Source organism: Legionella adelaidensis (assembly GCF_900637865.1).
Lineage (GTDB): Bacteria > Pseudomonadota > Gammaproteobacteria > Legionellales > Legionellaceae > Legionella_A > Legionella_A adelaidensis.
Window position 1 is genome coordinate 288358 of the sequence record NZ_LR134433.1, and the last position, 57671, is coordinate 346028.

Consider the following 57671-nt stretch of genomic DNA (forward strand, 5'->3'; position numbering starts at 1 on the left):
ATGCTTGCTGAAAAACAGTACTGATCGATTTTAAAACCACATCCCCAACATCATGCCCATATTCATCATTCACCTTCTTGAAGTTATCAATATCTAGCATAGCCACTGTTAATACACCTTTATCACGATTAATATATTTAAGTTCTCGCGGTAAGGTTTCATCAAGATAGCGTCGATTAAATAAACCTGTTAAACCGTCTCTGATCGCTTGGTAACGTAAAGCCTCGCGTAAATTAATGTTGGCTAGTGCTAATTTTATATTCTCGCCAAAAGTAATAATAAGTTGTTGCAATCCAGTTTCTAACGGAAAAAAAGGATGGCCATTTACATGTAATAACCCAATGACTTCTTCCCGTACTATCAGCGGAAAGTCCAGATACCATCCTTGCGGTATCTCGGTAAAGTGTTGGCAGATAACATCGTTTTTTTCATTGCGTATTATATAAATAGAACTACTTCGCATTGCCCAGCAACTTAACCGGGAAAATTTTTCAGGCAAGTATTTTGTTTGTCCCCATTGGCAAACGGTTTTTAATTCATCACTAGAGGTATTATATGCGGCAAAACCCCCATTTAAATTTTGGAACAAATCTTTCGCAGTTACCTGAATAATTGAATAAGCTTCTTCCACTGAATAACAGCTATGAAGAAGTTCATTCATTTTATTTAATAAGAGATTTTGTTGTTCCTTATTTTTTAAAGAATCCAAGGTGCTCGCGATATAAGCATCTACTTGCTCATTTATTGGACCCAGGACTCTCCTTTTCAGCAAACAAAAAATAATCATAAAAAAGATAATTGCCGCTATAGCTAAAATAATAAACAAAGAAGAGGTGAGTTTTTCCACTCTTTTTATATACATAATATTATTTTTTGTACGTAAATCGATTGCAAAAGTTAGTTCCTCAATAGTTTCCAAGAAGTTTGCTCTTGCCTTTAAATAATCACTGCCAAAAAGAATCTGTTCCGCTTCTTTTTTATTTTTTTCAGTAGAACCACTTAATAAAATAAACGCCCGATGCTCCATACTATTTAATTTATTAGCACGCTGCTCTGCTCTTTTTAAAAGATCCAGTTCTAATTCGCTCAGTTTAAGCTCTTTAGTAGCCGATGCTTTTCCGTTGTTCACTAAGGATGCTACGTGGTTTCTTTTTCCTCCGAGCACATAAGCCCAATAAAAAGAAGAATAATAGGTGGGTTTGGATAAAGTACCGTTTCGAATTCCAATGACATCTTCATAATAATTTTTATATTTTGAATCACCGGTTGCAGTATAGTAATGTGCCATCTCGGTAAGTGTGCTAGAGTGGTTTAAGATTTCGAGAGCAACATTTACAGAAGAAAGTCGATTTCTCTCAATATTTTCCAGTTTCTGATTAACGTACAACAAATATAGAACGAAGCTGCATAAAAGAAGAAGAATAAAGACTATCGTTAACAGTGAAGTCCTAAAGTAAGTGTTTGCCTGATTTTTTTTAACGGGCATTTCCATTTTATAATTTAAGCTCTTCCATCGCGTTAAATGCAGTATAGGCTTAAATCAGATCTTTGGGTATGGAATATTAATTTATGCTAAGATGGGAGATTATATATTTTAACGTTCGTTAGGCTGGCAACGGAGTAGCCTTGATGCAGTAATCAAGGAGTCAGGTGGAAGTTATTTAAATGGATACCTTGATTTACGTATCACTGCATCCACGCTGCGTTTTCGTCTGAGGCTCGCAGTGACGAATTAAATATCAAGCATAGGGGACAATATGAAAAAATGGGGAGTTCTATGGGGGGTAATCGCTACTTTTCTAGTCTTTACAGCAGCATACGCCCAACAAACTAATTGGCAACAATGGGTTTATGCAGTCAGAGAGGAAGCCTTGGCGCAAGGAATTTCCGCCACTTTATTTGACCAGGCGTTTGCCGATATCCATGAGCCGAGTAAACAAGTAAAAAACCTGGCTCGTTCACAACCTGAGCACCGGTTAACTTTTATAAAATACCGCGATTCGCGTGTTGATAACTATCGCATTTCCGTAGGCAGAAAAGTTTATGAAAAGAATAAAGCCTTAGCTGACGAGGTTGGCAATCACTTTGGGGTAGACCCTTGTTTCGTTATGTCTTTTTGGGGAATGGAAAGTAGCTATGGTAGTTACATGGGTAACTTCCCTGTAATCCGTTCACTCGCTACTTTGGCTTACGATTCCACACGCAAGGATTTTTTCCGAAAAGAATTATTCCTGGCATTGCATATCCTTAATGATGGTCACGTAGATCTAAGCCACTTTAAAGGTGAGTGGGCTGGTGCTTCGGGTCAGCCTCAATTTTTACCGTCGAGCTGGGTTAAGTATGCTGTGGACTATGATGGTGACGGCCGTAAGGATATTTGGAGTTCAAAAGCAGATGTGTTTGCTTCCATAGCAAACTATATGAAACAAAATGGTTGGCAAACAGGTCAACCATGGGCAGTCATTGTCAAATTACCTGCTAATTTTGATATGAATTTAGAAGGTAAGAAAACAGTTAAGCCTGTAAGCGAGTGGAATGCGCTCGGAGTTCGCACTGAAAATGGTGACGCGCTTCCTTTTCCTGAACTCATGGCAAGTGTGATTCAGCCTTATGGCGGCCCTACATTCCTTGCCTATCCGAATTATAAAATGATCTTGCGTTATAATAACTCTATTTATTATGCCGGAGCCATTGGCTATTTGGCCGATAAAATTTGCAGGAGGTAGGTTTGCCTTTCCTTGACAAATTAGCGTCATTGACTCCTTTTGAGAGGAAAATTATTTGTGATAAGGCTACTGAGTACGCCCACATCGGAAAATATAATGCGTATATACATTCCGGCACTTACCTTTGCAGGCGTTGTGGGCTTGCTTTGTTTCGTGCTGATAGTCAATTTTCCAGTGGCTGTGGATGGCCTAGTTTTGATGTAACTATTCCGCATGCGGTAAAAGAAGTACCCGATGCTGATGGACTAAGAATAGAAATTCTTTGCTCCCGCTGCCTGGCTCACTTAGGGCATGTTTTCACGGGCGAAGGTTTTACCCCCTTAAATCGACGCTTTTGTGTCAACTCTACCTCCCTAGATTTTGTTAATAACCAACGCGTTACAGATACAGAAGAAGCTATTTTGGCAGGCGGGTGCTTCTGGGGAGTTGATTATTATCTAAAACAATTAACAGGTGTGTTGAAGGTAGAGGTAGGGTATACGGGCGGTTCCTTGGAAAATCCGAGTTATGAACAAATTTGTCAGGGACACACCGGTCATTATGAAGCAGTTCGCATTATTTTTGATAAAGAAAAAATCGATTATCAAACGCTAGTTAAATACTTTTTAGAAATCCATGATCCCACACAAAAATCAGGACAAGGTCCCGATATGGGGCATCAATATAAAAGTGCTATTTTTTATTATAATGAAAAACAAAAGGCTATAGCCCAAGATCTCTTAAAGCAGTTAAGCGCAAAAAATTATGAGATAGCGACACAATTATTACCCGTTACCACCTTCTGGATCGCCGAAGACTATCACCAGGACTATTATTTTAAACATAAAAAAACACCTTATTGTCATAAATGGGTGAAACGATTTTGATGCTCTTGGCTATATTAAATTTGCTAAAGTTGCATAAAAATTTTCTAATTTATATAATATAGGACTTACTTAAAAGTAGCAGGTGTACATGGTAAGTGAAGCAGCAATAGATGAACCGAGTCAAGAGGCATTCTCTCACATTAATTATCATAGAAATGTTAGTACATTAATCAACGCGCTAAATGCTTGTGTAGAAAATGATACGGACCAGAAAAGACATATTTTTACGCGGCTACATGAGATAACGCATGCCTATTTACAGGAAAACGCCCTCAATATCAGAAAGCAAATATTATTTAGTCGTCACGCGCAAAGTCAAATGTGGAGCCAAAAAGGATTTGGTTTTACCCCCAACGCACCTATTTCTGAAGAAGCTCGCCTTAATTTATCCGATACCCATAAAAGTACTAACCATTTATTTTATTTCAGAAATACTACTCAAAAAACGCGTATCATTATTTCTCCTTTGACCAGGGCCATCCAAACTGCAGGGCTAATCATTCCTGATAAATGTAACGCGAATGTTTCTATAGAGCCTGCATTATCCGAAAATAGTATTAATCCTTCTGGTTACGATATTCGTGCTCCTGAAGATTTAATAAAAGTCCGTAACCATTTATCATTTTGGCGCCACCCTCTTAAATTTCTATTCTTCTATATTTCCTATTTTCTTTTTGGCCCCGAGCATTTTGATGAGCAAAGAATGATGCGCCAGAGAGCCATGATGAGAATCGAAAAGCACAATGAGGGGCCTACAATTTTTACTAATGAACAGGAAGTAGATCAAAACTTAACGGTTACGAGTGAGGAAAAAATAAGAAAAATTAGAGATCTTATTAATGATACCGAGGAAGACACGTTATGGTTCATAGGTCATGGAAATAACTTTAAACGCTTTTTCAAAAGAATATTTAATATATCTATTCGCTTTGACTTTACCGAAACGCAAGGCGTTTATCAGGTCTCAACAGAAGAAGACAATCTTAGTTTTTTTATTCCTCCTTATTCCTTGGTAATTAATCAAAAAACAGGAGCACTGGAAGGAAAGTATACGGGTACTTTAAAAGTGGTCCCTATCCCTCCAGAGTTAAATGCCTTTTGCTCTTCCTATGCGATTATGCAAGAAACCGGATTAAGAAGAGATAGCACAGACGCGCTAACTCCTGACTCATCCGCTACTCCGCTTACCCCAACCGAACCACAGGAAGATCCCTTTGTTCCCTTGTTGCATGAAAGAAGGCTGTCAACCTCCTCCTCATCTGAACCAGAACCAGAATTTGATATGCCCTCATTGCCAATCTCTACTGAGGAGCCTGATTCTACAACTGCAATTCCCACTAGTTGATAACTGTACTCTTTAACTTTACCTGCGAATTAAAATATGGCCCAGGAGTTCTCACCAAAATGGTGAAAAAATGAGCGTGTTATAAATTAAATAGTGCTTCTTCGGCGTTGGGAAATAGATTACAATTCCCCCCGCGCTAAATTTTGGGATGAGAAATAATGCCAAGTAAACATGAATCGCTGCGACGGGCAGATAATATTTGTGTAAACCTTTATAAAACGGATGGTGTAGAACCTCGTATTCCGCATTTAAATAGATTGAGAGGCGCCTTTCAGACTTATATAGAGTCATTGCCAGGAGATAAGGTACCAGTTTATACAAATGACTTAAAAATTATCGAAGAGCGCTTTTTTGTATACATGATTTTAATGGCGCGTATCGCTACTAATAAATACTCTCTTACTGATCACTATAGAGGTAAAGGGTATAGACGCGAGTTTCACATTGATATAGAAGGGTGGCCTGTGTCTAAAAGCGACCCCCACTATCCTCAATGGCTAGCCTTTTTAAAAGAAGCAATTGCTATCTTTAAAGAACAAAATCCACAACTTGATGCCACTTCGTGGGTAGGGCCGGAGCAAACACTTACTGACGATCTCGATGTTCCTCAGAGCGACCCAGATTTATCATCAGACCATACTTCCGAAGCACCGGGCTTAGATGCTTCAGTCGATACAGAGCGTGAAAAATTAGTTGAACCACTGCTAAAAAGCTTGCGCGAAATGGCTGCCTATGGAGAAACACTAAAAAAAGACTCTCCTTACAAAGGAGAGGAAATCGTTGATTTAAGTGAAGCTTTGCAAGATGATCTATTAGGGTACCTACGTAACCCCTCGTCCCAATCTAAAGCTGATTTCGTCAAAACATTTCGTGAAAAATTGCACTCTAAAGATGAGCTGATGGCCACACATCGTAAACAGTGGAAAGTGATAGTTGCCAATGTTTTGGTTGCTTTAACCGGGTTTGGCTTTATTGCAGTCGGACTAAGCTTACTTCTCACGGGACATGGGCTTTTTAATAAAACAAAGTCCACAGGGTTGGTTGAGAAGGTAGATTCAACTTTGGAAAATACGAAATGGAATGCACCATGCTGTAACTCTGTTGGCTAATATAAATTAAAATATAAAAAAAGGTATGTATCGTGAGTATTTGTGAATGTTTAAAGCGGGTATTTTGTTGTATCTTTCCCGGTGGTAATGGCCCGGAAGGCAAACCCATTTTAGATCCCGAGGGACTTTTGAATGCTTCAGTAGAGAGCTTTAAATCTAGTTACGCTGCTGTTACGGGTGGAACTGCCCAGGGGGGAGGTGCATCTACGCCACCACCTGGTACAGCAGCAAGAGTAGGCTTTATTTCTCCCGATGCGAGTCCAATCAGAACGGTGGGATCTCCGCGTGCACAGTCTACGCCAGGTTCTGATTATGGTGGGGTGCTCGGCGATAACCTAGGAGGAACTCCCTCCCCGGTTCGAATCCAAAGTGCTCCTTCACCATCTTCTCCTATGTCGCTTTAATAGGTTACTTAATGAAGAACAGTATAATCTTTGTAATCACTCACTTCTTAACCTATTAGTAGTACCTATAGCAGCAAGGAGACACCATGGTTAACAATAAAGCTAGGTATGGCACCCTACCCCTCGCTCATACCTTCGTTGCATCCGGCTCTGCAGAAATTAAAAAAGGCAAAGCCACATCAAGCCAGGAATCACCGGATAAGGCTTTAACGTATCCCACATGCCCACCGTATTCGGTGACATAAATAGTTACGTGGGGATTTAAATTTTTAAGCTTTTGAAAACTTTCGACCGGGATTACCGGGTCATCAGCGGCGGTTAAAATAATGGTGGGGACTCGAACTTCCTGTAATTTTTCAACAGAGAAACTATAGTCAGCAAAATATTCGTCAATATTCCCATAGTCAGAATATTTTTTTATAAGCTCAACGGTCATTTCTCTACAGCTTTTTAAAGTAAGGAAATTACTAAAATCATAGAGTTCAGGAAAACATCTTTGTTTTTCTCTCAGATTGGTTTTCCATTTTTTACAAAAATAATTTCTATAAATAATTGATTTATCAATAGCATCAGTCACTTTCGCAGGATCCACTGACGGGCATACGGAAATAACTTTTTGCAGATTTTTTATGGTCAGATTTTCTATACTTTGCTGCCAAGCCATGCGCAAAGCGAAACTACCGCCCATTGAAAAGCCAATTATATAAACCGGTAATTCAGGTTTCGTTTCTGCAATATATTTAACGGCTTGAAAAGCTTCCTTTAAAAGACCTCCATGAAATAATCCCTTGTTAAGAGGAAGAGATGTGCCATGATCACGCATATTGAGACGAAATACGTCATAGCCTTTTTGATAAAGGCTTTCTCCTCTTCCTATCATATAAGTGGAACTATCAGAGCCTAACCAGCCGTGCAATTGAATAACGAGCCCCTTCGGTTTTTTATTAATCTGTGCTGAGTAATAGCCGCTTAAATGTACTTCCTCATGGGTCCGTACCTTAATTGGAACATATTGCGCATTCTTCACCATATTTCCAACAACAGGCGCTGATTTAGAACTAAAAATCGTTTGAAAATGTTTATTTCTAATAAATAAAGAGGGATTAAATTGTATTTCCATTTTTTTCATAATTTCACTGGTCAATATTGATTATATAGTAAATTGGAAGATAAAATGAAAAATAAATTGTTCATTTTTAATATAAAGCGTTTGAAAATTTACTTAAAATTCGATACACTTCGCCCACTTTTTATAAAATTTGAAAACCTATGACGCGCCTCTTCGGTATTATTTTCGCTTTGCTCTCTTCTACTTGCTTTGCTGAAAAAACTATGTCCTTTGATAACGGCACCACTCATATGCAAATCTATTTTAACCGTATGCAATCTGTGCATTGTGATAACAGCGCTACACATTGTATCGGGGTAGGCTTTGGTTCCTCTGCCCATGTCAAGGACAGGTTAGTATATTCTACCATTGATGGTGGCAAAACCTGGCAAGGGCCGACTCTTCTGGCCAACCCGGAAGAAATAGATAAAAACGCCGAAGAATTTCCTAACCCTGTTAGCACTTATTGTGATCAGGGGGGAATTAATTGTTTTATAGCCAGCTCCGCCATGATAAAGGGCGTTCCTACGCCTATTGTGTACAGTTCGCAAGATGGAGGCCAAAATTGGAGTGCCCCAAAAGTCCTCCCGCTTCCTAAAAAATTAAATACCAGGGCGCCTTATTTTATTTTATCCACTTCCTTAAAAATTGCCTGTGACGGCAATGCTGCCACCTGTATTATCGCGGGTGGAATAATCAATTCTCGCGAGCAAGTACCCTTTCTATATACCTCTAGCGATGCAGGAGCTTCTTGGACTTCGGTGGAAAATTTAAAAAAACCATGGTTTCAATCCCCTGCTTATCTGTTTCACGGAACATTTTTAACCAGTGCGCATTGCAATTATTCGGGTAGCAAATGTGGCGTGGTTGGAGACTCCATTATTACCCGCTCTATTTTTAGCTACACTTACTCCTCAAAACCCATTTTCTATGGCTCTGAAAATGATCTGGCTAAATGGAGTGGAGCAAAAATAGCCGCACCGAATGTTAGTTCAAAGGTGCCCAGTTCATTTACTGATCTTACTTGTGATGGCTCAGGAGAGCGATGTGTAGGGGTAGGATATGTGTATGCTAACGACAATGTTTCTCCTTTTATTACCTTTTCAGAAGATGGGGGCAATAACTGGACAAAATCAGCTCCTTTGAACATACCATCTATGCTTTTTTATAGTATTGCTTGTGACGATTCGGCACATCATTGCTTCGCCGTCGGCAGATTGGCGACTGTTGATGATACCATCCACGTCACCCGTTCGGTTATTTACAGTACCACTAACGGCATAAACTGGTCACAAGAGGAAGAGATGCGCCTCCCTAATTCCTCTATGTTAAAAGACATTTTTTGTAATGAATCAGGCTCATACTGTGTAGCAGTAGGCATACTTGCCGAAAATGAGATAGAAAAGAGGATTATGCAAAAATCAATAAATGCTGCCGTTTTACCGACTGTTATCGGCAAAACGCCACAGCAATTGATGGAACCGTAGAAGATTTATAGTTGTTAACTTTTTTAGAGGGCATGATGTTTAAATATAACCGCTTTTGGCATTTTTGGTATAGATTAGATAATCGCCATTACTCCAGGACATACTTTTTTAGTTTTATCAGTACGCTGCTTCTTAGTGCGATTTTTATACCTGTTTCATGGCCTGCTTTTTTTGCCATTGCCGCTGTAACCGGGATTGCTGTCGCTACTACATTTAAATTTTTTAATGCGCTTTCCGATTTTTTCTTTGCCAAGCAAAATAATAAATTACTCAATCTTAAAGAAAATAGTGAGAATCCCGAGTTAAAAGAGCAGATTGACTTCTATCTGAACAGACGTTGTATTTGTCCTGCACCTATACTAGAGGGCAACGTTTTATCATTAGAAGGAAAAAATGCTAACAGGAAAATTTTTGCACCTCTTTTACGTTCAGGAGTAGGAAAATTAAACATACAGCCGGCAAGTAATAGTTTAAATCGTAACCTATCCTACACCGCATCGGAAGAGGGTACGGGAGAAGATAAACTATTTATGAAGAAAGTTAGTGCTTCTGATGGATTAAATGAAATAGCTGCTCGCGAAATGGCAGAAATAATAGGGCTGGAACATATAATTCCATTAAATGAAGTCACTAAAGGCAAAGCAGACGGGAACCCCTTATTGTCTTCTAAAAAGAAAATGGAGCAACTGGTAGCTGAACGACGGGAACCAAATGAAAGTGTTAACCCAGAAAATATTGCGCGAAATGTTGCACGCTTTCTTTCTAACTTAAAACATGCAACCTACCAGACCCAGGCTAAAGAAGGTAGATTAGAAGAATTACTTTACTTGCAAAAACAAACGCAAGGCTTAGATGGCCTTAAATGGTATCTGCTTTCACAAGGTGATTACCAAAAAAAAGCAGTAGCCATGAACATATTAGGGAAAATAAATATTCCTTCTTTTCAACAAAGCATTTTATTGCAACTTATTTTAGGCTGCGAAGATGCCAATCTAGGGAATGTGCTTTTTTATGATGTTGGTGCGGAAGTTCATTTACATAGTATTGATCACGAACGTATTATGCCGGGAGATAATTACAATGTATCTAAATCCACATTGGTGACAAATGGACCAACCAAAGAAATACTACTTGATAACGTTTTTCCTTTCAGATTAGCACTCGCTGGTTTCCCACAAGCGAATATTCCCTTTTCTAAAGAAGTGTTACAAAATTGTTTAGATAATTTGGACCCGGTTAAACTTTTGGCTTATCACCGGAAGAAAAAATTATTCTCTCCGGCAGCGGTAGGGGCACAACTTGAGAGAGTTGAGCTTATTCGTAATCTGTTTAAAGAAGCGCTCGCAAAACCAGAGATTACCCTCACACCTAAAGAATTGGTGCTCAAATTTGTTAATAATCACCCTTCTTATGCCTTTTTAAAATCGCAGAAATTAAGTGATTTTGCTATCTTTCTACAATTAGGACAGATAACTGCAGATGCCGATCTCAGTTTATTGAGACATCCGTTGCAGTGGGCACCTGTTATAGGAGAACTTATTAAAATTTCCCGAGCTCAATTAGAGGGACGCGCCCCGGAAATGCAAAGTAATAATACATTAAAAGCTTCATTTTTTGCCAATGTTACTGGTGTTGCAAGGTTAGAAAAAGCCAATCCTTCTATGCATGAGTTTCGTATTTAATTTAGCAGGGGGTACCCCTTGCTAGTTGACACCATAATTTATGCTATACTATGACTTCTTTTTACACAGATTAATTGCCTGTAAGTGGAATTACAATGGATGATAATGAAACAGTAGAAACGCCTGTTAAGAATACTACCTTATCAAATCATCAAGGTGAATTTCCCCATTGGTTAACCCAAAAGCAGGAAACTAATCTCAACAAAGAAACTCTCCAAACTAATTTCATTGCTAATATAAGCCACGACATAAGGACGCCCTTAAGTGGGCTCGTTGGCATGAGCGAATCGCTTTTACAAGAGATACAAGCCGGGACATTTGATACTGCTTCTATAACAGCAGGCTTGGAAATCGTCAAAAATTCTGCCACTGAAATTGCTGCTCTATTAAATGAAGTGTTAGAGGCTACTATTGAAAGAGAGAACCCTGCCCAACATAGTAAGTTTGATCTCCTTTTATTTTTAAAAAAGTTAAAGCATCTCGAATATGCTTCTGCTTACAGTAAAGGTTTATTTTTTGAATTGTTAATTGATGAGCGCTTACCGCAATTCATTGAGGGAGATAAAAAGAAATGCCATAGAATACTTCTAAACCTGCTTGGCAACGCAATTAAATTTACCAAAAAAGGCGGCGTTACTTTTTCAGCTCATTTAGTTGCCCAAACACAAGAAGCGGCTACGATAGAATTTAAAATAGTTGATACAGGTATTGGCATCCCTGAAGATATGCAAGAGCTGGTTTTTGACGAATTTTTTCGTCTAAGTCCCTCATATAAGGGTGATTATAAAGGGCTGGGGCTTGGGCTAACCCAAGTTAAAAAGCTGGTGCACCAATTAGGGGGGAAAGTTGCCTTAGAAAGCCACCCCAATCAAGGTACTACTGTATTTGTTGAGCTTACGTTTAAAAAAGTACGTTCTACCAACAAAGAAATAGCGTCGCCTGTAATTCATAAAGACCTAAATAAAAACCTTCATGTTTTATTTATTGAAGATGACTTGATTATTAAAACCATTACTGAACATCTGCTAAAAGCCAAAGGATTACAGTTTAAATCTTTTACTAATGCTACCAGCGCATTTGAATGCTTTACTAGTGAAACGTTTGATTTAGTATTAACTGATATAGGTCTACCTGATTTCTCTGGTATTGAATTAACTAACCGCATGCGAGCCTGGGAAAAGCAAAACCACCGTCAAGCAATTCCAATCGTAGGAGTCAGTGCGCACACGCAAGAAGCTGCACTAGTAGCTGAGTGCCAAATAGCGGGAATGAATGGAGTTTATCTCAAACCTTTTACCGCAGATAAATTATCCGAAGTAATAACAAAGTTTACCCTCTAAGTAGGTTGGCGCCGCTAGGCCAACAAGGGATCTCGCTAATGAATGTTGGGCCTAGCGGCGCCAACCTACATTTAACCCGTTAATTTTCCCTTAAGCTTCCCCCTTTATACTGCCCCTATATCAATTAAGGGAGCAGTGATGCAAGTATTGATTGTAGAGGACAATTCTTTCAACGGATTTTGCTTAAATCGACTAATAAACAACATTTATAAATTTGCACAAATCACCATTGTTACCCATAGTTTTCAAGCCCTAAAGCATCTTGCTGAAAATAGTTCTGATTTAATTATTCTGGATGGCAATTTAGCTTCAAGTGATTCCGTAAACGGCCCGGCTTTGGCTGGCATCATATGGGAAAAATATCCTCATAAACCTATTATTGCCTGGACCGATTGTGAAAATATGCGCACTGCCTTTGCCAAAGTATTTAAAAGGCATAATAAACCACTTAATGAATTTACTTGCTGGCCAAAGGTTATTTCAGAAGATACAATCATTGAATCTCTCTTGCATTTAGCTAACACTTCGTATTGGGATATACGTTCAGTCCCGCAGATAAAGCGGGCATAAGCCCTCTGACAAGGAAAATAGTTGAACATACCATGCATCGTTGAATCTATAATAACGCGTGAAACGAAAGCTTTTATTATTTTTGAAGACGCGGACTTTATTTCTTTTTTAGATCACCGTCCTGTTTTCTATGGTCATACCTTAGTCTGTCCCAAGAAACACTATGCAACTTTATATGACCTCCCGCAAGAATTAATTCAGCCTTTTTTCTTATTGGTGCAACAAATTGGAAAAGCTGTTGAATTAGGCATGTCTGCAATGGGAAGTTTCATTGCCATGAATAACAAGGTTAGCCAAAGTGTTCCTCATTTGCATGTACATATCATCCCGCGCTCTAAGGGCGACGGCCTGAAAGGTTTTTTTTGGCCAAGGCTTACATATAAAGAAGAAGAACATATGTTAGAAGTACAGCAAAAGATCATTCAATATTTATAGAATATACATATCGAGAGTCCGTAGAAAAGAACTAATGCGCTTCATCCCAGTTACTTCCATAACCAATGGAAACGACTAAGGGAACGGAAAGCTCCACCGTATTTTCCATTAACTTCTGGATGTATGGTTTGATCTGTTCAACCTCTTTTTCCAGTACCTCAAAAACTAACTCATCATGGACTTGCATAATCATACAAGCGTTTGGTTGCTCTTTCTCTTGCCAATCTCCTATGGCAATCATTGCTTTTTTAATAATATCTGCTGCGGTTCCTTGCATAGGGGCATTAATAGCCATGCGTTCTGCTGCTCTTTGACGCATGAGGTTTCTGGTATTAATCTCTGGTAAATGCAAACGTCTACCAAAAACTGTTTCCACATATCCTTGTTGGTGCGCTTGCTTACGTGTTCTTTCCATATATTCCAAGACACCTGGGTAACGCGTAAAGTAACGGTCAATGTATTCTTGTGCCACTTGTCGCTCAACCCCTATTTGTTTAGCCAAGCCAAAAGAAGACATCCCGTAGATCAATCCAAAATTAACTGCTTTCGCACTGCGTCTTTGCTCAGAAGTTACTTTTTCTAATGAGGTATCAAAGATTTCACTGGCCGTCGCGGTATGGATATCTAATCCTAAAGAAAATGCTTTGAGTAAATTAGGGTCTTGTGATAAATGAGCCATAATACGTAATTCAATTTGGGAGTAATCAGCGGCTAAAATGACATGATTTGGTGCCGCTTTAAAAGTTTTTCTTATTAATCTCCCCTCGTCATTACGAATAGGAATATTTTGCAAATTGGGCTCACTGGACGATAGCCTACCTGTTGCTGCAACTGCTTGATTATAATTGGTGTGGACTCTTTGGGTTTGTTCGTTAATACATTTGGGCAAAGAATCAATATAAGTGGAAACTAATTTACTTAAGCTGCGGTATTCTAATATAACTGCGGGTAACCGATACTCATAAGCTAACTCTTGCAATACAGCCTCTGCTGTAGAAGGTTGTCCAGTAGGTGTTTTTGCTAAAACGGGTAAATTTTGTTGGTGATAAAAAATTTCCAGTAACTGCTTGGGCGAATTTAAATTAAAAGGCTTGCCGGCCAAATCCCAGGCTTCCTTTTCTAAATCGGCCATTTTTACCTTTAACCGCTCACCATGACGTTCTAAAGCACCCTTGTCAATGAGAACACCTTTACGTTCCATATTGCCTAAAACAGTGAGCAAGGGAATTTCAATTTCATGAAGTACGCGTTTCAATTTTTCATCTAATAGCGAATAAAGCGCTTTATGTAAACGAAGAATTATTTGTGAGTCTTCCGCTGCATATTGACCAGCCGGCTCAAGAGGAATTTGCTCTAAACGTAATTGCTTTGCACCGCTTCCCACTACATCATTAAATGAAATAGTTTTATAGCCTAAATATTTTAACGACAGAGAATCAATATCATGACGTACTGCTGTACTATTTAAAACATAGGACTCCAGCATAGTATCTGATTCTATTCCTAATAAATTAACATCATGATTTTTCAAGATAATATAGCTATATTTTAAATTATGACCAATTTTTTTAATTGTAGGATTTTCAAAAATGGGTTTTAGTTTCTCTATTACATTCCCAGCAGTAAAAGAAAGATTTTCGACTAAGTGTTTAACCGGTATGTAAAATGATTTTTCTGCTTCTGTTGCGAATGTAAAACCAATAATCTCTGCGCACATGGCAAATTCATTATTCGTTTTAATATCGAACGCAAATACAGAGCATTCGGTTAAAGTCTGTAGTAAATATTGAAATTGGGATTGATTAGTAACCAGTTCATAATTAATTTCTTGCGGTTTTAAAACTTTTAGCTCGGCACTCGTTTTTTCTTCTTCCTCAAGTAACTCCTTCAACCAGTTTCTAAATTCCAGGTCACGCACAAACTGAATGAGTCGCTCCCGGTGAGGTGCTTTAGGAGTTAAATCAGCAATTGTAATAGGTAAACTAACATCGGTACGGATAGTGACTAATTTTTTAGAAAGCGGTAAATAACGAAGGCTATCGCGCAAATTCTCACCAATCTTTCCCGTAATTTTATCCGCATGTGCGATCAGCTCATCTAAAGTTTGAAAATCAGCTAGCCATTTAGCTGCAGTCTTAGGGCCGCATTTATTAACCCCTGGAATATTGTCAGTGGCATCCCCTACTAAGGTTAGGTAATCAATAATTTGCTGAGGTGCCACTCCAAATTTTTCTTTAACTGTTGCCGGGTTCAAAATAACATTGGTCATTGTGTTAATGAGGATTACATTCTCATTAACCAATTGGGCAAAGTCTTTGTCACCCGTAGAAATAACCACAGGAATGTTTTGTAATGTCGCTTGCGTAGCTAAGGTGCCAATCACATCATCGGCTTCCACTCCTTCTATCGTTAACAAAGGAAGACCCATGGCCTCTAGCAAACTTAACAAGGGTTTAAATTGACAACTTAACTCATTGGGCATTGCTTGACGATTGGCTTTATATTCAGGATACCACTCATCTCTAAACGTTTTTCCCGCGGCATCAAATACAACCGCTATTTGTTGAGGTTGATAGTCTTTAATAAGTTTTTTTATCATATTGGCCACCCCATAAACCGCTCCGGTAGGTTGACCTTTAGACGTCACTAACGGCGGTAGGGCATGAAAAGCACGAAAAAAATAAGAAGAGGCATCAACCAAAACCAAGGGGGAGGTCATACTTACTTGCTCTCCTGACGCTCTAACCGCTCCGCTAAATCCGTTACTTTCTCATTAAGAGTACGTAAATTTTTGCGCATTAAAGGAATACGGGTAGTTGCCAATTCTTGCTCAATCGCTTTATCTTTCGGACGGGCAGGATTACCCAAATAGATATTGCCTTGCTTTAAATGCTTTTTCGGAGGAACGCCTGCTCTAGCACCAAGGATTACTCCATCGTCAATTTTTACGTGATCACTCACGCCCACATTGGCCGCAAAAATCACGTGGTTTCCACTCGTCGTGCTACCAGCTATTCCAGTAAATGCGCAGAGAATGTTATGTTGGCCCAGTTTAACCGAATGAGCCACCTGGACGAGATTATCTATTTTTGTCCCTTTACCAATGACAGTAGCCCCAAGTGTTGCCCTATCAATAACCGTATTCGCGCCAATTTCTACATCATCCTCAATTTGAACAATTCCCACATGTGGAACTTTTAAATGTTCTCCGTCATCAAAGGTATAACCAAAACCATCCGAACCAATGACACTAGAGGCATGAATAATAACGCGCGAACCAATTTTAGAATTATTATAAACAGTGACATGAGGATGCAAAACAGTATGACTGCCAACAGTCACATTTTCACCAATATGAACATTGCTTTTAATAATACAGTGATCGCCAATAATACTGCCATCTTCAATGACTACATAAGGAGCAATAGAAACGTCATTACCTATTACTACATTTTCACCAATAACTGCTGTTTTATGTATTCCAGGATTGGGCTTTTTTTCAGGGTAATAATGGCTTAACAATTTTATAAAAGCTTTAAACGGATGAGAGACTTGGATAACGGGCTTATTTATTCCCTCTACCCCAGTTGTTACCAAAATAGCACTAGCATCTGAGGACTCGGCCTGTTTTAGATTCTCTTTACCTTCTGCAAATACTAAAGAACCCACTTTTATATTATCAATAGGAGAGAGGCTAGTAATACATAGATCACTATTACCCACGACGATACCTTGCACTATTGCGGCAATTTCAGAAAGAGATGCATTCATTGAAAACCTATTCTCACAAATTTTGAATTATACCCAAGATCCTTCAAAATGCTAGATTTTGAAGGATCTTGGGTATATAGCGCGTGTGCTGAGAAGTATCGACTATTAAGGTTTTTTCATTAAAATCTGCGCAAAATTAAAGCAGCATTAGCTCCGCCAAAGGCAAAATGATTGGAAAGAGCGATATCAATATGCTTCTTACGTGCAATTTGAGGCACATAATCTAAATCGCATAAGGGATCAGGAATATCTAAATTAATAGTCGGCAATAATATTTCATTTTTTAAACTTAAAATTGTAGCAATAATTTCCATCGCACCTGCCGCGCCAATAGCATGACCGGTCATTGCCTTTTGCGCCGTAATTGGAATTTCATAAGCCCGCGCCCCAAAAACGGTTTTGATAGTTTGCGTTTCTGTTAAGTCATTTAACTGGGTACCCGTTCCATGTGCATTGATATATTGTATATCTCCCACGGCAACCCGCGCATCATCAAGTGCCGCATTAATAGCGCGAACCTGGCCTTGGGAATGTGGGGCAGTTACATGATAAGCATCACAACTTGCACCAAAACCAATGATCTCTCCATATATTTGCGCACCACGTGCTTGCGCATGCTGTAACTCTTCTAAAATTAGAATCCCTGCCCCATCTGCCATTACCATCCCGTCACGATTTTTATCAAACGGTCTACTAGCTTTAGCGGGATTTTCATTGTGTGTAGACATGACCCGCAATTTACACCAAGCTGCCATTATAGTTTCCCACACTAACGACTCTGTTCCTCCGCAGAGTGCAATGGAGAGATGCCCATTATTAATTTGTTGGTATGCGTGGCCTATTGCTTCTGCAGAAGAAACACAGGCATTTGAAATAGTAGAATTAGGTCCACCCATCTCGAAAGCAATAGCGATATGATTAGCAATAGAATTGGGCATTCCCCGAATCACACTTAAGGCAGGAATCTTTTTCCAGTTTTCTGTATAAAATGCCTTATAAGCACCTTCTAATTCAGGCGTACCGCCCAAACTGGTTCCAATATAAACACCCGCGTTTTGTAATTCTTGGGAGGTTAATCCAGCTCGTTCAATAGCATGATGAGCACAATACAAAGAATATTGGGCCGCGCGTGGATAGCGCTTGTGTTTATCAAACTCCGGGAGATGCGTTAATGAGAGGTCAGTAATTTCACCGGCTATTTGCGTTGTATATGGAGAAGGGTCATAGGACTGAATGCGCTTAATCCCACAATTACCAGCAACAGCATTCTCCCAAAATTTCTCTAAACCGCTGCCAATAGAGGAAGAAATCTCCATTCCTGTAACAACAACCCTTTTCTTCATGCGGCATCCTCATTATTTTTAGAACTTGTCTTTAAACCTAAATTTGGCAGATGAATCTACTGCCGAATTTAGGTTACAGGCTTTTTAGCATACAATAGCATCCCACTCTTATTCTAACAATGGCATACAAATCTTCAGCGGAAGGGACCAATAATCATAAGCATTTGTAAGACGAAAACCCAAATCCGTGTACAATTTTAACGCACCTTTGTTCTTGGATTCAACCTCTAGAAATAAGTTATACACTTTTTTTCTATTGGCATGATTTATACAAAAAGAAAGTAACTCTTTACCATATCCCTTTTTTTGAAAAGCTGGCAGGATACCAATATCAGAAAAACGCGCGCGTTTGTTTTTATCCCATCTAATATGCGCCTTGCCAATAGGAAAAGAATCGAACCTTGCCAAGAAAACAGTATACCTTCTATCAACTATTAATTTCTTAAATCGCAGCGTCATCTCTTCTGTCACACTGTTGAAACAAGCATGATCTATTTTTACCAAGTGAGGAATATCTTCTTCTTTTACTTCCTCTATTACTAATTTATTTGCATATTCGATGGCATTAGCGTCACTGCGAGCCAACTCAAACTCACTAGAAAGATAGACTCCCCCAAAAGGGGCGAGCCATTTTTCCCCTTTTCCCTGCGGTGTGGAAAAAATGAGCGTATCAAAGGTTGTTTCTGACTGTAAAACCGTAATGGCTTTCTTTAATAATTTCCTGGCAATATTTTGTTTTCTAAATTCTGGAGAAACGAGCAAGGCAATTTCAAAAGCATGAGTATAGAAGCGAAAAGCACTTAAAAATCCAATTAATCTATTATTTTGCACATATAAAAAATTACATAATAATTCACGCGGTGTTTTTAAAATATGCTCATATAATGGGATAGACGCACCATCCTCTTGCAAGCATTCTTCTTTTAATTCCTGCAATGCTTTCAGCTGTTCCGTGGTTACTTGGTTATTTTGAATAATCATAAATGAAAGAAGTTAACTAATTATAAAAAAGAGAATAAATAAGACACTTAAAATAATAACTAAGGGACTTACTTTCTGACGTGTAAGTATTTTTAATAATGTATATAAAATAATCCCAGCCCCCACTCCATTAGCAATAGAAGAAGTAAAAGGAATCATCATTATCGTTAACATACAAGGGGCTATCTCACTAATATCTTTTAATTTAAGCTCACAAACATGGCTCATCATAGAACAAGCAACATATAACAGTGCTGGTCCTACTGCATACGAAGGAATAGCTTTTGCTAAGGGATAGAAAAATAACATCAACAAAAAGCCAATCGCTATCACTACCGCAGTTAAGCCGGTTCTTCCACCAGCCTCTAAACCTGCGGCGGATTCAATAAATGGCGAGGTACTTGAAGAGCCCAGCATTCCCGCTACTATAGAGGCTGCAGCATCTGCAGTAAGGCTTCTACTAACCAAATTGGAATAATTAGCTTTCTCTCGAAAAACGGAACGATTTAGTAAACCAATTAAAGTTCCGGTAGCGTCAAATACTGCAATTAAAAAGAAGGCAAATGTAGCTTTTAATGCAGACGGGTTCGCAAACCCTGAGAAATCCAGCTTAAATAAAGTAGGTTTTATCGAAGGGGGGGTACTCATAACTCCATGCCAGTGCGTTAATCCTAACAAAAAGCTAATAAGAGTAACCGCTAAAATACCTAAAATAATTGCTCCGCTGATTTGATAAAAATCGAGGACTAAAATAATAAAAAACCCTAAAAAAAATAAGAGGGCTTCGGGCCTACCCAAATTTCCCAAATCCATAAGAGTATGTTTGGAACTAACAATAATTTGATTGTTTTCTAAAGAAATAAGCGCAATTAATAAACTAATCCCAATTAATATCGCAATTTGCAAATTGGCAGGAATAGCTTCAACGAGCAGTCTACGTAACCGCGTTAAGCTCACTACAAGAAACAAACAGCCCGAAACAAAAACCATAGCAAGCGCATGGTGCCACGGTATGCCCATTCCTTGAACGACACTGTAGGAAAAATAAATATTAAGCGCCATACCAGGCGCAACTCCAATAGGAGTGTTGGCAAAAAATCCAGTTAACGCGCAAGCAAAAGCGGTAACGAGACAGGTAGCTGTAAAAACAGAGCCTTGATCCATGCCCGCATCACTTAATATGCTTGGGTTGACAAAGACAATGTAAGCCATTGTTAAAAAGGTAGTAATACCAGCGAGAATTTCCGTTTTATAAAAAGACGAAGGTCTCTTTTCTGTTGATGAATTCATATCACCTAGAAGTGAAAGTTAACCACACCAAATATTATTTCAATAGCAATCAAAAATATAATAATTACTTCTAAACTATGAGAGTGGCGATTTTCGAGATAGCCATTAAACATTTCAAAAATTTCACTGAGAGTATTGAGACGGTGATTGATTGCATTAACACGGCGTTGAATATGTAAATAGCGTTCTAGCATAATGTAGTATTCTTCCAACGTTGGGTGTTGCCAAAAATATTTTGGATGATAGAGAAAGTTACTAATTAAATTCATTTCACTTTTAGCGCCAAGAATCTCACCAATAATTTGTCTTATCTCATTACGAGTAACTGCCATTTCACCCTCAGAAGAAAGGCTATGAATTAAAGGAGTATATTTTTCGATTAATGCTTCAATAATAGTTTCAAAATATTGTAATTTTACCGATTGAGAAAACCCGTAAGAAAGACTTAACTTGACCTCCTCACTCTCACCTTCAGCCTCAATACCAATACAATCCACGTCGAAATAATCATGAGGTTCGATTGTAGTTCTATCGTTATAACGAAATGAAAATTCGTCATGCACCGGAAAAGTTACAAGTTTATTGGCAAATTGTTTAATCGCCTCTAGATAATCGTTCACTTTATACCGCTTCACACCCCACGATACTATCGTGCCATTTTTAAAAACAAAAATGGTTTCATCTGCTTCAGCGTTATTAATTTTTACAACATCACGTAGCTTGGAAGAGGTATAACCTTTTAACGTGGATTTATAATGATGATCTAATCTTGCCAGGTCAATTTTATTTGCAATACAAAAGCTTAAACATTCCATGAGTAATTACCGTAGAAATACCACATGTGGCATCTTTGTTAGAATCCATGAGATGATAGATTATAACTTATGGCCCATAGGAAAGGCTACATCCTAATTTTTTCTTATGCCGTTTCCATAGACTCTAATGCCTCTCGTCCTGGAAAAGCTTTTTTTCTATCAGTAACCCCACTTAACCATTGTGGACAAACTTCTAAAATTTCAGCGATTTTATTTAATTGATCTTCAGCCGGAGAGATATTGCCAAAAATCATAGCATTAGCAAGATGACGTGTGACTCCAAACACTTTAGCCACTGCTTTTGTTTTTTCAGTTACATCTTCGGGAAAGCCCAGTAGAGAAAGTTCACGATTAAAACGCTGGGAAAATACTTTGCTATTCATTTTTCACTCCATGAAAAAGCATTAATAAAAGAAACCCTTTCCTAACTTGAGAATCATCGCTGAATCATAAGCAATCCTTCCGTGGATCTGGCATTGTTATAACGTATTTTTACCTTCTAGCAAAGCGTTTTATTAAGAAACAAAAAAATGTAGGTTGGTGCCAAAGGCCCAACTTTCATTAGTGAGATTGTTGTTGGGCCTATCGGCGCCAACCTACAATTATTTTTACTTCTCGTTATAAAAATAATTTAAATCTAACTCCCTTGCTGCTTTTACGTCATCGAGTCGCCTCACGGGCAAGCTATACGGAGCATCTTTGACAAAAGCACTATCTTTTTCCGCTTCTTCCAAAATTAATTTCATTGCACAAACAAAAGAATCCAGCTCCTCTTTGCACTCTGTTTCAGTTGGTTCTATTAATAAGCATTCAGGAATTAGCAAAGGAAAGTAGGTGGTCGGGGCATGAAAACCATAGTCTAGTAATCGTTTGGCCACATCCATGGCACTAATACCCATTTTTTTCTTTTCTGGATTTAATGTAAGAATAAATTCATGGCTAGCGCGACGTTTTGGATAGGCTGGGGTGAAGCCAACTTTAGTAAGTTCGCTCAATAGATAATTGGCATTTAAGGTGGCAAATTCAGCTACTTTTTGTAAACCTTCCTTCCCTAATATACGAATATAGAAATACGCACGCAATAAAATCCCCGCATTACCCATGAAAGCGGATAAACGTCCAATGCTTTGAGGAAAATCAGGGCTAGTACTCCAGCTATAACCATTTTCATTTTTAACAACGATGGGTTGAGGGAGGAAAGGTAATAACCGTTTCCCAACTGCAACAGGGCCCGATCCAGGTCCGCCCCCGCCGTGGGGAGTGGCAAAAGTCTTATGTAGATTTAAATGAATTACATCAAATCCCATATCACCCGGTCGGACTTTCCCTAAAATAGCATTTAAATTTGCGCCGTCGTAATAAAGGAGCCCCCCAGCTTGATGGACTATTTGGGCAACTTCTTTAATTCGGCGCATAAATAAACCCAGGGTTGAAGGATTTGTTAGCATGATCCCGGCCGTCTGTGGACCTACTTTTTGTCTTAGTTCTTCTAAATCAATATCTCCATCATCGCTGGTGGCAATTTCTACAACTTTATACCCGCACATAACAGCAGAAGCGGGATTGGTTCCATGAGCTGCATCAGGAATTAGTATTTCATTACGGGAACTTTCACCGCGTGACTGATGATAAGCCTTAATCATAGCCACTCCAGCAAATTCCCCCTGGGAACCCGCCATCGGCGTTAAGGAAATACCTGCCATTCCTGTAATTTCAAGAAGATAGTTTTGTAATTCATACAGAGCCTGCAGAAAGCCTTGGCTATACTTATTAGGGCTAAGCGGATGACGATTAATAAATCCTGGGAGCGAAGCGGCTTTATGAACACCTCGCGGATTGTATTTCATAGTACAAGAGCCCAAAGGATAAAAATGTGAATCAATGGCAAAATTTTTTTTCGACAACTGCGTAAAATGTCTCACAACTTGTAATTCTGAACACGCTGGTAATTTAGGTGGGGTTTTACGCAGAAAATTTTCAGGTAGTTTAAACTCTCCCTCTGGGGGTCTCGGAGCTTGCGCACTCGCCTGACGGTCGCTTTGGGATTTTTCAAAAATCAACATAGTTTGCCTTCCATGTTTTGAATAATTTCTTTTAGTTCCTCGCGGTGCTTTACTGGGGAAAACTCAATAATCTGATAGTCGGCTATTTCTGCTAAGTGATAAGGGTCCTTCTGTAATATAGACTCTAAATAGGCTCGATCTTTGGTTATAGCAATGATAATTCCACCTGTACGGGGCTTCATTGGACCTGAAACTAATAACACGCCTTGTTTATAGTAATAATCAAGGAACTCTCTATGAGCCTGTAAATATTTATCGACCTCTTTCAGCGGGGCTTTATAAGTAAGTTGTACAACAAACATTAGCTATCTCCCTCTAACACCTGGCCAAGAACCGTTGCATATTCTGCAATCTCCATAGCATTCCGCATTTCAGTGGCACACACTAACAGACAATTTTTTAGAATTGGATACTGTTTTTCTAGCGCATAACCACCCGCAATACCCGCTTGCATAAGTTTTTCTAATATGTCATCAACAGGCTTGGATAAACGAATCACTGCTTCATGAAAATAAGGATTATTAAAAACCAGTTGCACTCCTTTTATTTTCGTTAGTTGCTCAATTAATTCATGGGTATTTACAAAACATGCATTCGCCACGCTCCTTAATCCTTCAGCCCCTAATAAGCTAAGATGAATAGTAGCTGCCGTAACCAATAAGCCTTGATTGGTACAAATATTTGATGTTGCTTTGCCTCGACGAATATGTTGTTCTCTCGCTTGCAAGGTAAGTGCAAATCCTTCTTTCCCTTCTTTATCTACTGTTCTCCCAATTAATCGCCCGGGCATTTGCCGAACATATTCCATACGCGTACTAAAAAATCCAAAATAAGGCCCCCCTGACGCTAAAGGAGCACCCAGTGGTTGACCTTCACCGCATACGATATCGACACCTTTTTTCCCCCAGCTGCCAGGCGGCTTCAATAAGCCTAAAGAAACTGGATTTACACAAGCGATACTAATTGTATTATTTTGCGAAGCCCAATCAGTCAGCGCATCCACTTCTTCCAGGCAACCAAAAAAATTAGGCTGAGGAATCACAAGAGCAGTAATGTCCTCACCTTTATAGGCATTTAGCGCGCTCAGAGAAGTGACTCCTTTATTTTCGTCAAAACCTAAAGTAATTACTTCAATATGCTGCGTACGAACAATAGTCTCTACTGTTTCTCGATAAAAAGGATGCAGGGTCGCAGGAATTAAAACCCGACTGGTTTTGCTATTACGATTAATACGTACAGCCATTAACACAGCTTCAGCGAGAGCCGTAGCCCCGTCATACATAGAAGCGTTAGCAACTTCCATGCCGGTTAACTCCGCAATCATTGTTTGATATTCATAAAGTAATTGCAACGTACCTTGGCTCGCTTCCGCTTGGTAAGGGGTATACGCCGTTAAAAACTCGCCGCGAGAAGCTATGTCCCAGACTGCCGCGGGAATATGGTGCTCGTAACTTCCTGCCCCTATAAAACATGTCCCATTCTGATTTTTATTTGCTAATCCCGCAGCCAAAGCAAGCATTTCCATTTCATTCATACCCGAGGGGATTTGCTGTAGCCCCTCAAATTGTAAATCAGAGGGTATTTCATCAAACAATGCCTGCAATTCTTTTACTTGAATACTAGCAAGCATTTTTTGAATATCTTCTTTGGTGTGCGGAATATAAGGCATATTAGTTGTCCTCAGCTATCTCTTGCTCGTACTCTTCAGCACTCAATAAATCTTTTACCTCTTCAGGATTATCACTTTTAATTTTAACTAACCATCCCGCACCATAGGGATCACGATTCACTATACCAGGGTCTTCGGTTACCATAGGATTAACTTCTATCACCTCTCCGCTGATTGGAGAATAAAAATCAGAGGCGGCTTTAACTGACTCTACAACCCCAATTTCATCACCCGCGTTGATGCGATCACCCACTCGCGGTAATTCAACAAAAACCATATCTCCCAACAAAGCCTGGGCATGATTGGTAATTCCCATGGTCATATTTTCTTGCTCATCGCGAATCCACTCGTGGGTATTAGTGTATCTTAAACCTTTAGGCTCACTCATTTTTATTATCCTTTTTTAAACAATTGCGGTGCCATTTTTAACAAATCGGGGTTTAACTACTTTAGCGGGGAGTAGTTTATCTCGTATTTCCACACTTACTTGCTCACTAACGTTGACAGGAACTCGCGCAAAAGCGATTGACTTCCCCAAGGTAGGAGAGTAGGTCCCACTGGTAATTATTCCATCCGCTTCTCCGGGAATAATTACTCGCTGGCCGGGTCGCATAACTCCTTTCTCTTCTAAAACCAATCCGACTAATTTGTGACGAGTCCCGTGCTCTTTTTGAAAAAGAAGTGCGCTCATGCCGATAAAATCTCGGTCTTCAGGCTCCCATTTTACGGTCCATCCCAAAGCGGATTCTAACGGAGTAATCGATTCATCCATATCCTGGCCATATAACATAAGGCCTGCTTCTAAACGCAGCGTATCACGCGCTGCCAAACCACAAGGCGGAATGCCCGCTTGTATTAATTTGTCCCACAGTCCTGCCACTTCTTCCTGAGGCACAATGATTTCAAACCCATCTTCCCCGGTATAGCCTGTACGGGCAAAAAACCATCCCTCAACGTCAACACATTCAAAATGGGTTAAAGTAAGTATGGCATCTGCTTGGGCCGGATTTAAAATACTTAATGTTTTTTGAATAGCTTGCGGTCCTTGTACTGCAATCATTGCTAATTCCGTTCTTTCTTGTAAACCCGCAGAAAAACCAACGATTTTGTCTCTTAGCCAAGCCAGAACCCGTTCACGTGTGGCTGAATTTAAAACAAGACGGTAATTATCGGAAGCCCGTTGATAAACGATTAAATCATCAATAATTCCACCATGCTCATTACACATACAGCTATATAAAGCACGCCCCATATGCGTTAACTGATCAACGTCGTTAGTGAGTAACTTACGTAAAAATTGACGACCGCCAGCCCCTAACACATCCACCACGGTCATATGAGAAACATCAAAAATCCCTGAGTCGTTGCGCACTAAATTATGTTCATTCAACTGAGAACCATAATGCAATGGCATCTCCCAACCATGAAAATCGACCATTTTTGCGCCTAAAGCTAGATGCTTGGCGTATAGGGGTGTTTTTGCAGTCATTGCTTCACCATTTATTTACGCACGAGGAATGATTATACCTTGATGATTAAAGCCAGCAATATTTCTTTATAGTTTAGCAAAAAATGCAGACGGCAAGGGGCAATCAATCCCTCTCTTTCCCAATCATCTAGAATCCCGTTTACTTACGGTTTCACATGGATAAACAAAGCCTCCACCTCCTTAGGGAGTGGAAAATTTGGTTGGAACTGTAATTTCTGCTTAAATCATAATAGATGCTTTATTAATAGGATAAAAATGATAACAAAAATCACAGCATGGAGCAGTCTTTTCGATTTCGGTTTCTTACTGCTTCTCTTGCTAATATTTGTTTATTTTTGGCGGGATTTTCGTAAAACACAGGCAGCCAAACTTTGGGTTAAAACTAAAGGAACCGTTGAAAGTTATGAACTAGAAAATGCCGGCCACTCTTTATGGCCAAAGATTGAATATTCTTATGAGGTAGATCATCAAGAGTTTCGAGGACATCAATTTTTCCTTCCTTCAGCGCACAAAGAAATTTATAGCCTTTATGCACGCAAACTAGCTTACCGTATAGGCAAATCATACCAACAAGGAGAAACCATTGACGTTTATTATAATCCCAACGATCCGAGCGAAGCAGTATTAGACATTACCATTTCACATAAACTAAAAATAATTATAATTTTAGTTGCTGCTTTTATTATCCTTCACCTATCTTTAATTTTTCACCACCTGCTCACTTAACGCAGAGGTGAACTACTAAAATATCATCTGGAAAACGTCTTAACTGGCCTTTTTTGTATCGGGAATAGTAGCAGGTGTAGCAGGTTCACTTTCGCCGGCAGGGCACTGACAGGGCGGGCTCACAGTTTTTGACTGCAAGGAAGTTATAGCAAGACCTCTTACCCCTTGGCCACCAGGTGCTATAGCAAAGTTTATAGTGACTTCTAATGTTTGCTTTTGCTCATATTGTGGATTCTTATAAACGACTAACGTCGGCATTATACCTTGCCAATGATTTTTACCCACTTCTTTAACTACAGGAGGCATCAATGCAACTGCACTAACAAAGTACTTATTTTGCTGTACGGCCTCAGGCAATTTAGAATTATTAAACGCGTTGCTATAATTAATCCACCCCTCAGAAGTGAAATATTTAGCAATTTCTTTTTGTTGTGTCAGAAAATTTTGATAATCAAAAGTATACGTGGCAATAATGGCTTCATTCACCCAAACTGACATTTGTACATTAGCTGGCTGCGCTATCGTTGTATAAGACCAAAAAAGGAAAAATAAACCGATTAATCTAGTAAGAACCATTTCTTCACCTATTTTTTTATTTGTATTCTATACCTAAGAAACTCCAAAATGCTATTTTTGATTTGCCGATCCAAGCTTAGTATTTGCGTATAGATAGAGATAAATTTGTATTGTAAATGAAAGATAAACGCTTTTTTTTGCAAATCCGTGGAAAAAAAGTGCTTTTGGCAGGAAGAATATGGTATTTTTCCCCACATTTATAACCTGACAGCGGAGGAGCAAAATGCCGAAAGAGCAATTTTATTTTGCTAATCGTGATGGCGTCAGTCGTTATATTAATCGCTGGGATATTTTACTGATTGTTTTATTTTTTTCTGTCCTTTTCTTCTTAGGGTGGGCGGGAAAACAGATGGCTACTCCCTATGAGTTAGGAAAACCTCTAGCTATCTCTTTAGACCCCAGTCATTTACCTGCATATGCTCTTCGTACTGTTTTGCGTATGTTCATCGCTTTATTTTTTTCACTACTCTTTACTTTTGTCGTAGGAACATTAGCTGCTAAAAATCGCAGGGCAGAACAAATCATTATTCCTGCTATTGATATCTTACAATCAGTTCCTGTACTGAGTTTTCTCGCCATTACGATAACCGGTTTTATCCATTTATTTCCGGGAAGTTTATTAGGTCCTGAATTTGCTTCTATTTTTGTAATTTTTACCGCGCAAGTTTGGAATATTACTTTCGGCTTTTACCAATCACTAAAAATGGTTCCTTATGATTTACGTGAAGCGGCCGCTATGTTCCAGCTATCGGCCTGGCAACGTTTTTGGAAGGTAGAGGTTCCTTTTTCTATGTCCGGGCTTTTATGGAACATGATGATGTCCATGTCAGCAAGTTGGTTTTTTGTGGTTTTGTCTGAAGCCATCGCGGTAGCACATCAAGACATTCGTTTACCAGGAGTAGGTTCTTACATAGCGCTAGCTATTGAGCAACATGATTTACGTGCTGTTCTTTACGCCATTATTACCATGATTATTGTCATTTTCTTATATGATCAAATCCTTTTTAGACCGCTTATCGCCTGGTCTGAAAAATTTAAAATGGAGCAATCTGCAGAACAGGAAGAATACCAATCATGGTTAATTGACTGGGTTCGTGGAAGTAAATTAATGAAACGCTTTAACAAAGGGTTACACCTTTTAAAAGATCGTTTTATCAATGCCAAAATTATGCGTAATTACGGTTTAAGGCCAGCCCGTGAAATTGACTACAAAAAACAAAAACAAATGGATTGGCTATGGAATCTGGTGTTTTTCTCCTTCATCCTCAGTAGCAGCTATTTTTTATTCCGTTTTATTCTTACTGAGCTTAAAGCGGCCGAGTTTTTACGTGTCTTTTATTTAGGAGCGATCACTGGCACGCGGGTTATAGTATTAATTCTTTTAAGTTCAGTTATATGGATTCCTATTGGTGTTTGGATAGGTCAAAAACCAAAACTGACGCAAAGGATTCAACCTATTATTCAATTTGCCGCCGCTTTTCCGGCTAATTTGTTCTATCCTTTATTTGTCATCGCCATCGTGCGGTTTAACTTAAATGTTGAAGTATGGGTAACACCTTTAATGATTTTAGGTACCCAATGGTACATTCTTTTCAATGTAATTGCTGGGGCTTCTACTATCCCTCGCGATTTAAGACTCGCGGCTGCTAATTTTGGTGTTAAAGGTTGGCTATGGTGGAAAAGGGTGGCATTACCCGGCATTTTCCCATTCTACATTACAGGAGCTATCACTGCTGCAGGTGGTGCATGGAATGCCAGTATTGTGGCGGAATGGGTAAGTTGGGGGCAAACCACCCTTCGCGCCACCGGTTTAGGTGAATATATTCAAGCCAGCACTATTGCTGGGGATTTTCCTAAAATTGCATTAGGTACGGGGATGATGTGTCTTTACGTATTATTATTTAACCATGTTATATGGCGGCCCCTTTATCGTTTAGCACAAGAGCGTTTTAGTGCTTATTGACTTTATATCTTGGATTTAGTCATGTCAGAAACAATCATTACAATTGAACATTTAAGTAAAGCCTATAAAAAAGCCAGCACGCAAAATCTTTTGGTTTTAGATGATGTCAACTTCGAACTAAAAGAAGGTGAAATTGTGGCTTTATTAGGTAAATCGGGATCGGGTAAATCCACGTTACTCCGCATTATTGCAGGGCTTATGTCACCTACCAGTGGTAGTGTAACGTACCGGGGTAAAATAGTTAATCAACCCGTTCCGGGCATCGCTATGGTTTTTCAATCCTTTGCCCTGATGCCTTGGCTGACTGTATTAGAAAATGTAGAGTTAGGATTGGAGGCCTTGGGTATTAACCGTGTTGAGAGACGCCAGCGCGCTATTGAAGCCATCGATATTATTGGCTTAGACGGATTTGAATCTGCTTTTCCTAAAGAGTTATCCGGGGGAATGCGACAGCGGGTGGGTTTTGCGCGTGCTTTAGTAATTAATCCCGACGTTTTATTAATGGATGAGCCTTTCTCGGCTTTAGACGTTTTAACCGCAGAAAACTTAAAATCGGATTTATTAGAGTTGTGGCAAGAAAAGAAAACGAATACGAATGGTATTTTATTAGTAACCCATAATATTGAAGAAGCAGCAATGCTAGCGGATCGCATTGTTATATTAGGCAGCGACCCTGGCTATATCCGCGCAGATTTACCCGTTACTTTGCCCCAACCAAGAAATGCAGAAGCGCCGGAATTTAGAAACCTCGTAGATCGTATTTATACTTTAATGACCACCGGACCACGTGAAAAGGCACGCCATCAGCGTCAACGTCAAATTGATTTAGGATATCGCTTACCTGATGTAGAACCTTCCGAGCTTTCTGGCTTAATTGAGACCATGATTTCTTTCGAAGAGCGAATTGATTTACCTGAGCTAGCCGACGAGCTCATGATGAATGTGGATGATTTATTCCCCATTTTGGAAACGCTTGAAATCCTTGGTTTTGCGAAAGTCTTAAATGGTGATATCCATCTTACCGAATTAGGTAAACAATTTTCTGAGGCGGATCTTCAAGAACGCAAACGCTTATTCGCAAGAAGCTTATTACAAAAAGTTCCTCTTGCAAGATATATTCGAAGAGTACTGGATGAGAAAGGTGGGCATCGTGTTTCTGAAGAAAGATTTTTAAGTAAATTAGAGGATTACTTAAGTGAAAAAGAAGCGGAGCGCGTATTGCGAACCATGATTGACTGGGGCCGTTATGCTGAATTATTCGCTTATGACTTTAATACCGGGTATTTAAGTTTGGAGAACCCGGGGCAGTATTAAAATTGGGCTCTACGCATTCGGATTGCTTCTAACTTTGCTTGCAATCAGAAAATCACTTCAATGAATACGGTTAGAGAGACGTCCCGGTTGCAAATAACCGGGCTACGGGCATCTTTTAAAATTGTAATGACAAAAATTATCATCCGGCTGCTTTCTCTTCACTAGCTGATTTATTTAATAAATACTCAGCAATAGCAAATAAACGTTCTTCCGTTTTTGCCATTTGTAAATCTGTTTTATATTGATTATTAATAACGAGTGCAGGAACAGCGCTTACTTGATACTCTGCCATTCTCCGCTTGCTGTTTTCAAGCTCTATATCAATGCTGGGAGAGTGTTGAAAAGCGCTTTGCGCAGTAGCCGCGTCTACTCCGTGCTTAACAAAAAAATCAATCATTGCTTGTGAAGTATTTAGCGGTTTCCTCTCCGTGAGGATAGCTTTAAATAAAGCAGGGGTAAGTTGTGAGCTTATCGTTAAAGCCTCTGCGGTATAGTAAGCCTTAGCATAAATTTCCCAATCTTTATTAAAAACAACAGGAACGCGGTTATAGGAAATTTTATTGCCTTGTTCTGCTACCCATTTATTTAACGAAGGCTCTAGTTTATAGCACCAAGGACATCCATAACTGAAAAATTCGGTAATAACAATTTTTTTGTTATCTATTTTTTCGTTGGTTTTTAAAACGATATAATCTTTGCCTGGAACAAAATCTTCAGCCAACGTCATGCTTGAGAACAGAACGAGAAAAATTGAAATTACATATTTAAACATTACTCACCTTTAAAATTAAATTAATGTAAACCAGCCATATAATTTGCAACTGCTTCCATATCTTTTTGATCCATATTTGCACTGATATCCTGCATGATAGCGTTAAAATCGTTACTCCGTTTCCCTTCTTTGAACAGCTGAAGCTGCTGCGTAGTATACACTGGTTGTTGGCCAGATAATACCGGAAAGCCTGCTTGTGCATTTCCAGTACCTTTAGGTCCATGGCACGCAATACAAGCCGTAATTTTTTTATCAAAGTCGCCGCCGCGATAAAGTTCCTGGCCCCGTTGTAAAAACTCTTTAGGGGTAGCGCCCTCCGGCAAAGGTAATCCTGCATAATAACTTGCTAAATCCTCCATGTCTTGCTCTGTTAAAGGAGCTACAACAGGAGCCATTATCGGAGAGTTTCGCGTTTTTCCTTCTTTATAATCTTTTAATTGCTTTAGCAAATAAGAATAATGCTGGCCAGCTAAACTTGGCCACTGCGGATTCGAGCTTATTCCTTTTTCACCATGACAAGCCACACATACCGTAGACTTCTGTTCCCCGGCTTTAGAGTTACCCACTGCATAAGAAAATGAGCTACATAATAGCAGAAGCAATAAAATCCAATTTTTCATTATCGTCTCGCAGTTCTAAACTGGTTTAATGGTACACTACTCTGCATCAAAATTCTAAAGCGAATAGTATATGTTAGCGAATCCTTATTCACGTGCAAATTTTTTAAAAAGCGCGGCACGCGTAGAACAACTACCCCCCGATACAGGAGTTGAAATTGCTTTTGCAGGGCGTTCCAATGCCGGCAAATCCAGCGCGCTAAATTGCTTAACCGGGCGGCAATTAGCCCGTACCAGTAAAACACCGGGACGCACCCAACTCATTAATGTCTTTACTCTAGAAAACCCAGACCATCGGCTCATTGATTTACCCGGGTATGGTTATGCAAAAGTCTCTTTAGAAATAAAACAAAAATGGCAAGAAAATTTATCAAACTATCTGGAAGTCAGAGAGAGCCTGCGCGGGCTGGTATTATTAATGGATATCCGTCATCCTTTAAAAGACCTTGATAAGACCATGTTGCATTGGTGTGTCGCAAGACAGCTGCCCGTTCACGTATTGTTGACTAAAGCAGACAAAATTAGCAGGGGACAAGCGCAAAATACCGTCCTGCAAGTCAAAAAAATGTACCCTCTCAGTGAAGAGTTCTTTAGCGTACAACCATTTTCTTCACTGAAAAAACAAGGGATAGAGGATTTAATTCTGGTTTTAAATAACTGGTTTATGGAGAACCCAAGCTAATCTCATCAGGTATATCATTAAGTTTGACAGTCTCCGGCAAAGTTCTAGCTCTAGGCCGTCTAAAAACAACTGGAGCCTGTGTTAGACTGTACGATAAAGGGGCGCCTTCTGGTTTTTTTTGGCCAGCAGCCAAAATTTTTCGTGCCTCTTCACGAGCTTCATGCTTCAGAGCCAGATGTGGCGAAAAAAACAGCGAAGTTCCACTGATACGATCACCTAATTCCAAATTTGTATCACTAGCGGGTTTTTGCGGAAAAGCTACCGGAGCACTTGATACATGTAGACTTGGCTCTTCATATCCTTCGTTTGAATCCTCCTCTTCATCTCCCCTACCTTCCTTCACATCCTGGGCTGCCGTAGGTTCGGCATTGCTTGGGCTATCCTGAACCAGCTCTTCATCAAACATAAACATACGGTCATCCGTATCGCTATTTTCTGATTGTTCTATTTTTTCTTTTGCCATATGTTATATCTCCATGAAGTCACTTCATTGAAAATATCTTAAATTTCGTCTTGCTGTCAATTAAATATGCACATTGACTGAGGGGAAGGAACGAAGAGAGCTTAGTTGTTTATCTTTATACTCTCAATAATTGCCGAGAAATCTTTATTCTCATAGCCTTTCTCATGGAAATCACTATAGATAGCAGTAGCATGTTTACCCAGCTCAGTGGAAACACCCACATTTTTTGCACAATTCTGACTTAAATTTAAATCTTTTAGCATCATGGCGACAGTAAACCCGGGTTCATATTGATTATTTGCCGGGACATTTTCAAGAATATTAGCAACAGGCACATATTTATTCATGACCCAGCAATTACCAGAAGAATTAGTAACTACTTCATGTAATTTTTTGGCCGACAATCCTAATTGCTCAGCCAATATAAACGCTTCAGAGACGGCAATCATGGTGACACCGAGAATCATGTTATTACAGATTTTTGCAGCCTGTCCGCTTCCCGCTTCGCCTGTGTGAATAATATTTTTTCCCATACAACTGAGTATGGGTTTGGCCTCGGCAAAAGCTTTTTCCTGCCCTCCCACCATAAAAGTTAAAGTGGCCGCGGCGGCTCCTGCTACTCCGCCGGAAACCGGAGCATCTACCACAAACAAATGGGCATTCGTTGCTGCTTTATGTACTTCACGCGAAGCATCCACATCAATGGAAGAACAATCAATATATAAAGTTTGTGGCTTTGCATATTGGAATAAGCCTTGCTCGCCCAAACAGACTTTTTTTACTTGATCGCCTGTTTGCAGCATAGTAATTAAAACGGTTTGATTTGCTCCTAACTCTTCCAATGAGGAAGCTGCAATTCCGCCAGCGCTTACAAAGTCTCCAAGCGCTTGTGGCTGCAGATCAAATCCTGTCACTGTATGGCCTGCTTTAATTAAATTAGTTGCCATGGGAAGTCCCATATGACCTAATCCAACAAATCCTATGCTTGCCATAAAAAACTCCTTACGTTCTATTAAGTGTGAATCGGCATATTGAATGCGCTTTCATTTAACTCAGTAACAGGCCAACGACTAGTGATGGTTTTTCTGCGGGTATAAAAATGAATACTCTCTGTGCCATGCATGTTGGCATCGCCAAAAGAAGAATGTTTCCATCCTCCAAATGGATGGCTAGCAATAGGAACGGGTATAGGAACATTTATTCCTACCATCCCTACTTGCACCCGTTGGCTGTATTCCCTAGCGATATAACCATCGCGCGTAAAAATTGCAGTGCCATTTCCGTATTGATTGCGATTTACCAGAGAAAGCGCTTGGTCAAAATTATGTACGCGCACCATGGAAAGTACCGGGCCAAAAATTTCATTTTGATAAACGGACATCCGTTCGTTAACCCGATCAAATAGGGTAGGGCCTAAAAAATAACCAGAAGGATGCTTAGGATGGGTAAAATTTCGCCCATCAACGAGTATTTTTGCCCCTTCAGCAATCCCGTGTTCAATCGCGCCAAGAACACGTTGTCTATGAGCGCTGCTGATTAACGGCCCCATATCGCAAGTTTCCTCCTCTCCTGCATTAACTTGGATTTTATTTATCAAGGGAACCAAGGCTTGCGTTAATTTTTCTGCTGTAGTATCTCCGACTGCAACTACTACAGAGATAGCCATACACCGTTCACCGGCAGACCCGTATGCCGCACCTACAATGGCTTTGGCCGCCTGTTCAATATCCGCATCAGGCATAACCACACAATGATTTTTAGCCCCGCCAAAAGTATGCGCTCTCTTCCCTGCCGCTGTGGCTGTTTTATAAATATGCTCGGCTACTGGAGTAGAAGCCACCGCCGTTACGGCAACGATATCGGGGTGGGTAAGTAACATATCCACTACTTCTCTTCCTCCCTGAAGACAATTTACCACCCCTGCAGGCAATCCTGCGTCATATAATAACTCTATTAGTCGAACAGGGGCTGAAGGATCTTGCTCGGAAGGCTTCAGAATAAAAGTATTACCGCAAGCAATCGCAGGAACCATCATCCACACAGGCACCATCACTGGAAAATTAAAGGGTGATACGCCACAACAAATACCAATTGGTTGACGCATGGTCATCGTGTCTATTTGATTTGAAACATTGAAGGAAAAACTACCTTGTAATTGAGTAACCAATCCACAGTGAAACTCCACCACCTCAATAGCCCGGGCAACTGAGCCTTTTGCATCCTCGATACTTTTACCATGCTCACGTGTGACTATTCGGGCTAATTCATTTTGATTCTTTTCTAATAAATCCCTGAACTTGAATAAGATGCGCGCTCTCTTAATGGGCGTAGTTTCACCCCATTCATAACTTGCTTTTTTGGCACTATTAACCGCTTGATTGCAAATCTCTCTATTAGCGAAATATACTTGACCGATAACTTCCCCTACAGCGGGATTATATATCTCCTTGCTTTCGGGGGTTGCCTCTTCGAATTTTTTCCCATCGATAAAATGTGGAACTGTATAGACCATTTTCTAACTCCATTTAAATTGGTTTATTTAGGTTTATAGATTTAGAACATACTCCAAACCGTAACAAAGAGACTTTAATTGCGTCACCTGTTGGCAGGCTAAAACCACTCCGGGCATAAACGAGCTGCGATCAATGCTCGTGTGTTTTAGGGTCAATGTTTCCCCCACACTACCAAAAATTACCTGCTGCTCTGCTAAAACTCCAGGCAAACGTAACGAGTGAATATTAATTTCTTGATGCATTCCTCCTCGCACGCCGGGGATTACTTCTTTAATTTCCAATTTATTTTTTAGGTCTTTTCTTCCTGCAGCAATCATTTCTGCAGTCTTAATGGCAGTACCGGATGGGGCATCTTGTTTTTGCTGATGATGCGCTTCGATTATCTCTACTTCCGGTAAAAATTGGGCTGCTAATTTGGCAAAATGCATCATAAGCACAGCAGCTATTGAAAAATTAGGAACAATAATACCTCCTAATTTTTTTTCATCACAAATACTTTTTAAATGATTCACCTGGTCCGGCAGTAACCCACTAGTACCAATAACCGGGCTAACACCTGCGTTTACAACTGTAAGCGCATTTTCATAGGCACAGTCTGCTCGAGTTAAATCAAGCACAATATCGGGAAGAGTTTTTTGAATACATTGCAATAAGTTATCCTTACTACCAGTTTCTGCAACAATTTCAAAATCAGCATTTTTTTTGAGGGTCTCACAAGCTAAAGAACCCATTTTTCCATACGAGCCATTTACAATAATTTTTTTTTTCATAGACTCAACTTTTTAAGTGTTATTCTTGAATATCTTTTTTAGTACTCTTTGGTCGGTCTTTGTTAATTACATTAATCGCCCAAATAGTGGCAGGAATCCAGCCTACAAAAGTAGCTTGCATAAATAAAGCTAAAAATGCGCCCCCCGGATTATCTTTTAAAAATAAAACAAGCCAGGGGAATGCAAAGGCTAACAGATAGAGAATAAAACGTTTTAACTTCTTCATAAGACTTTCTCACTCGATTGAGTAAACTAAACCACGCAAACCTAATCATATATCATCTGGAATATCACTTGCAAAATCGCAATAAACGCTATAAATTTTTCATTTTTTCGTAAATCCTAGAAAAAGCAGTTGCGTAACCAGACCTCCTTTTCTAGATTAATAAAAGGATTATTAATGAGAAAGCAGGAGCTCCACCCACGTACCGCAACAATTAACAAAAAACAAAAGAGTGAATCTAAAAAATACCGCCATGAAGCGCTTACTTGGCTAGCTAAAAAATTTCCCCTTTCGTTTGATAATACTTTTTCAATTCAGCCCTTAAAATTGGGAATAATGAACGATATTCTTCAATTTGCGGAACAAGCGGCTGCCGAGGGGATTTCAAAGAGCAAGCTAAGAGAAGCAGTAGTAATCTATACGCGAAGAATTGATTATCTTACCTCTTTAAAAGCGATGAACAAGCGCATTGACCTATATGGCAATTCTGTGGATGAAGTCACCGTGGAAGAAGCCCAACGAGCTGCAGAAAAAATTAAAAAAAGAATTGAGAAAAGTATTAAAAACTCCAAAAAGGCCTATCTGGGCAGAGGCAGTTCCAAAGCCCCTGCGACTTTTGCCGAGGGATACTTAAATTTATCCAATCGTCCCTACGTGGAGCTTGCCAATTCCCAGCAAAACTCTGTTGTTATTAAACATAAAATATCACGTAATTATAATCCCTCTACTGTAGCTCGATTAAAAGAAAAGTTAGGGATTGTAAATGATCACAGTACCCCAAAATAGAAAAGGTTATTAATTGTACTGTAGACAATTGTTCATTATAAACTCATAATGCACTTCAAGAGGCATTGAGAGCATTTTATGAAGCAAGGATTAATTGATACATTAACCCCTATACCATCTAACCTGTTGGCATTAGCCGAAGTACATCCCTCCGTACTTCATCCGCACAAATGTTGGCTGCTTACTCACTTTATTTCCCCACCACCGCTTGCAGAAATTACGGATTTTGAAAGAAAGTACTTGCCAATGGCAAAAGAGGCTATCCAATCAAGCAACCATAATATAAGTCATCTGGAACAAAGAATAAATCGGTACTTAGCCGAAGGAAAACAGGCCGAGGTGAAACAATCTGCCCAACAATTTAGTGACCATCTTGAACAAGAGATCGAGTTTATACAAACCCTATTTGAAAATAATGACGTTCTGAGCCGTACTCCACGAAAGATTACTTCTTTCGCACAACTTTCACATTTTATAAAAGATTTATATAGACTCGAATATACGGTACGCATAAATTGCAAAGCGCTTTCCACTACTGTTCTAACATTTTCTTCCAGCCTAAAAGAAATACTGGCTTGCGTAGACGAGAATGATAGGGCTCATTTATCTATCATTCAACAACAAGAAGCACTTATCTTAAGAGCCAAGAGCGAACTAGCCAAAGCGTTAACGCTTTATGACGAGTTAGCTCCCATTGTTAAAGAACACATTGAAACAACCAATAAATACCTTTATAGAACGACCCCTTCGATGTTTGAGGCAGCGTTAAAAAAGTTAAAGACAAAATCTGACGCCTTGGCAGAAGAGGCTAAAATAAATTCCAAATATGAGCCGGCAAAAGATGCTGCAGCTTTACTGTGTAGAAATTTGGAGGCATTAGGTAAGGAGTTTTTTGCAAGTAAATATGTCCTCTACTCCACATTTTTACAAAATTGTAAAAAAGAAATTACCGAAGCCCGTAAAGTTTTAAAAAACCATAGAGGATGGAAAGAGGCTTTAGCTAATTTTACTTATATGCTAGGAGCCATCTTTTCCTTGGGCCTTTTACCTGTCGTCAGTAAAGCATGTACCGGTAATTGGAAATTCTTTACGGTAAAAACTGACTCTGAAAAAGCGCTAGATACCTTTGATAATACCCTGAGCAATTTGATTAAAGGTCGGTAATCCGCACAATTTCCATAGAATTGGTGCCGCCAGGTTGGCCAATTACTGTTCCACGGGTAAGCAGTATGTAGGTATCTGGTTCTACTAAACCTTTCTTCAATATGTAACGAATGATTTCCTGATTTATATTTTGGCTATCAATTTGGCTGTAATCAAAATACAAAGGGAATACATTGTTGACCAAGCTTAATTTACGTACCGTTTCTTCGTTTTCGGTAATAGCATAAATAGGTACGGTACTAGGAAATCGAGACATCCAAATGGGTGTTACCCCGGATTCGGTTAAGGCAATAATAGCTTTTATTGGAAAATGGTTAGCTACGTGCATTGTGGCCATAGCAATTGCCTGGTCAGCTCTTTTACTGGCGCCTGCATCTATATTTTTAGTTTGATAAAAAAGGCTGGCATGCTTTTCAGCACTTACACAAATTTTATCTACCATATTAATAACTTTTACAGGATATGCGCCTTTCGCAGTTTCTGCTGAGAGCATCACAGCGTCTGTACCGTCTAAAATAGCATTGGCAACATCTGAAACTTCTGCCCGTGTAGGCTGAGGGTGGATGATCATGGACTCCATCATTTGGGTGGCAGTAATCACGATTTTATTTAAACTACGGGTTTGCTCAATAATATGTTTTTGAATAGCCGGAACTTCAGCTGCCCCCACTTCTACACCTAAATCGCCCCGCGCAACCATAATTACATCTGCAGCAGAGATAATTTCGTTTAAATGAGCAAGTGCCTCCGTACGTTCGATTTTGGCAATAATTGGTAAGTCTTTAACGCCCAAGTTTGCAAGTAATTCTTTCGTAGTAAGAATGTCATGCGCGTCCCTGACAAAAGATAAGGTAATATAATCAATACCTGCTGCTACTGCAGCTGCCATATCCTTTTTATCTTTGTCGGTAATAGCTCCCGCGGAAAGTCCGCCGCCTTTGCGATTAAGCCCTTTATTATTACTGAGCACTCCTCCTTCCACTACAACACAGTGAATTAGCGGGCCTTCTATTTTTTTAACTTCCAGCTCAATTAAGCCATCATCCAGTAACAGATGATCATTTTCAGAAATTTCTTTACATAAGCTTTGATAATCAACGCCTACCCAGCTCTCATCTCCTAACTCCTTACTTTGGCAGTCAAGAATGAACGATTGCCCCGAATTAAGGGTAATCGAGTTGTCTTTAAAGCGACTAATTCGAATTTTTGGCCCTTGCAAATCAGCCATTATTCCCAGAGGTCTATTCAAATCAGCGGCAATAGCCCTTGCCAACTTGATGGTTTCAGCAAAAGCCTTGTCTACGTGGGAAAAATTAATACGTAAAACATCTACGCCCGCTTGAATTAAAGCACGCAACACATCTGGCTGATTACTCGCCGGACCTACGGTTGCAACAATTTTAGTTCGACGAAGCATTGGCACGCTCTTCCAAAATAGCCACAGCCGGGAGGATTTTTCCTTCTAAATATTCTAAGAAGGCTCCACCACCTGTTGAAATATAAGAAATTTGATCAGTTAAATCATATTGATCAATGGCTGCTAACGTATCGCCGCCTCCAGCAATACTGAATGCATCACTTCCTGCAATTGCTATAGCAACTGCACGTGTTCCATAGGCAAATTGAGGAAACTCAAAAACACCTACGGGACCATTCCAAATAATGGTTTTTGCTTCTTCAATGATATCAACATACTCTCCCATTGTTTCCGGTCCTATGTCCATAATCATGTCATCTTCAGCAATATTGTTTAATGATTTATTAAAAGCAGGACAGCTATCACTAAATGCTTTACCGACAACCACATCTACAGGCAATGGAATTACACAGCCTTTTTCTTTTGCTTCTTGTAGAATTTGCCGCGCTTCGTCTAGCAAGTCCTCCTCGTACAAGGAAACCCCAATGTCATGGCCTTGTGCTTTTAAAAAGGTATTTGCAATGCCTCCGCCTGGAATTAAAAAATCCACTTTGGCGACTAATTGCTTCAGTAGAGTAAGCTTAGTAGAAACCTTGGCGCCCCCAACAATAGCAACTATGGGCTTTTCAGGAGCCTCCAATACTTTTTCCAATACTTCTAGCTCTCTTACCAATAAAGGCCCAGCAGCAGCAACCGGTGCGAATTGCGCAACCCCATATGTGGAAGCGTGGGCTCTATGCGCTGTACCAAACGCATCCATAATAAAGATGTCACATAAACTTGCTAATTTTTTAGCAAGAATTACATCGTTATTTTTCTCACCGGGATTAAACCGCACGTTTTCACATAAAACTAATTCACCCGGATTAACTTCTACCCCTTCTAGGTAGTTGGTTTCAAAACGGACTGGATAATCTAGATGATCTGCCAAGTAATCAGCAATGGGTTTTAAAGAAAAACGACTCTCTTCTTTCCCTTCCGTCGGTCTCCCTAAATGCGATAAAACAATAACACCTGCACCCGCTTTTAAGGCAGCTTTTAATGTAGGAAGCGCCGCCTGCAACCGTTGATCACTGGTAATAATCCCATCTTTGATTGGTACATTTAAATCTTCGCGAATAAGTACGCACTTCCCATTCAAATCGAGATCGCTCATTTTGATAAGATTCATTAAAATATCCTCAAAAACTCATCATATGGTAGGCAGTATCTAGCATACGGTTAGAGAAACCCCATTCGTTATCATACCAAGCCACTACTTTTACCAAATTACCTAATACTTTAGTTTGTGTTGTATCAAAAACAGCTGAAGCAGGGTAATGGTTAAAATCACAAGAAACTAAGGGTTCTTCACAAATATGGAGAATTTCATTTTTCGCTTTACGCATGATTTCATTTACTTCATCCACTGTAGTATTACGTTTAGGCGTAAACGTTAAATCAATGGCAGATACGTTTAAAGTAGGTACTCGCATAGCAAACCCATCCAAGCGCCCTTGTAGCTCAGGGAGCACGAGGCCTACTGCAGACGCCGCACCAGTTTTAGTAGGGATAATTGATTGCGTAGCCGAACGCGCACGGTGTAGATCATTATGGCTACCGTCTAATAACATTTGATCTTTGGTATAGGCGTGAATGGTATTTAGTAAACCATATTCAATACCAATCGCTTCATGGAGTGGTTTTACTACGGGCGCCAAGCAATTAGTAGTACAAGAAGCATTAGAAACGATAACATCTGTATCGCGTAATGTTTGATGGTTTACACCGTAAACAATTGTAGCATCTGTATTTTTTCCAGGAGCAGAGATAAGGACTTTTTTTGCTCCCGCTTCTATATGCTGCATGGCTTTTTCTTTACTGGTGAAATGCCCCGTACATTCTAAAACGATGTCCACACCCAAATCTTTCCAAGGTAGTGCAAGGGGATCGCGTTCCGCAATAACCAAAATAGGATGTCCATCAACAATAAGATTGTTACCCTCAGTCGTCACTTTGCTTTGAAAGCGTCCATGGGTGGAATCATAACGCGTCAAATGTGCGGTAATATCAATTCCTGATAAATCGTTAATTGCAACGATATTAAATTCATTTTGTCGTTGATATTCAAAAATTGATCGTAAAATACAACGACCAATACGGCCATAACCATTAATTGCGACGCGAATTGCCATACTACTTTCTCCGAATTTCTCTATTTAAATAATAGCTTCAATAGCCTCGACCGTTTTCTCAACCGTGAGGCCTAAATAATTAAATGCATCTTCTGCCGGTGCAGATACACCAAAGCGATCAATTCCTATGACTTTTCCATCCAAACCTACAAAACGGTACCAATACGCTGTTGCACCTGCCTCAATTGCAACCCGTTTGCGGACATTCTCTGGAAGGATTCTGTTTTGATACTCTTTAGATTGCCGCAAAAAGGCTTCCGCACAGGGCATGGAAACAACTTGGACAGCCAGGTTTCTTTTTTCCATTTGCTTTGCCGCTTCTAAAGCGATTTGCACTTCTGAGCCCGTGGCTATCAAAATCACTTGTGGGTTGTCTGCTTGCTTAAGGACATACGCACCCCGCGCTATATCTGCAATTGCTTCTTCCTTATGTGGTAAAGCAGGTAAGTTTTGACGGGATAGTAACAAAGAAGTAGGTCCAGTATGTCTATCTATTGCCTGTTGCCATGCTATGGCGGTTTCGACTAAATCTGCAGGACGCCATACATCCATATTAGGGGTCATACGCAGCATAGCTGCATGCTCAATAGGTTGATGAGTAGGGCCGTCTTCTCCCAGGCCCACCGAATCATGCGAGTAGACAAAGATAACTCTTTTTTGCATGATCGCACTTAATCGAACAGCATTACGTGCATAGTCCGCAAAAACTAAAAAAGTGCCGCCATAAGGTATAAAACCGCCATGCAGCGCTAGACCATTCATTATGGCCGACATCCCAAATTCGCGTACACCGTAATAAATATAATTGCCGTCAAAATTTTCATGCGTGATAGCTCGCGTCCCTGACCAATTAGTATTATTAGAACCGGTCAAATCTGCAGAACCGCCTAAAAGTTCTGGCAAAAGAGCTGCATATTCTTCAAGACATAATTGCGATGCTTTACGGGTGGCAATTGCTTTTTCATTTTGTAATGTTTTATGAATAAACGCATTGGAAACTTCCAACCAATTATCTGGCAAATCGCCATTAATTCGGCGTAAAAATTCAAAATATGCTTCCGGATGTTTTTGCTTATATTGGTAGCAAACGTCTAACCACCCTTGTTCTTCTTTTTGACCTTGTTCACTATGGTTCCACGCAGCGTAAAGTGAATCAGGAATCTCAAAAGGAGGATAAGGCCAGTTATTTAATTTGCGCATACGTTCTATATCTTCTTGACCTAAAGGAGCGCCATGCACTTTTTCACTCCCTGCCAAATTAGAGCCATAGCCAATGACCGTTTTACAAATAATTAAAGTAGGTTTTTCTTTCTCTTGTTGTGCTGCTTTAATGGCATTTTCAATTTCATCATGATTATGGCCATCAACAGCATCAATTACGTGCCAATGGTAAGCACGGAAACGGTTGGCCGTATTGTCGGTAAACCAAGGATCTACTTTTCCGTCAATAGAAATGCCATTGTCATCATAGAAAACAATCAGTTTGCCCAATCCTAAAGTTCCGGCCAATGAACACACTTCATGAGAAATTCCTTCCATCATGCAGCCATCGCCTGCAAAAACATAAGTATAGTGGTCTACTAAATCATATTCTTCATTATTAAACTGGGTGGCCAAAACCTTTTCAGCAATAGCCATACCTACAGCATTCGCCAAACCTTGACCTAGAGGGCCGGTTGTTGTTTCAACTCCCGGAGTATCCGTACATTCGGGATGGCCGGGAGTTTGTGAATGCAATTGACGAAAATTTTTTATTTCCTCAATGCTTAATTTATAACCGGTCAGATGCAATAAAGAATAGAGCAGCATAGAACCATGGCCATTGGATAAAATAAAACGATCGCGATTAAACCAATACGGATTGTCAGGGTTAAAGCGTAGGAATTTTTGCCATAAAACTGTGGCAATATCCGCCATACCTAAAGGCATTCCAGGATGGCCGGATTGCGCCTGTTCTACTGCATCAATACTTAAAAACCGTATGGCTAGTGCTAATTCTTTTAAGGATTTCATGCTTTTCTTGGTGTCTTGACAGGCCGATCATTGTCTCTCAGTTACCTTCTTTCAGCAACCCCCAGTAATATACGTAAAAAGGAGTTGGTGCGAGCTTGTTGGGCCTTACGCCGGTCAATCTACGGTGATTATATTAAAAATAAATATAAAAAAATTTTACTCTTTGTCTATTTTCTAGGATAATTGCATTTTTAACTAACGTGCATTCATTTTAGTATGACGGCTATCTTCTATCGACTGCAAGCAAAGGGTTTACTGTTTCCCCATGCTCCTGCGCGCGAAGAGGAGAAACAAGAAAACCTGGTAGCCGAAAATAATGCTAAAATTTTCAGAAAATTAGCTGAAAATCACCTTGTTCTTGCCTTTGATTATAATACGCACTGTATGGGGTTAACGGATGAACAGATGACGCCGGAAGCATACCATGCAGCGCTAGAAGACGCATATCGTATGGCTGCTTATTTAGAGCATATTTATACATATTATATGGCGGTACCTCATCTTGCCAAGCGTTACCGCGATGATCAAAAAAAATATCAAGCCTTGGTAGCAAAAAATGAGCCGGTTACCGCGGTAATTGCAAGTACAAAAGGGTCGTATGTCAGCATTCATATACGAGAGAAAACAGCAATCTATAACTTGCCCCGTCTTTTTACCTTGCGTCTACGCCGTATGATGTTGGCTACCGTTCCTTTTCTTGAAAGTTATCCCTTCTTACATAAAAAATTAGAAATATTTGGACAAATAACACAAAGACCTGTGGCTTATTTCGGGTGGCTCTATTTTACTCCGCGTCTAATAAATAATCTTTTCATGACTGCAAAACATATCATCTCAGGTCCATGGTTAGATGAAAACGAAGCCTCATTAAGCTTGGCAACTCGATTAAAATTACAATGGCAACGTCGATGGTTTGAGTTTGGAAATGATGCCGTTTGGGCAGCAGCCTCTTTCATAAACTGTTTTTTCTTAGTAGAACCTTACTCTTTTTACGTTAACCTCAGTCTACAAGTTTATGATGTTGTTTTGGCAGGTATCCGCTTGTGTGTAGAAATAAATCGCCTCAATACCTTGGTTTTAGATTATGAAGCCTTATTAAAGGACCCTGAGCTTTCTTCTGAACAACAACAAGAGATTTCAAAGCATTTGCGATTTTTGAAAGAAAAAATTGCCCACGACCAAAGGCGATACTTACTCAATTTAGTTAATACCATCCTTATGGTAATAGCGATTGGTTTGGCCTGTCCTTTATTAATTAACCCTATATATGGGGTAGTTGGGGGTATGTTAGGGCTTTTAACTACAGCGATAGTGGTAGGTGGTTTAAAAACCATAGAAAAGATGCAGCCGAAGGATAATCCTTCCTTCAATTCTTTATGTGAGACGAGTAAAAAAATAGGCTTTTTCCTTCCTGCCTCTGAAATCGACTATATTCCTGAGGTCCGAGGAGGACGTGACCATACACATAAACATACACATACTCTGGAGTCTCCTTTCCGGCGGTAATAAACTAAAAGGACGTGTGTTTCTTCTTAAAGTATGTTACATCATTAAAATTCTTAAGCATGAGGAATTATAGTGAGCACTACGTTACCAAATTTTACTACTATTGATATTCCATCTTTTCCACAACAATTAGAAGCCTTACTCAATCGTCATTTGGAAGAAATTAACGAATTAGTAAAAAATAACCAGCATAGCTGGGAAAATGTGATGCAACCTCTAGAAAAAATGGAAGATGAATTGGAACAGTTCTGGGCTCCTTTTTCTCACTTACACGCGGTTTTAGATTCACCCATTATGCGTAAAAGCTATGAGGCCTGCTTACCTAAATTGACTGCATACCAAACAGCTATTGGGCAAAATCAAGCTCTCTTTCATGCAGTTAAGCAGTTGCAAAATTGCGAATTAAATACGACTCAACAAAAAATTGTCGCAGACAGCGTCCGCAATTTTGAATTAGCAGGGGTAGCTCTTTCAGCAGACAAAAAACAACGTTTCGAAGAAATTCAAACACAATTATCCAAGCTCTCTCATCAATATGAAACCAATGTTTTAGATGCTACTCAATCCTATTTTCTCCATACAACGGATGCACAAAAATTAAATGGCTTACCGGACTATATAATTGATAATGCGCAGCAATTAGCTAAAGAGCAACAAAAAGAGGGCTGGGTTTTTAATTTAGAATTCCCCACTTATTTAGCGTTAATTACTTACGCAGAAGATCGTGCTCTACGCCAGGAAATTCATAAAGCATATGCCACCAGAGCTTCTGATAAAGGGCCTACTGCGCATCAGTTTGATAATAGTAAGATAATGGATGCGATTCTTGCCTTAAGACAGGAAGAGGCCGAGTTATTAGGCTTTCAAAACTATGCTGAGCTTTCGCTTGCCCCAAAAATGGCTACTTCCACTACCGACGTTTTGGACTTTTTAAACGCTCTAAGTAAGAATGCTATTGAACAAGCAAAAAAAGAGTTTAGTGATTTAATCGCTTTCGCTCAGAAAGAATTTCAATTCGAACAAGTTGAACCTTGGGATATAGCCTATTTATCTGAAAAGAAAAAACATAAAGAATTTTCCATCACAGACGAAGAACTACGACCCTATTTCCCTTTACATAAAGTAATGGAAGGGTTATTCACCATCATCCATAACCTATATGGCATACGCGTCGAAGAACTTAAAAACGTGGATACCTGGCATCCAGATGTTACCTGTTATCAAATTTATGATAGTGAAAATAATACCCGTGGATATATTTATGCAGATCTTTTTGCTCGTCCTAATAAAAGAGGGGGAGCATGGATGGATTCGCTGCGAAGCCGAGTAAAGCGCTCGGATGGCACAATACAGCACCCTATAGCAACACTGTCTTGTAATTTTGCCAAACCGGTTAGTAATAAAATTCCAACTCTCTCTCATGAAGAAGTGCAAACTTTATTTCACGAGTGTGGTCATTGCCTTCACCATGTATTAAGCAAAGTAGAGTATCACAGCGCATCCGGTATCAATGGGGTCGAGTGGGACGCAGTAGAATTACCCAGTCAATTTTTTGAAAATTGGTGCTGGGATAAAGAAGCCTTAAAACTTTTAACCGCCCATGTGGATACGAATGAACCGTTACCCGAAGAATTATTTGACAAACTATTGGCCGCAAAAAATTTCCAATCCGCCTTGGCTATGATGCGCCAGATTGAACTTTCATTGTTTGATTTTCGTATGCACAAGGAATACACACCTAAAACATCTGACTACATAGCTAAAATATTGGCAGATGTCCGCAGTAAAACGACTGTCATCCCCATAGCGCCCTACAATCGTTTCCAACATAGCTTTACCCATATTTTTAGTAGTGGATATGCTGCAGGATATTATAGTTATAAATGGGCAGAAGTCTTGTCTAGCGATGCATTTTCACGATTTGAAGAGGAAGGCATATTTAATGCCAATACTGGAAGAGCATTCTTAAAAGAAATTTTAGAAGTCGGCAGTTCTCGCAAAGCATCTGAATCATTCCTCGCTTTTAGAGGGAGAGAACCTCACGTGGAGCCATTACTGAGACATAACGGAATAGCCACCCATGCAAACTGAACTTTATAATATTCCTCTAAATACGATAGAGGGCAAACCGACAACCTTACAACCATTTGCCGGTAAAGTCTTATTAATCGTAAACGTCGCTAGTCGTTGCGGGTTTACCCCGCAATATAAAGAGCTAGAAGAATTGTATGAAAAACACAAAGACGAAGGTTTAGTAATACTAGGTTTTCCCTGCGATCAGTTTTTGCATCAAGAACCCGGCAGCAATCAAGAAATTAAAGCATTCGCAGAATCCTGCTTCCGCGTGACCTTCCCTCTTTTTGAGAAAACAAAAGTAAAAGGAAAAGAAAAATCAGAACTCTATCGTTACCTCTATAAAAATATAAGAAAAAAGCCACTTATATTTATTCCTTGGAACTTCACCAAAATATTAATAGACCAAGAAGGTAATGTATTGCAAAGATTTTCTCCCACTACGTCATTTGAAAAGGTAGAAGCAGCTATTAAAAACCTTCTGTAGGTTGGCGCCAAAGGCGTAACAAACCAAATCCCAATTAACCATCCCAATTAACCATGCTGGCAAAACTCTTTTTTATGCTATAATTATACTTGTCCATTCGGGGGCGACCTGGTTTCGACGTGGGTTGCAAAACCGGAAGTGCATGCCGAGAATGAGATCTCTCGTAAATAAGACTCAATTAAATATAAATGCAAACGAAGATAACTTTGCTGGTGGTGAAGCTATCGCTGCATAAGCGACAGTAAAACCCCAAATGCGCGCTGCCAAAAACCAGCGCCCCGTTCGACCGAGCCCGCTTATCGGTATCGAATCAACGGTCATAAGAGATAAGCTAGCGATTTAAACCGTCCCGCTTTAAGTCGTGAAACCAAGGGACTCACCATTCAAAATCCTGCCCGTCGGAGAGTGAATGGTTAACTAAAAAGACAAGGCTAAGCATGTAGAACTGAAGGCAGAGGATTTACGGACGCGGGTTCAATTCCCGCCGCCTCCACCATATTAACTTCCTAAGACATCCAAAAACATCCTACAAGCCTTGATATAAAGGCTTTACTCGTCTAATCTTTGTCTTATAAGATTCAATCAAAGCCCCCAAAATCCTACTCTAAAGTGGGGCCTATTTAGGGGCTTTTTATGATTGCAAAAAGACGAGGCCCCCATGACCCTGACTGTCATAGAAATAAAGAGCGCTAAACCTAAGGAAAAGCCATACAAAATGGCAGATGAGAAAGGCTTATACCTGCTAATCAATCCTAATGGTTCAAAACTATGGAAGTTTAAGTATCGTTTTGCTGGTGTTGAGAAAAAGCTTTCTTTTGGTGCCTTTCCTGATGTGTCATTGTCTGCTGCAAGAGAAGCTAGAGACGAAGCACGACGACAATTAACTAATACTATTGATCCAGGGGTATTGAAGAATTCCATTAAACGATCTAAGAAAATGGCAGATGAAAATAGCTTTGAGGCAGTTGCTAGGGAATGGCATGCCAAATTTACCCCACAATGGAGCAAAAATCATGGCGAACGTATTTTAATCCGTTTAGAGCAAAATATCTTCCCTTGGCTTGGCAAACGCCCCATTAATGAAGTCACTGCTCCAGAAATTCTCTCTGCATTACGTCGAATTGAAAATAGAGGTGCTGTTGAAACGGCTCACCGAGTCTCTCAAATGTGTGGGCAAATATTCCGCTACGCCATTGTTATTGGTAAGGCAGAGCGCAATCCTGCTGCTGATCTACGAGGAGCCTTAGCACCAGTAAAACAAAAACATCATGCAAGTATTATAGATCCAAATGAAATAGGTAAGTTACTACGAGCAATTGATGAGTACCAAGGTAACTTTGTTACAAAATGTGCTTTGCAATTAGCTCCTTTATTTTTTGTACGGCCAGGAGAATTAAGGCATGCGGAATGGACAGAGTTTGACCTACCAAAAGCAGAGTGGCGTATTCCTGCTAAGAAAATGAAAATGAAAGAGCAACATATTGTGCCACTTTCTACTCAAGCTATAGAGCTTATCAATGAGTTATATCCTTTTTCTGGATCTGGAAAATACTTATTTCCCAGTTTGCGCTCCATAGATCGGCCAATGAGTGAAAATACTGTGCTAGCTGCACTTAGACGTTTAGGTTACAGTTCTGATGAAATGACAGGACATGGTTTTAGAAGTATGGCTTCCACATTGCTTAATGAGCATGACTGGAATCGAGACGCTATCGAGCGACAGTTGGCGCATGCTGAGCGTAATAATATACGTGCAGCCTACAATTATGCTGAGTATCTTCCTGAGCGTCGTAAGATGATGCAGTGGTGGGCAGACTATCTTTATAAGTTAAAGGATGATAGCCATAGTGAATTAGGATAATGATGAAAAAGATACAAGCTAACGAATATGATCAAATACCCATATATGAAGATGTAGCCTTAGAATCCTTTCAAGATGGGTATATTCCCGTGTCAAGGATTGAGCATTGGCAGGATATTAAACCTTTGTTGCTCTCCTGGAGGTCAAAACCCTTCATATTTAGAGGGCACAAAGAGAGTCACTGGTCTCTGAGCTCTTCATTCTCGCGGTTGTGTAATAATCCTGAAGAAAAAGAAGCCAATGAGCTATTAGATTTATTCCGCAATGCATTGGAAGATATGGATTTACGGGACTCTTCTGGTAATTATTACCATCAGTATGATAATGATCATTTATGGGGGTTAGGACGACATTATGGATTATTAACCCCTACCTTGGACTGGAGTCATGATCCTTTAGTAGCATTATTTTTTGCATTCGAAGATCCGGATAATGATGTGCGAAATCCTTATGCGGCGATATATTTTTTAGACAGAAAGTATGTAGAAAAGAATCTTCAAAACAAGATAGTAATCATTGATTCAATAAGCCCTGATAATTCACGGGCGATAAATCAAAAAGGATTATTCACACGAACCACATCAGATGATTCAGTTGAAGCTGAATTAAAAAATTTAGATAACATACACCTATATTTTAGAAAGCTTTATATAAAAAACACTGACCGCAAAAATTGTATTCATTTTTTAGAAAAACATGGTATCCATAAAAAATCCCTATACCCTAATAGTATTGAGGGAGCAGTTCATTATAGCAATTTAAAGGCACAAAAATTTTTTAGAAAAATTTTTCCTGGTGGACCGATAATATCCATTGTCCAACAAGTGATGAATGCTTCTGCAGAGGTAGAAAAAATTGCTAAATCTATTAAAAGTGATAAAAATTTACAGAATAGTGAAGTTGTAATAGCAGCAAAATATATTTTTGAGGTTATGCATCAACTTAAAAAAGAATATAGTTCTGACGTAGATTTTTTAAAAAAATTAGATAAATTTTATAAAAAAAAATTCAGTGACTAATTATGTCACTTTTGATCTTGCGTTAAGGATTATACGGAGAAAATATTCGCATGAAATTTGAAACTTGGGATAGGGATACTCTTATCAAAGAAATACAAACGGAGTTTGAGGTTTTAACTCAACTGCCTGGAGAACTTCACTACTCTAATGAAAAATTGTTGGAGAAAGATATAAAGGACCTTCAAAATATTTATTTTGATTTAAAAAGGAAAACGGATAAAAATTTTTACCCACAATATGAGAAGGAATTGGATAGAGCTTATGAGTTTAACGCACCTGAATATGATGCTGATTTTATTTCTTGGTCTAAACATCCCACTTGGGAAATAGATGAGGCAATCGCTCTTTTGCTTGGAAAAGATCCAACGAAAGTTACTTGGGATAAATTAAAAGAAGATTCACCAGACTTCCCGTTAGCAAGAAAATTTAATCAATTACGAATAACAGTCCTTCGATGTATATCCTCCGGCGAGTTAGTTGAGCCAATTATTCCAGCAGAGTTTTTAGTATGGGCGAAGGAAATGAATTTGGATATTCCAGAAGCCCTAATAAGGGGAGTTAATAGTTTTAAAAGACCGGTAATTAATCTAAAAGAGCCGTATGAACAATTAAACAAACAATATACGGAAGCTCTTGAGCTCATCTCTGAACAAGATCGATTGATTGCAAATCTCAAGGATGCTCAACAACAATCTGACACAGACAAACCTTTGGGAGAAAAAGAAAGGCAAAGCTTATACAAATTGATAGCCGCTATGGCTTACGCAGGATACAAGTACAATCCCAATGATAAAAAAAGTGCTACTCCTAAAGAAATATCAGAGGATATAACGAAAATTTTAAGTGATAACCTAGACACTGATACCGTCAGAAAATGGTTAAAAAAAGCTTGCGAGGCTTACCCGAATCAAAATTAGGCCTATAACGCTTAAACCGAATTCGGCTTAACTAAAACCGAACTCCACCACAAGCTATTCATTTTTTTTTACTCTGTAACTGTGTTTAATGAAATCCGAGGAGGATTCAACATGGTTACAAACATCCTAAGATTACCCACAGTAAAAAAACGAACAGGACTTTCTCGAAGTACCATATACCTACGAGTTTCACGGGGCCATTTTCCTCGCCCTGTTTCTTTAGGGGGAAGATCAGTTGGCTGGATTGAAGCTGAAGTTAATGAATGGTTGGAGCAACAGATAACTCAAAGCCGACAAAGAGACGATGGAGGGCAAGCATGATGGCTACTTCATTGACAAATTTTACTTTTGACTCTGTGATAACCGATAAAAGCGATAAAACTGTCATCACCAGCAACGCCGATTTCTTGCTAGCAATTTTTGGCAATCCAGGAAGTTATAAAGAACACCCTATGATAGTTAGCTTTAAAGGAAATCCTCAAGACATAGATAATAAAAAATGGTTTAGCCGTCCCTGGACTAATGTTTCTACAGTTCTGAGTGCTGATGCAAATAATTATTTCAGTTTATCTCGCTTTAAGGCTAATGAAATTGGGAAATATAGGCGTAAAAAATCCCAATTCTGTGAGCTGTGTGTCATCATGTTAGATGATATTGGCAGTAAAGTATCAACTGATCGAATCACATTACAGCCCAGCTGGATTCTTGAAACTTCACCAGGCAATTTTCAGGTAGGTTATATTTTAAGAGAGCCTATCAGTGAAAATAAACTCGCTGATCAAGTCGTGAAGGCTTTTGTTCAAGCTGGATTATGTGATCCTGGCGCGAATGGTCCAACAGCTAGATTAGCTAGGCTTCCTGTTGCTGTAAATGGCAAACATGCACAACAGTTTCGCTGTCAATTGAAATTATGGAAGCCAGAAAATCGTTATTCATTTCAAGAATTGATTAATTATTTTCAATTAGAACTTAGTGATGAAAAACGGAGTAAATCTTCTCACATTCAAACTATTAATGCTAACGATACTACTAATGCCAACGATACGGATAATGAACAAATTTGGACCCCCGGTCCGAAGGAAAATACTGTTGTTGCTGCTTTAACAAGACATAGTCTTTATAAATCACCGTTAGGAGAAGGCAAGCATGATATTACCTGTCCCTGGGTAAATGAGCATACTGCTTTAGTGAATAGTGGAACGGCTTATTTCGAACCTGATGACAATTACCCTTTAGGCGGTTTCAAATGCTTTCATGGCCATTGTAGCGAGAGACATATCCGTGATCTGTTAGGATTTCTTAATGTTGATTTACAATCCGCACGTATGAAACCCACTATTCATGTTGTTAAAGGAGAGATTCATCGTATTGTAGACATAGCGGAGCGAGAATTAGCAGCTACAAAACAGTACTATCAAAGAGGCGGTATGATTGTTTCGGTTTATATAGATGGAGGTACTAACCAAACGCAAATACAACCGGTTTCTCAATCAGTACTAGTTAGGGCTCTTGCAAGCATTGCAATATGGGAGCAATTTGATGGTCGTTCTAAAAATTGGACACGTATTGATCCTCCTGCCCGTCATACATCTATCCTTTATGATTCAAATAATTACAGGCATTTGCCTCTAATCAATGGTTTAGCCCGCCAACCTTATTTAAGAACAGATGGAAGTATAATGCTGCAAGCTAATTATGATACAGATACAGGAATGTTTGGTATATTTGATAGTAGACAATTTTTAATACCCGATAAACCAGGCCGTGAGGATGCTCAATCAGCATTAGAGCTGTTAAATGAGCTTTTGAAAGAGTTTGATTTTGCTACTGAAAGAGATCATGCTGCAGCACTTTCTGCTATTCTAACAGCTGCTATTCGCCCAAGCCTCATCAATGCTCCTATGATTCATGTACGCGCTCACGCCGTTGGATCAGGTAAATCTTATCTTTGCTCATTAATTACAGCCTTTGCTGCGCCTCAGAAAGGAACACCGACTACCTTTCCTGCAGATGACGAAGAATGCCGTAAATTACTATTAGCAGAGCTTTTATATGCACCTGCTGTAATTGAATTTGACAATATTACCAGTGATATTTTACCACATAAGAGTCTGTGTACAGCACTTACATCAGAATTTATCAGTGGACGAATACTAGGTGTATCCAAAACAGCTAAGGTAAGTACTAGAACACTTTTCTTATCTAGTGGCAATAATGTCACTCCAATCAAAGACATGGCAAGGCGGTGTATTACTATCAACCTCAATCCTGAAATTGAGATTCCAGCTGCTCGAGAATTTAAACGGCCTGATCTCATCTCAGAAGTATTTGAGGAAAGGGAACGCTATGTGTCTGCTGCAATAACTCTTGTACGTGCTTGGATTATTGCTGGAAGACCAAAATTTACATGTAAATCACTAGCAGGTTTTAATGACTGGTCAGATCTTTGTCGTCAACCTCTGCTATGGCTTGGCTATGTTGATCCTGCAGGATCAATTTTTGAAGCATTAAAAGAAGACCCTGATCGTGAACAGTTAGGCAGACTTTTAATGGCCTGGAAAAATACTTTTAAAAATGTGCCGGCAATGGTAAGAGAAGCTGTAAATGGTGAAAATGAAGAGCTTAGGGAAATACTCCATGATATTGCGGATGAGCGTGGAGTAATAAATCGACTCAGATTAGGAAGATGGATTAAGAGGCATGAGGGACAAATTGTTGACAGCCTTCGTTTTGTTCGATGTAGTGGGCATACTTCTGCTGAGCGATGGCGTGTTGAATCGGTTTCATCAGTTTTGTAGGTTTCTTATTGTTAGCATAAAAAAACTGTCATGAATAAGCATAATGTTGAACGTAAAAATAATAAAATTTCCAATTAATTTCGGTAAAAGATGTAGAATATGGAGGAAAAATGGGTGGTTATGGTAGCGGAAAACATTGGTATCATGATTCTAAGCCAACCATAAATAATTATAGGTTTATTGATATACGGCGCTGGAGTCGTGAAAAAGTTTTAATTTCAAATAATAAATTTAGCAGACAATGGTTATCTGATGGAAAAATAATTTTATTTATTAATGTAGAAATAGCTCCTGATCGAAATTACCTAATTGTGCGATGGCAAAATCCAAAAGAAAAAAAAGAGCCGCAGAAAATTAATTATGTTATTGATATTCTCTGGGAAGACTGCCATTTTGGTGGTCAACGCCCGTGGTTTATTTGTCCTTTAAAAAAGTGCGGCCGTCGCGTAGCTATACTATACGGTGGGCCTATTTTCGCATGTCGTCATTGTTACAAGCTAGTTTATCAAAGTCAACGTGAAGGAGTTAGTGATCGAGCAATACGGAAAGCTGAAAAAATACGCGCTAGGTTGAAATGGAATACAGGTATATTAGAAGGGACTCAGGATAAGCCCAAGGGAATGCACTGGCGTACATACGAACGTTTGTGCAAGTTACACGACATTTATACTGATATTTTTCTAAAAAAATAAGTATCTTGCTAGGTCCTAATTAATCTATGAAACCAAAATGAGAATATGATTATTTTAAGCAGATTCTGCCACTGTCGCCACCTATCAATATAATTTTATAAAATTTCTCTCATTTTATCGGCCTGATAAGCTCTCTCTATTGCACCATTCGGTAGAAAAACGGGCTGTAAGTGTTCAAAGCATTGCATCCGGTCGTCACCACCTTCATCAGACAGAAAGATGTATTCACAATATTCTGCGATGTCCTGAATAATACGTTCAAAACGATAATAGCAAATGGCATCCTGATTTATTTTTGTTTGGCCATAGCCTTGATAAAATAGTGACTCCTCTTCTGTTGCTGTGCGGCCACTGTCCCAAATGCCAGCTCCGACAAACATCAAATCACGTTCTTTGGGGGCAAAGATGAGTGTATCCCAGTCAACAACATAAAGGGCTCCTTTTTTGTCAACAATCAAGTTCCAACCATGGATATCTGCATGGCATAAAATGTATTTGAGGGGCTCTTTTTGGATCGTTGCCGCAAGCTTTTCAGCGCGCTCAACAAGGTTAAGTATTTCGCTACTTTTGGATTTCAGAAACTCTGCCATTTTTACCGCAACAGGCTCTTTAAAAACCTCATTTTCAATGCGTATAAGAAATGCTTTGACGGTTTCTCGCCATTTGGAAGAAAATACTTCCCGGGGTGTGCCACTTGTTAGGGCATTTGGAATATCGGTGCTATGAAGCTTTTTAATGGCCGATCCAAATTGCACCCATTGATCTTCTGATAGTTTGGTTTCTATGCCATTACCACCCTCTATATAAGGGTAGAGAATTGCCTTGAAGGATGCCAAGCTTGTCCAAAGCTGCTTTGTCTTGGTTGCAAGAGGCGGGATCACTTGCTTGACGCCTGAGTCAGCAAGATATTTAGGAGCTGAAACTGAGGCATCAATAAATTCACCGCGTCGTAACTTTAGAAAGTAATCCGTTTGGTTACTTGCTGTAACACGGTAAACAGCCGTATTGAAATCAGCACCAATTGGAAGAAAAGAAATTAATTTTACATCTAATTCATAAGCCTCTCGTAAACATCTGACGATTTCCTCGTCTGCAAGTTTTGGTTTTATTAGCATCGCTTTTATCCTAAAATCATAACTATTATTTTTGGCATACATAAACAATACATTATATTCTGCGTGACCGGCTTCAACTAATAAATTGGGTAAAGGACTATCAATTTATTCATTACTGAGTTTTTTTTCATTGTATATTCTTCAAAATAATTCCTACTCGTTCATCGATGAATTTAGCTGGAATAGTTACGCATTCGTAACCAAATTTAGCGTAAGCATCTCTATGAACTTGCTCAAATTTAACTGAGTCTTCAAAACTTATTTGCCTCGCATCGGTATTTGTTATAAAGCCTAAGTTTTCAAGGAAGAAAGCTTGTTTTTCATAAATATCATATTTGTGAATTCGTTTTATTTCATCCATCAGGTTAGGGGATGGCTCAAAACCAAGATATAGGGCAAGCGCATAGGTGCAGATTGGTGAGCGGTCATAAAAATGCCGATCGGAATAATCATCGCACATATCAATTTGTCGATGTTTTTGAAGCCTAACAATATCATCAATAAAATTAGTGTGCTTCCAAGGCGCCATGTCACCCT

The 57671-nt window shown here is 39.4% G+C and carries 53 protein-coding genes and 1 other RNA gene (2 of these 54 only partly in view); 26 read left to right on the forward strand and 28 right to left on the reverse strand.

Annotated elements, in window-relative coordinates; translation table 11 throughout:
• Window positions 1–1486, reverse strand: the 5' portion of a protein-coding gene (locus EL206_RS08825) for a GGDEF domain-containing protein (protein ID WP_162261885.1). The gene continues 326 nt to the left of window position 1, outside the view; the window shows 1486 of its 1812 coding nt (coding positions 1–1486); the start codon lies at window positions 1484–1486; the stop codon falls past the left edge of the window.
• Between the two features lie 271 nt (window positions 1487–1757).
• Between EL206_RS08825 and EL206_RS08830 the strand changes: the two genes are divergently transcribed.
• The 5 genes from EL206_RS08830 (at window position 1758) to EL206_RS08850 (ending at window position 6450) form a co-directional block, all read left to right on the forward strand.
• A complete protein-coding gene (locus EL206_RS08830; RefSeq protein WP_058462997.1) occupies window positions 1758–2726 on the forward strand; it encodes a lytic murein transglycosylase in 969 nt (322 codons plus the stop codon).
• A gap of 2 nt (window positions 2727–2728) precedes the next feature.
• Window positions 2729–3592 carry a bifunctional methionine sulfoxide reductase B/A protein gene (locus EL206_RS08835; protein WP_058462998.1) on the forward strand — a complete coding sequence of 288 codons (864 nt, stop codon included), beginning with the start codon at window positions 2729–2731 and terminating at the stop codon, window positions 3590–3592.
• An 88-nt stretch (window positions 3593–3680) separates the two neighbouring features.
• Entirely contained in the window at window positions 3681–4937 is a 1257-nt protein-coding gene (locus EL206_RS08840) for a phosphoglycerate mutase family protein (RefSeq protein ID WP_058462999.1), read from the forward strand.
• A 158-nt stretch (window positions 4938–5095) separates the two neighbouring features.
• Window positions 5096–6046 carry a hypothetical protein gene (locus EL206_RS08845; RefSeq protein WP_058463000.1) on the forward strand — a complete coding sequence of 317 codons (951 nt, stop codon included), beginning with the start codon at window positions 5096–5098 and terminating at the stop codon, window positions 6044–6046.
• Between the two features lie 32 nt (window positions 6047–6078).
• A complete protein-coding gene (locus EL206_RS08850) occupies window positions 6079–6450 on the forward strand; it encodes a hypothetical protein (protein ID WP_058463001.1) in 372 nt (123 codons plus the stop codon).
• Between the two features lie 127 nt (window positions 6451–6577).
• Here the strand turns inward: EL206_RS08850 and EL206_RS08855 are convergent, their stop codons facing one another.
• Window positions 6578–7570 (reverse strand): YheT family hydrolase, encoded by a 993-nt coding sequence (locus EL206_RS08855; RefSeq protein WP_162261886.1) that lies wholly within the window; start codon window positions 7568–7570, stop codon window positions 6578–6580.
• A gap of 149 nt (window positions 7571–7719) precedes the next feature.
• On the opposite strand from EL206_RS08855, the gene EL206_RS08860 reads away from it, so the two are divergent.
• From EL206_RS08860 to EL206_RS08880, 5 genes are all read left to right on the forward strand, one after another.
• On the forward strand, window positions 7720–9045 hold the full coding sequence (locus EL206_RS08860) for an exo-alpha-sialidase (RefSeq protein WP_058463003.1): 1326 nt from the start codon (window positions 7720–7722) through the stop codon (window positions 9043–9045).
• A gap of 32 nt (window positions 9046–9077) precedes the next feature.
• Window positions 9078–10727 (forward strand): hypothetical protein, encoded by a 1650-nt coding sequence (locus EL206_RS08865; RefSeq protein ID WP_131739609.1) that lies wholly within the window; start codon window positions 9078–9080, stop codon window positions 10725–10727.
• Window positions 10728–10822: 95 nt separating this feature from the next.
• Window positions 10823–12067: an ATP-binding response regulator gene (locus tag EL206_RS08870; RefSeq protein ID WP_058463005.1), complete on the forward strand. Its 1245-nt coding sequence runs from the start codon at window positions 10823–10825 to the stop codon at window positions 12065–12067.
• A gap of 138 nt (window positions 12068–12205) precedes the next feature.
• Entirely contained in the window at window positions 12206–12637 is a 432-nt protein-coding gene (locus EL206_RS08875) for a response regulator (protein WP_058463006.1), read from the forward strand.
• A 21-nt stretch (window positions 12638–12658) separates the two neighbouring features.
• Window positions 12659–13072 (forward strand): HIT family protein, encoded by a 414-nt coding sequence (locus EL206_RS08880; protein ID WP_058463007.1) that lies wholly within the window; start codon window positions 12659–12661, stop codon window positions 13070–13072.
• A 31-nt stretch (window positions 13073–13103) separates the two neighbouring features.
• Here EL206_RS08880 and polA read toward each other — a convergent pair whose 3' ends face one another.
• The 12 genes from polA to gcvT all read right to left on the reverse strand — a co-directional run bounded on the left by polA (window position 13104) and on the right by gcvT (window position 26493).
• Entirely contained in the window at window positions 13104–15791 is a 2688-nt protein-coding gene (gene polA, locus EL206_RS08885; protein ID WP_058463008.1) for a DNA polymerase I, read from the reverse strand.
• Between the two features lie 2 nt (window positions 15792–15793).
• Window positions 15794–16843, reverse strand: coding sequence for a UDP-3-O-(3-hydroxymyristoyl)glucosamine N-acyltransferase (gene lpxD, locus EL206_RS08890; RefSeq protein ID WP_058463009.1), 1050 nt, complete (start codon window positions 16841–16843; stop codon window positions 15794–15796).
• Window positions 16844–16962: 119 nt separating this feature from the next.
• Window positions 16963–18186, reverse strand: a complete 1224-nt coding sequence (locus EL206_RS08895; RefSeq protein ID WP_058463010.1) for a beta-ketoacyl-[acyl-carrier-protein] synthase family protein — start codon at window positions 18184–18186, stop codon at window positions 16963–16965.
• Between the two features lie 108 nt (window positions 18187–18294).
• Window positions 18295–19167 (reverse strand): GNAT family N-acetyltransferase, encoded by an 873-nt coding sequence (locus EL206_RS08900; protein ID WP_058463011.1) that lies wholly within the window; start codon window positions 19165–19167, stop codon window positions 18295–18297.
• Window positions 19168–19179: 12 nt separating this feature from the next.
• Entirely contained in the window at window positions 19180–20457 is a 1278-nt protein-coding gene (locus EL206_RS08905; RefSeq protein WP_058463012.1) for an NCS2 family permease, read from the reverse strand.
• A 5-nt stretch (window positions 20458–20462) separates the two neighbouring features.
• Window positions 20463–21272 (reverse strand): RMD1 family protein, encoded by an 810-nt coding sequence (locus tag EL206_RS08910; RefSeq protein WP_058463013.1) that lies wholly within the window; start codon window positions 21270–21272, stop codon window positions 20463–20465.
• Between the two features lie 104 nt (window positions 21273–21376).
• Window positions 21377–21655 (reverse strand): hypothetical protein, encoded by a 279-nt coding sequence (locus EL206_RS08915; protein WP_058463014.1) that lies wholly within the window; start codon window positions 21653–21655, stop codon window positions 21377–21379.
• 225 nt (window positions 21656–21880) lie between these two features.
• Window positions 21881–23335 (reverse strand): aminomethyl-transferring glycine dehydrogenase subunit GcvPB, encoded by a 1455-nt coding sequence (gene gcvPB, locus EL206_RS08920; RefSeq protein WP_058463015.1) that lies wholly within the window; start codon window positions 23333–23335, stop codon window positions 21881–21883.
• On the reverse strand, window positions 23329–23637 hold the full coding sequence (locus EL206_RS08925; protein WP_058463016.1) for a YciI family protein: 309 nt from the start codon (window positions 23635–23637) through the stop codon (window positions 23329–23331). The genes gcvPB and EL206_RS08925 overlap by 7 nt, the downstream gene beginning before the upstream one ends.
• Entirely contained in the window at window positions 23637–25004 is a 1368-nt protein-coding gene (gcvPA, locus tag EL206_RS08930) for an aminomethyl-transferring glycine dehydrogenase subunit GcvPA (protein WP_058463017.1), read from the reverse strand. Before gcvPA ends, EL206_RS08925 begins: the two co-directional genes overlap by 1 nt.
• Before the next feature lies 1 nt (window position 25005).
• A complete protein-coding gene (gcvH, locus tag EL206_RS08935) occupies window positions 25006–25392 on the reverse strand; it encodes a glycine cleavage system protein GcvH (RefSeq protein ID WP_058463018.1) in 387 nt (128 codons plus the stop codon).
• Between the two features lie 15 nt (window positions 25393–25407).
• Window positions 25408–26493 carry a glycine cleavage system aminomethyltransferase GcvT gene (gene gcvT, locus EL206_RS08940; RefSeq protein WP_058463019.1) on the reverse strand — a complete coding sequence of 362 codons (1086 nt, stop codon included), beginning with the start codon at window positions 26491–26493 and terminating at the stop codon, window positions 25408–25410.
• Window positions 26494–26748: 255 nt separating this feature from the next.
• On the opposite strand from gcvT, the gene EL206_RS08945 reads away from it, so the two are divergent.
• The gene (locus EL206_RS08945) at window positions 26749–27219 is read left to right on the forward strand and encodes a DUF3592 domain-containing protein (protein WP_058463020.1); all 471 of its coding nucleotides are present in this window, start codon (window positions 26749–26751) and stop codon (window positions 27217–27219) included.
• Window positions 27220–27258: 39 nt separating this feature from the next.
• Here EL206_RS08945 and EL206_RS08950 read toward each other — a convergent pair whose 3' ends face one another.
• The gene (locus tag EL206_RS08950) at window positions 27259–27795 is read right to left on the reverse strand and encodes a DotI/IcmL family type IV secretion protein (protein WP_058463021.1); all 537 of its coding nucleotides are present in this window, start codon (window positions 27793–27795) and stop codon (window positions 27259–27261) included.
• A gap of 223 nt (window positions 27796–28018) precedes the next feature.
• Here EL206_RS08950 and EL206_RS08955 point away from each other — a divergent pair, with 223 nt between their 5' ends.
• Both EL206_RS08955 and EL206_RS08960 read left to right on the forward strand, forming a co-directional pair.
• Entirely contained in the window at window positions 28019–29758 is a 1740-nt protein-coding gene (locus EL206_RS08955; protein ID WP_058463022.1) for an ABC transporter permease, read from the forward strand.
• Between the two features lie 21 nt (window positions 29759–29779).
• A complete protein-coding gene (locus tag EL206_RS08960) occupies window positions 29780–31072 on the forward strand; it encodes an ABC transporter ATP-binding protein (protein WP_058463023.1) in 1293 nt (430 codons plus the stop codon).
• Window positions 31073–31211: 139 nt separating this feature from the next.
• On the opposite strand, the gene EL206_RS08965 is transcribed toward EL206_RS08960, so the two are convergent.
• Window positions 31212–31844, reverse strand: coding sequence for a thiol:disulfide interchange protein DsbA/DsbL (locus EL206_RS08965; protein WP_058463024.1), 633 nt, complete (start codon window positions 31842–31844; stop codon window positions 31212–31214).
• Window positions 31845–31864: 20 nt separating this feature from the next.
• Window positions 31865–32464 (reverse strand): c-type cytochrome, encoded by a 600-nt coding sequence (locus tag EL206_RS08970; protein WP_058463025.1) that lies wholly within the window; start codon window positions 32462–32464, stop codon window positions 31865–31867.
• A gap of 70 nt (window positions 32465–32534) precedes the next feature.
• On the opposite strand from EL206_RS08970, the gene yihA reads away from it, so the two are divergent.
• Window positions 32535–33143 carry a ribosome biogenesis GTP-binding protein YihA/YsxC gene (gene yihA, locus EL206_RS08975; RefSeq protein ID WP_058463026.1) on the forward strand — a complete coding sequence of 203 codons (609 nt, stop codon included), beginning with the start codon at window positions 32535–32537 and terminating at the stop codon, window positions 33141–33143.
• Here yihA and EL206_RS08980 read toward each other — a convergent pair.
• From EL206_RS08980 to EL206_RS09000, 5 genes are all read right to left on the reverse strand, one after another.
• The gene (locus EL206_RS08980; RefSeq protein ID WP_058463027.1) at window positions 33124–33606 is read right to left on the reverse strand and encodes a hypothetical protein; all 483 of its coding nucleotides are present in this window, start codon (window positions 33604–33606) and stop codon (window positions 33124–33126) included. The genes yihA and EL206_RS08980 overlap by 20 nt on opposite strands.
• A gap of 101 nt (window positions 33607–33707) precedes the next feature.
• Complete coding sequence (gene mmsB, locus EL206_RS08985; RefSeq protein ID WP_058463028.1) at window positions 33708–34598, reverse strand: 3-hydroxyisobutyrate dehydrogenase; 891 nt, start codon at window positions 34596–34598, stop codon at window positions 33708–33710.
• A 20-nt stretch (window positions 34599–34618) separates the two neighbouring features.
• Complete coding sequence (locus EL206_RS08990; protein WP_058463029.1) at window positions 34619–36118, reverse strand: CoA-acylating methylmalonate-semialdehyde dehydrogenase; 1500 nt, start codon at window positions 36116–36118, stop codon at window positions 34619–34621.
• Window positions 36119–36151: 33 nt separating this feature from the next.
• Window positions 36152–36889 (reverse strand): 4-hydroxy-tetrahydrodipicolinate reductase, encoded by a 738-nt coding sequence (dapB, locus tag EL206_RS08995; RefSeq protein WP_058463030.1) that lies wholly within the window; start codon window positions 36887–36889, stop codon window positions 36152–36154.
• 19 nt (window positions 36890–36908) lie between these two features.
• Window positions 36909–37115, reverse strand: a complete 207-nt coding sequence (locus EL206_RS09000) for a YqaE/Pmp3 family membrane protein (RefSeq protein ID WP_058463031.1) — start codon at window positions 37113–37115, stop codon at window positions 36909–36911.
• Between the two features lie 174 nt (window positions 37116–37289).
• Between EL206_RS09000 and EL206_RS09005 the strand changes: the two genes are divergently transcribed.
• Both EL206_RS09005 and EL206_RS09010 read left to right on the forward strand, forming a co-directional pair.
• On the forward strand, window positions 37290–37898 hold the full coding sequence (locus tag EL206_RS09005; protein ID WP_058463032.1) for a ProQ/FinO family protein: 609 nt from the start codon (window positions 37290–37292) through the stop codon (window positions 37896–37898).
• 78 nt (window positions 37899–37976) lie between these two features.
• Window positions 37977–39062 (forward strand): hypothetical protein, encoded by a 1086-nt coding sequence (locus EL206_RS09010; protein WP_058463033.1) that lies wholly within the window; start codon window positions 37977–37979, stop codon window positions 39060–39062.
• On the opposite strand, the gene pyk is transcribed toward EL206_RS09010, so the two are convergent.
• The 4 genes from pyk to tkt are packed head-to-tail and all read right to left on the reverse strand — an operon-like array spanning window position 39049 to window position 44666.
• Complete coding sequence (gene pyk, locus EL206_RS09015; protein ID WP_058463034.1) at window positions 39049–40479, reverse strand: pyruvate kinase; 1431 nt, start codon at window positions 40477–40479, stop codon at window positions 39049–39051. The genes EL206_RS09010 and pyk overlap by 14 nt on opposite strands.
• A complete protein-coding gene (locus tag EL206_RS09020; protein ID WP_058463035.1) occupies window positions 40463–41650 on the reverse strand; it encodes a phosphoglycerate kinase in 1188 nt (395 codons plus the stop codon). Before EL206_RS09020 ends, pyk begins: the two co-directional genes overlap by 17 nt.
• A 10-nt stretch (window positions 41651–41660) precedes the next feature.
• Window positions 41661–42653, reverse strand: coding sequence for a type I glyceraldehyde-3-phosphate dehydrogenase (gene gap, locus EL206_RS09025; RefSeq protein ID WP_058463036.1), 993 nt, complete (start codon window positions 42651–42653; stop codon window positions 41661–41663).
• A gap of 24 nt (window positions 42654–42677) precedes the next feature.
• Complete coding sequence (gene tkt / locus EL206_RS09030) at window positions 42678–44666, reverse strand: transketolase (protein ID WP_058463037.1); 1989 nt, start codon at window positions 44664–44666, stop codon at window positions 42678–42680.
• Between the two features lie 216 nt (window positions 44667–44882).
• Here tkt and EL206_RS09035 point away from each other — a divergent pair, with 216 nt between their 5' ends.
• The 10 genes from EL206_RS09035 to EL206_RS09080 all read left to right on the forward strand — a co-directional run bounded on the left by EL206_RS09035 (window position 44883) and on the right by EL206_RS09080 (window position 56019).
• Window positions 44883–46172: a hypothetical protein gene (locus EL206_RS09035; RefSeq protein WP_058463038.1), complete on the forward strand. Its 1290-nt coding sequence runs from the start codon at window positions 44883–44885 to the stop codon at window positions 46170–46172.
• A 72-nt stretch (window positions 46173–46244) separates the two neighbouring features.
• Window positions 46245–48263, forward strand: coding sequence for a M3 family metallopeptidase (locus tag EL206_RS09040; RefSeq protein ID WP_058463039.1), 2019 nt, complete (start codon window positions 46245–46247; stop codon window positions 48261–48263).
• Entirely contained in the window at window positions 48253–48732 is a 480-nt protein-coding gene (locus EL206_RS09045) for a glutathione peroxidase (protein WP_058463040.1), read from the forward strand. The genes EL206_RS09040 and EL206_RS09045 overlap by 11 nt, the downstream gene beginning before the upstream one ends.
• 99 nt (window positions 48733–48831) lie before the next feature.
• Window positions 48832–49228, forward strand: a transfer-messenger RNA (tmRNA) gene (gene ssrA / locus EL206_RS09050).
• A 162-nt stretch (window positions 49229–49390) separates the two neighbouring features.
• Complete coding sequence (locus tag EL206_RS09055) at window positions 49391–50593, forward strand: tyrosine-type recombinase/integrase (protein ID WP_058463241.1); 1203 nt, start codon at window positions 49391–49393, stop codon at window positions 50591–50593.
• Window positions 50594–50595: 2 nt separating this feature from the next.
• Complete coding sequence (locus EL206_RS09060; RefSeq protein WP_058463041.1) at window positions 50596–51612, forward strand: FRG domain-containing protein; 1017 nt, start codon at window positions 50596–50598, stop codon at window positions 51610–51612.
• Window positions 51613–51662: 50 nt separating this feature from the next.
• On the forward strand, window positions 51663–52529 hold the full coding sequence (locus tag EL206_RS09065) for a hypothetical protein (RefSeq protein ID WP_058463042.1): 867 nt from the start codon (window positions 51663–51665) through the stop codon (window positions 52527–52529).
• A 111-nt stretch (window positions 52530–52640) separates the two neighbouring features.
• On the forward strand, window positions 52641–52850 hold the full coding sequence (locus EL206_RS09070) for a helix-turn-helix transcriptional regulator (RefSeq protein WP_058463043.1): 210 nt from the start codon (window positions 52641–52643) through the stop codon (window positions 52848–52850).
• The gene (locus tag EL206_RS09075) at window positions 52847–55327 is read left to right on the forward strand and encodes a DNA-primase RepB domain-containing protein (RefSeq protein WP_162261887.1); all 2481 of its coding nucleotides are present in this window, start codon (window positions 52847–52849) and stop codon (window positions 55325–55327) included. The genes EL206_RS09070 and EL206_RS09075 overlap by 4 nt, the downstream gene beginning before the upstream one ends.
• A gap of 110 nt (window positions 55328–55437) precedes the next feature.
• Complete coding sequence (locus EL206_RS09080) at window positions 55438–56019, forward strand: hypothetical protein (RefSeq protein WP_058463044.1); 582 nt, start codon at window positions 55438–55440, stop codon at window positions 56017–56019.
• 95 nt (window positions 56020–56114) lie between these two features.
• Here EL206_RS09080 and EL206_RS09085 read toward each other — a convergent pair whose 3' ends face one another.
• Both EL206_RS09085 and EL206_RS09090 read right to left on the reverse strand, forming a co-directional pair.
• Entirely contained in the window at window positions 56115–57176 is a 1062-nt protein-coding gene (locus EL206_RS09085) for a phosphotransferase (RefSeq protein ID WP_232048538.1), read from the reverse strand.
• 85 nt (window positions 57177–57261) lie between these two features.
• Window positions 57262–57671, reverse strand: partial view of an AAA family ATPase gene (locus EL206_RS09090; RefSeq protein WP_058463046.1) — the 3' portion only. Its footprint extends 127 nt past the window's final position; only the last 410 of its 537 coding nucleotides appear in the window; its start codon lies off the right edge, out of view; it ends in the stop codon at window positions 57262–57264.

Bases quoted from the DNA above. Each gene is read 5' to 3' on its own strand.
- EL206_RS08845 (WP_058463000.1), top strand. From the start codon at position 5,096: ATGCCAAGTAAACATGAATCGCTGCGACGGGCAGATAATATTTGTGTA.
- EL206_RS08960 (WP_058463023.1), top strand. From the start codon at position 29,780: ATGTCAGAAACAATCATTACAATTGAACATTTAAGTAAAGCCTATAAA.
- EL206_RS08955 (WP_058463022.1), top strand. From the start codon at position 28,019: ATGCCGAAAGAGCAATTTTATTTTGCTAATCGTGATGGCGTCAGTCGT.
- polA (WP_058463008.1), bottom strand. From the start codon at position 15,791: ATGACCTCCCCCTTGGTTTTGGTTGATGCCTCTTCTTATTTTTTTCGT.
- EL206_RS09005 (WP_058463032.1), top strand. From the start codon at position 37,290: ATGAGAAAGCAGGAGCTCCACCCACGTACCGCAACAATTAACAAAAAA.
- EL206_RS09065 (WP_058463042.1), top strand. From the start codon at position 51,663: ATGAAATTTGAAACTTGGGATAGGGATACTCTTATCAAAGAAATACAA.
- dapB (WP_058463030.1), bottom strand. From the start codon at position 36,889: ATGAAAAAAAAAATTATTGTAAATGGCTCGTATGGAAAAATGGGTTCT.
- EL206_RS08840 (WP_058462999.1), top strand. From the start codon at position 3,681: ATGGTAAGTGAAGCAGCAATAGATGAACCGAGTCAAGAGGCATTCTCT.
- EL206_RS08875 (WP_058463006.1), top strand. From the start codon at position 12,206: ATGCAAGTATTGATTGTAGAGGACAATTCTTTCAACGGATTTTGCTTA.
- gcvPA (WP_058463017.1), bottom strand. From the start codon at position 25,004: ATGCCTTATATTCCGCACACCAAAGAAGATATTCAAAAAATGCTTGCT.
- EL206_RS09060 (WP_058463041.1), top strand. From the start codon at position 50,596: ATGAAAAAGATACAAGCTAACGAATATGATCAAATACCCATATATGAA.
- EL206_RS09055 (WP_058463241.1), top strand. From the start codon at position 49,391: ATGACCCTGACTGTCATAGAAATAAAGAGCGCTAAACCTAAGGAAAAG.
- EL206_RS09080 (WP_058463044.1), top strand. From the start codon at position 55,438: ATGGGTGGTTATGGTAGCGGAAAACATTGGTATCATGATTCTAAGCCA.
- EL206_RS08905 (WP_058463012.1), bottom strand. From the start codon at position 20,457: ATGAATTCATCAACAGAAAAGAGACCTTCGTCTTTTTATAAAACGGAA.
- mmsB (WP_058463028.1), bottom strand. From the start codon at position 34,598: ATGGCAAGCATAGGATTTGTTGGATTAGGTCATATGGGACTTCCCATG.
- yihA (WP_058463026.1), top strand. From the start codon at position 32,535: ATGTTAGCGAATCCTTATTCACGTGCAAATTTTTTAAAAAGCGCGGCA.
- EL206_RS08925 (WP_058463016.1), bottom strand. From the start codon at position 23,637: ATGTTTGTTGTACAACTTACTTATAAAGCCCCGCTGAAAGAGGTCGAT.
- EL206_RS08965 (WP_058463024.1), bottom strand. From the start codon at position 31,844: ATGTTTAAATATGTAATTTCAATTTTTCTCGTTCTGTTCTCAAGCATG.
- EL206_RS08945 (WP_058463020.1), top strand. From the start codon at position 26,749: ATGATAACAAAAATCACAGCATGGAGCAGTCTTTTCGATTTCGGTTTC.
- EL206_RS09020 (WP_058463035.1), bottom strand. From the start codon at position 41,650: ATGAATCTTATCAAAATGAGCGATCTCGATTTGAATGGGAAGTGCGTA.
- EL206_RS09075 (WP_162261887.1), top strand. From the start codon at position 52,847: ATGATGGCTACTTCATTGACAAATTTTACTTTTGACTCTGTGATAACC.
- EL206_RS08855 (WP_162261886.1), bottom strand. From the start codon at position 7,570: ATGGAAATACAATTTAATCCCTCTTTATTTATTAGAAATAAACATTTT.
- EL206_RS08830 (WP_058462997.1), top strand. From the start codon at position 1,758: ATGAAAAAATGGGGAGTTCTATGGGGGGTAATCGCTACTTTTCTAGTC.
- gcvH (WP_058463018.1), bottom strand. From the start codon at position 25,392: ATGAGTGAGCCTAAAGGTTTAAGATACACTAATACCCACGAGTGGATT.
- EL206_RS08970 (WP_058463025.1), bottom strand. From the start codon at position 32,464: ATGAAAAATTGGATTTTATTGCTTCTGCTATTATGTAGCTCATTTTCT.
- EL206_RS08865 (WP_131739609.1), top strand. From the start codon at position 9,078: ATGATGTTTAAATATAACCGCTTTTGGCATTTTTGGTATAGATTAGAT.
- EL206_RS09035 (WP_058463038.1), top strand. From the start codon at position 44,883: ATGACGGCTATCTTCTATCGACTGCAAGCAAAGGGTTTACTGTTTCCC.
- EL206_RS08860 (WP_058463003.1), top strand. From the start codon at position 7,720: ATGACGCGCCTCTTCGGTATTATTTTCGCTTTGCTCTCTTCTACTTGC.
- EL206_RS09045 (WP_058463040.1), top strand. From the start codon at position 48,253: ATGCAAACTGAACTTTATAATATTCCTCTAAATACGATAGAGGGCAAA.
- gap (WP_058463036.1), bottom strand. From the start codon at position 42,653: ATGGCAATTCGCGTCGCAATTAATGGTTATGGCCGTATTGGTCGTTGT.
- EL206_RS09000 (WP_058463031.1), bottom strand. From the start codon at position 37,115: ATGAAGAAGTTAAAACGTTTTATTCTCTATCTGTTAGCCTTTGCATTC.
- EL206_RS08950 (WP_058463021.1), bottom strand. From the start codon at position 27,795: ATGGTTCTTACTAGATTAATCGGTTTATTTTTCCTTTTTTGGTCTTAT.
- pyk (WP_058463034.1), bottom strand. From the start codon at position 40,479: ATGCTTCGTCGAACTAAAATTGTTGCAACCGTAGGTCCGGCGAGTAAT.
- EL206_RS08870 (WP_058463005.1), top strand. From the start codon at position 10,823: ATGGATGATAATGAAACAGTAGAAACGCCTGTTAAGAATACTACCTTA.
- EL206_RS08980 (WP_058463027.1), bottom strand. From the start codon at position 33,606: ATGGCAAAAGAAAAAATAGAACAATCAGAAAATAGCGATACGGATGAC.
- tkt (WP_058463037.1), bottom strand. From the start codon at position 44,666: ATGAAATCCTTAAAAGAATTAGCACTAGCCATACGGTTTTTAAGTATT.
- EL206_RS08910 (WP_058463013.1), bottom strand. From the start codon at position 21,272: ATGGAATGTTTAAGCTTTTGTATTGCAAATAAAATTGACCTGGCAAGA.
- lpxD (WP_058463009.1), bottom strand. From the start codon at position 16,843: ATGAATGCATCTCTTTCTGAAATTGCCGCAATAGTGCAAGGTATCGTC.
- EL206_RS08990 (WP_058463029.1), bottom strand. From the start codon at position 36,118: ATGGTCTATACAGTTCCACATTTTATCGATGGGAAAAAATTCGAAGAG.
- EL206_RS09010 (WP_058463033.1), top strand. From the start codon at position 37,977: ATGAAGCAAGGATTAATTGATACATTAACCCCTATACCATCTAACCTG.
- gcvPB (WP_058463015.1), bottom strand. From the start codon at position 23,335: ATGTTGATTTTTGAAAAATCCCAAAGCGACCGTCAGGCGAGTGCGCAA.
- EL206_RS09070 (WP_058463043.1), top strand. From the start codon at position 52,641: ATGGTTACAAACATCCTAAGATTACCCACAGTAAAAAAACGAACAGGA.
- EL206_RS08915 (WP_058463014.1), bottom strand. From the start codon at position 21,655: ATGAATAGCAAAGTATTTTCCCAGCGTTTTAATCGTGAACTTTCTCTA.
- EL206_RS08900 (WP_058463011.1), bottom strand. From the start codon at position 19,167: ATGATTATTCAAAATAACCAAGTAACCACGGAACAGCTGAAAGCATTG.
- EL206_RS09085 (WP_232048538.1), bottom strand. From the start codon at position 57,176: ATGTATGCCAAAAATAATAGTTATGATTTTAGGATAAAAGCGATGCTA.
- gcvT (WP_058463019.1), bottom strand. From the start codon at position 26,493: ATGACTGCAAAAACACCCCTATACGCCAAGCATCTAGCTTTAGGCGCA.
- EL206_RS08895 (WP_058463010.1), bottom strand. From the start codon at position 18,186: ATGAAGAAAAGGGTTGTTGTTACAGGAATGGAGATTTCTTCCTCTATT.